Source organism: Pedobacter vanadiisoli, from assembly GCF_042684385.1.
GTDB classification, from domain to species: domain Bacteria; phylum Bacteroidota; class Bacteroidia; order Sphingobacteriales; family Sphingobacteriaceae; genus Pedobacter; species Pedobacter vanadiisoli.
The window spans coordinates 173,015-229,141 of sequence record NZ_JBHULL010000044.1; the positions used below are offsets into that span (position 1 = coordinate 173,015).

Annotated in this window: 61 protein-coding genes (1 of these 61 running past the window's edge); 30 read left to right on the forward strand and 31 right to left on the reverse strand. The window is 37.9% G+C overall.

The annotated features are described in order from the left end of the window. From kdsB to trpS, 3 genes are all read right to left on the reverse strand, one after another. Positions 1 to 563: the 5' portion of a 3-deoxy-manno-octulosonate cytidylyltransferase gene (gene kdsB / locus ACFSR6_RS21950; protein WP_379083024.1), read on the reverse strand. 226 nt of this gene lie to the left of the window's left edge; only the first 563 of its 789 coding nucleotides appear in the window; its start codon is at positions 561 to 563; the stop codon falls past the left edge of the window. 90 nt (positions 564 to 653) lie between these two features. Next, positions 654 to 1,268 carry a deoxynucleoside kinase gene (locus tag ACFSR6_RS21955; protein ID WP_025144984.1) on the reverse strand — a complete coding sequence of 205 codons (615 nt, stop codon included), beginning with the start codon at positions 1,266 to 1,268 and terminating at the stop codon, positions 654 to 656. An 83-nt stretch (positions 1,269 to 1,351) separates the two neighbouring features. Continuing rightward, the gene (trpS, locus tag ACFSR6_RS21960; RefSeq protein WP_379083027.1) at positions 1,352 to 2,350 is read right to left on the reverse strand and encodes a tryptophan--tRNA ligase; all 999 of its coding nucleotides are present in this window, start codon (positions 2,348 to 2,350) and stop codon (positions 1,352 to 1,354) included. Between the two features lie 965 nt (positions 2,351 to 3,315). Between trpS and ACFSR6_RS21965 the strand changes: the two genes are divergently transcribed. From ACFSR6_RS21965 to ACFSR6_RS21990, 6 genes are all read left to right on the forward strand, one after another. Continuing rightward, positions 3,316 to 4,041 (forward strand): lysophospholipid acyltransferase family protein, encoded by a 726-nt coding sequence (locus ACFSR6_RS21965; RefSeq protein WP_379083029.1) that lies wholly within the window; start codon positions 3,316 to 3,318, stop codon positions 4,039 to 4,041. Position 4,042: 1 nt separating this feature from the next. Beyond that, the gene (gene gatC / locus ACFSR6_RS21970; protein WP_379083032.1) at positions 4,043 to 4,333 is read left to right on the forward strand and encodes an Asp-tRNA(Asn)/Glu-tRNA(Gln) amidotransferase subunit GatC; all 291 of its coding nucleotides are present in this window, start codon (positions 4,043 to 4,045) and stop codon (positions 4,331 to 4,333) included. 91 nt (positions 4,334 to 4,424) lie between these two features. Further along, entirely contained in the window at positions 4,425 to 5,183 is a 759-nt protein-coding gene (locus ACFSR6_RS21975; RefSeq protein ID WP_379083035.1) for an ABC transporter ATP-binding protein, read from the forward strand. Positions 5,184 to 5,256: 73 nt separating this feature from the next. Next, complete coding sequence (locus tag ACFSR6_RS21980) at positions 5,257 to 5,805, forward strand: cob(I)yrinic acid a,c-diamide adenosyltransferase (protein WP_379083038.1); 549 nt, start codon at positions 5,257 to 5,259, stop codon at positions 5,803 to 5,805. A gap of 79 nt (positions 5,806 to 5,884) precedes the next feature. Then, positions 5,885 to 6,106: a DUF2795 domain-containing protein gene (locus ACFSR6_RS21985; protein WP_010603503.1), complete on the forward strand. Its 222-nt coding sequence runs from the start codon at positions 5,885 to 5,887 to the stop codon at positions 6,104 to 6,106. A 355-nt stretch (positions 6,107 to 6,461) separates the two neighbouring features. Next, positions 6,462 to 6,620 (forward strand): lmo0937 family membrane protein, encoded by a 159-nt coding sequence (locus ACFSR6_RS21990; protein WP_143009563.1) that lies wholly within the window; start codon positions 6,462 to 6,464, stop codon positions 6,618 to 6,620. Positions 6,621 to 6,701: 81 nt separating this feature from the next. On the opposite strand, the gene ACFSR6_RS21995 is transcribed toward ACFSR6_RS21990, so the two are convergent. Further along, entirely contained in the window at positions 6,702 to 7,367 is a 666-nt protein-coding gene (locus tag ACFSR6_RS21995) for a 2-C-methyl-D-erythritol 4-phosphate cytidylyltransferase (RefSeq protein ID WP_379083041.1), read from the reverse strand. 75 nt (positions 7,368 to 7,442) lie between these two features. Then, positions 7,443 to 8,492 (reverse strand): tRNA preQ1(34) S-adenosylmethionine ribosyltransferase-isomerase QueA, encoded by a 1,050-nt coding sequence (gene queA / locus ACFSR6_RS22000; RefSeq protein WP_183760021.1) that lies wholly within the window; start codon positions 8,490 to 8,492, stop codon positions 7,443 to 7,445. Between the two features lie 200 nt (positions 8,493 to 8,692). Between queA and ACFSR6_RS22005 the strand changes: the two genes are divergently transcribed. Next, the gene (locus ACFSR6_RS22005; protein ID WP_379083045.1) at positions 8,693 to 9,937 is read left to right on the forward strand and encodes an ABC transporter permease; all 1,245 of its coding nucleotides are present in this window, start codon (positions 8,693 to 8,695) and stop codon (positions 9,935 to 9,937) included. 353 nt (positions 9,938 to 10,290) lie between these two features. On the opposite strand, the gene ACFSR6_RS22010 is transcribed toward ACFSR6_RS22005, so the two are convergent. Continuing rightward, on the reverse strand, positions 10,291 to 11,487 hold the full coding sequence (locus ACFSR6_RS22010) for a pyridoxal phosphate-dependent aminotransferase (protein ID WP_379083048.1): 1,197 nt from the start codon (positions 11,485 to 11,487) through the stop codon (positions 10,291 to 10,293). Between the two features lie 112 nt (positions 11,488 to 11,599). Between ACFSR6_RS22010 and ACFSR6_RS22015 the strand changes: the two genes are divergently transcribed. From ACFSR6_RS22015 to bioA, 3 genes are read left to right on the forward strand one after another with little or no spacing between them, the layout of a single operon-like run. Then, positions 11,600 to 12,586, forward strand: coding sequence for a cation diffusion facilitator family transporter (locus tag ACFSR6_RS22015; RefSeq protein WP_379083050.1), 987 nt, complete (start codon positions 11,600 to 11,602; stop codon positions 12,584 to 12,586). Further along, a complete protein-coding gene (locus ACFSR6_RS22020) occupies positions 12,573 to 13,025 on the forward strand; it encodes an NUDIX domain-containing protein (RefSeq protein WP_379083052.1) in 453 nt (150 codons plus the stop codon). The genes ACFSR6_RS22015 and ACFSR6_RS22020 overlap by 14 nt, the downstream gene beginning before the upstream one ends. A gap of 6 nt (positions 13,026 to 13,031) precedes the next feature. Next, complete coding sequence (gene bioA, locus ACFSR6_RS22025) at positions 13,032 to 14,333, forward strand: adenosylmethionine--8-amino-7-oxononanoate transaminase (protein WP_379083054.1); 1,302 nt, start codon at positions 13,032 to 13,034, stop codon at positions 14,331 to 14,333. Between the two features lie 47 nt (positions 14,334 to 14,380). On the opposite strand, the gene ACFSR6_RS22030 is transcribed toward bioA, so the two are convergent. From ACFSR6_RS22030 to ACFSR6_RS22070, 9 genes are all read right to left on the reverse strand, one after another. Then, a complete protein-coding gene (locus ACFSR6_RS22030; protein WP_379083056.1) occupies positions 14,381 to 14,815 on the reverse strand; it encodes an SRPBCC family protein in 435 nt (144 codons plus the stop codon). 1 nt (position 14,816) lies between these two features. Then, positions 14,817 to 15,134 carry an ArsR/SmtB family transcription factor gene (locus ACFSR6_RS22035; protein WP_183760028.1) on the reverse strand — a complete coding sequence of 106 codons (318 nt, stop codon included), beginning with the start codon at positions 15,132 to 15,134 and terminating at the stop codon, positions 14,817 to 14,819. Positions 15,135 to 15,216: 82 nt separating this feature from the next. Beyond that, positions 15,217 to 15,633, reverse strand: coding sequence for a VOC family protein (locus ACFSR6_RS22040; RefSeq protein ID WP_379083058.1), 417 nt, complete (start codon positions 15,631 to 15,633; stop codon positions 15,217 to 15,219). A 207-nt stretch (positions 15,634 to 15,840) separates the two neighbouring features. Continuing rightward, complete coding sequence (locus ACFSR6_RS22045) at positions 15,841 to 17,214, reverse strand: exonuclease domain-containing protein (protein ID WP_379083061.1); 1,374 nt, start codon at positions 17,212 to 17,214, stop codon at positions 15,841 to 15,843. Positions 17,215 to 17,334: 120 nt separating this feature from the next. Further along, positions 17,335 to 17,961 (reverse strand): hypothetical protein, encoded by a 627-nt coding sequence (locus ACFSR6_RS22050; protein ID WP_379083064.1) that lies wholly within the window; start codon positions 17,959 to 17,961, stop codon positions 17,335 to 17,337. A gap of 9 nt (positions 17,962 to 17,970) precedes the next feature. Continuing rightward, the gene (locus tag ACFSR6_RS22055; RefSeq protein ID WP_379083268.1) at positions 17,971 to 18,324 is read right to left on the reverse strand and encodes a response regulator; all 354 of its coding nucleotides are present in this window, start codon (positions 18,322 to 18,324) and stop codon (positions 17,971 to 17,973) included. Positions 18,325 to 18,450: 126 nt separating this feature from the next. Then, positions 18,451 to 19,209, reverse strand: coding sequence for a LytR/AlgR family response regulator transcription factor (locus ACFSR6_RS22060; protein ID WP_379083066.1), 759 nt, complete (start codon positions 19,207 to 19,209; stop codon positions 18,451 to 18,453). Positions 19,210 to 19,355: 146 nt separating this feature from the next. Further along, positions 19,356 to 20,441: a sensor histidine kinase gene (locus ACFSR6_RS22065; protein ID WP_379083068.1), complete on the reverse strand. Its 1,086-nt coding sequence runs from the start codon at positions 20,439 to 20,441 to the stop codon at positions 19,356 to 19,358. Between the two features lie 92 nt (positions 20,442 to 20,533). Then, on the reverse strand, positions 20,534 to 21,274 hold the full coding sequence (locus ACFSR6_RS22070; protein ID WP_379083070.1) for a LytR/AlgR family response regulator transcription factor: 741 nt from the start codon (positions 21,272 to 21,274) through the stop codon (positions 20,534 to 20,536). A gap of 275 nt (positions 21,275 to 21,549) precedes the next feature. Here ACFSR6_RS22070 and ACFSR6_RS22075 point away from each other — a divergent pair, with 275 nt between their 5' ends. The 4 genes from ACFSR6_RS22075 to idi all read left to right on the forward strand — a co-directional run bounded on the left by ACFSR6_RS22075 (position 21,550) and on the right by idi (position 24,273). Beyond that, a complete protein-coding gene (locus ACFSR6_RS22075; RefSeq protein WP_379083073.1) occupies positions 21,550 to 21,825 on the forward strand; it encodes a hypothetical protein in 276 nt (91 codons plus the stop codon). Positions 21,826 to 22,004: 179 nt separating this feature from the next. Further along, positions 22,005 to 22,910, forward strand: coding sequence for a MerR family transcriptional regulator (locus ACFSR6_RS22080; protein WP_379083075.1), 906 nt, complete (start codon positions 22,005 to 22,007; stop codon positions 22,908 to 22,910). After that, positions 22,894 to 23,730 (forward strand): phytoene/squalene synthase family protein, encoded by an 837-nt coding sequence (locus tag ACFSR6_RS22085; protein WP_379083078.1) that lies wholly within the window; start codon positions 22,894 to 22,896, stop codon positions 23,728 to 23,730. The genes ACFSR6_RS22080 and ACFSR6_RS22085 overlap by 17 nt, the downstream gene beginning before the upstream one ends. Then, positions 23,731 to 24,273 (forward strand): isopentenyl-diphosphate Delta-isomerase, encoded by a 543-nt coding sequence (gene idi / locus ACFSR6_RS22090; protein ID WP_379083080.1) that lies wholly within the window; start codon positions 23,731 to 23,733, stop codon positions 24,271 to 24,273. A 250-nt stretch (positions 24,274 to 24,523) separates the two neighbouring features. On the opposite strand, the gene ACFSR6_RS22095 is transcribed toward idi, so the two are convergent. After that, a complete protein-coding gene (locus ACFSR6_RS22095) occupies positions 24,524 to 24,727 on the reverse strand; it encodes a KTSC domain-containing protein (RefSeq protein ID WP_379083083.1) in 204 nt (67 codons plus the stop codon). Positions 24,728 to 24,768: 41 nt separating this feature from the next. Continuing rightward, complete coding sequence (locus tag ACFSR6_RS22100) at positions 24,769 to 25,149, reverse strand: hypothetical protein (RefSeq protein WP_379083085.1); 381 nt, start codon at positions 25,147 to 25,149, stop codon at positions 24,769 to 24,771. A 109-nt stretch (positions 25,150 to 25,258) separates the two neighbouring features. On the opposite strand from ACFSR6_RS22100, the gene ACFSR6_RS22105 reads away from it, so the two are divergent. The 4 genes from ACFSR6_RS22105 (at position 25,259) to ACFSR6_RS22120 (ending at position 28,836) form a co-directional block, all read left to right on the forward strand. Beyond that, complete coding sequence (locus tag ACFSR6_RS22105; RefSeq protein ID WP_379083088.1) at positions 25,259 to 25,447, forward strand: hypothetical protein; 189 nt, start codon at positions 25,259 to 25,261, stop codon at positions 25,445 to 25,447. 265 nt (positions 25,448 to 25,712) lie between these two features. Continuing rightward, positions 25,713 to 26,504, forward strand: coding sequence for a HipA family kinase (locus ACFSR6_RS22110; RefSeq protein ID WP_379083091.1), 792 nt, complete (start codon positions 25,713 to 25,715; stop codon positions 26,502 to 26,504). Further along, the gene (locus tag ACFSR6_RS22115; protein WP_379083093.1) at positions 26,482 to 26,865 is read left to right on the forward strand and encodes a DUF3037 domain-containing protein; all 384 of its coding nucleotides are present in this window, start codon (positions 26,482 to 26,484) and stop codon (positions 26,863 to 26,865) included. The genes ACFSR6_RS22110 and ACFSR6_RS22115 overlap by 23 nt, the downstream gene beginning before the upstream one ends. 57 nt (positions 26,866 to 26,922) lie before the next feature. Beyond that, the gene (locus tag ACFSR6_RS22120; RefSeq protein ID WP_379083096.1) at positions 26,923 to 28,836 is read left to right on the forward strand and encodes an AAA domain-containing protein; all 1,914 of its coding nucleotides are present in this window, start codon (positions 26,923 to 26,925) and stop codon (positions 28,834 to 28,836) included. Positions 28,837 to 28,932: 96 nt separating this feature from the next. On the opposite strand, the gene ACFSR6_RS22125 is transcribed toward ACFSR6_RS22120, so the two are convergent. Further along, the gene (locus ACFSR6_RS22125; RefSeq protein WP_379083099.1) at positions 28,933 to 30,786 is read right to left on the reverse strand and encodes a DNA topoisomerase 3; all 1,854 of its coding nucleotides are present in this window, start codon (positions 30,784 to 30,786) and stop codon (positions 28,933 to 28,935) included. A 203-nt stretch (positions 30,787 to 30,989) separates the two neighbouring features. Between ACFSR6_RS22125 and ACFSR6_RS22130 the strand changes: the two genes are divergently transcribed. Further along, complete coding sequence (locus ACFSR6_RS22130) at positions 30,990 to 31,442, forward strand: hypothetical protein (protein WP_379083101.1); 453 nt, start codon at positions 30,990 to 30,992, stop codon at positions 31,440 to 31,442. Here ACFSR6_RS22130 and ACFSR6_RS22135 read toward each other — a convergent pair. Beyond that, on the reverse strand, positions 31,439 to 32,224 hold the full coding sequence (locus ACFSR6_RS22135) for a murein L,D-transpeptidase catalytic domain family protein (protein ID WP_379083104.1): 786 nt from the start codon (positions 32,222 to 32,224) through the stop codon (positions 31,439 to 31,441). The genes ACFSR6_RS22130 and ACFSR6_RS22135 overlap by 4 nt on opposite strands. A 213-nt stretch (positions 32,225 to 32,437) precedes the next feature. Here ACFSR6_RS22135 and ACFSR6_RS22140 point away from each other — a divergent pair, with 213 nt between their 5' ends. Together ACFSR6_RS22140 and ACFSR6_RS22145 are read left to right on the forward strand one after the other, a co-directional pair. Beyond that, positions 32,438 to 33,886 (forward strand): SDR family oxidoreductase, encoded by a 1,449-nt coding sequence (locus ACFSR6_RS22140; protein ID WP_379083106.1) that lies wholly within the window; start codon positions 32,438 to 32,440, stop codon positions 33,884 to 33,886. Between the two features lie 37 nt (positions 33,887 to 33,923). Next, positions 33,924 to 34,046 (forward strand): hypothetical protein, encoded by a 123-nt coding sequence (locus tag ACFSR6_RS22145; protein WP_255512125.1) that lies wholly within the window; start codon positions 33,924 to 33,926, stop codon positions 34,044 to 34,046. Here the strand turns inward: ACFSR6_RS22145 and ACFSR6_RS22150 are convergent. Both ACFSR6_RS22150 and ACFSR6_RS22155 read right to left on the reverse strand, forming a co-directional pair. After that, the gene (locus tag ACFSR6_RS22150) at positions 34,030 to 35,937 is read right to left on the reverse strand and encodes a DUF3857 domain-containing protein (protein ID WP_379083109.1); all 1,908 of its coding nucleotides are present in this window, start codon (positions 35,935 to 35,937) and stop codon (positions 34,030 to 34,032) included. The two genes, ACFSR6_RS22145 and ACFSR6_RS22150, sit on opposite strands and share 17 nt — an antisense overlap. Further along, entirely contained in the window at positions 35,938 to 37,911 is a 1,974-nt protein-coding gene (locus ACFSR6_RS22155; RefSeq protein WP_379083111.1) for a DUF3857 domain-containing protein, read from the reverse strand. Positions 37,912 to 38,094: 183 nt separating this feature from the next. Between ACFSR6_RS22155 and ACFSR6_RS22160 the strand changes: the two genes are divergently transcribed. Both ACFSR6_RS22160 and ACFSR6_RS22165 read left to right on the forward strand, forming a co-directional pair. Continuing rightward, positions 38,095 to 39,048: an exonuclease domain-containing protein gene (locus ACFSR6_RS22160; protein ID WP_379083114.1), complete on the forward strand. Its 954-nt coding sequence runs from the start codon at positions 38,095 to 38,097 to the stop codon at positions 39,046 to 39,048. 56 nt (positions 39,049 to 39,104) lie between these two features. After that, complete coding sequence (locus ACFSR6_RS22165; protein ID WP_379083117.1) at positions 39,105 to 40,964, forward strand: M1 family metallopeptidase; 1,860 nt, start codon at positions 39,105 to 39,107, stop codon at positions 40,962 to 40,964. A 128-nt stretch (positions 40,965 to 41,092) separates the two neighbouring features. Here ACFSR6_RS22165 and ACFSR6_RS22170 read toward each other — a convergent pair whose 3' ends face one another. Genes ACFSR6_RS22170 through queG form a run of 3 tightly spaced genes read right to left on the reverse strand, consistent with a single transcriptional unit; the run spans position 41,093 to position 42,642 of the window. Continuing rightward, entirely contained in the window at positions 41,093 to 41,476 is a 384-nt protein-coding gene (locus ACFSR6_RS22170; RefSeq protein WP_379083119.1) for a type II toxin-antitoxin system VapC family toxin, read from the reverse strand. Then, entirely contained in the window at positions 41,476 to 41,679 is a 204-nt protein-coding gene (gene vapB / locus ACFSR6_RS22175; protein ID WP_379083122.1) for a type II toxin-antitoxin system VapB family antitoxin, read from the reverse strand. Before vapB ends, ACFSR6_RS22170 begins: the two co-directional genes overlap by 1 nt. Positions 41,680 to 41,706: 27 nt before the next feature. Next, positions 41,707 to 42,642: a tRNA epoxyqueuosine(34) reductase QueG gene (queG, locus tag ACFSR6_RS22180; RefSeq protein WP_379083125.1), complete on the reverse strand. Its 936-nt coding sequence runs from the start codon at positions 42,640 to 42,642 to the stop codon at positions 41,707 to 41,709. 137 nt (positions 42,643 to 42,779) lie between these two features. On the opposite strand from queG, the gene ACFSR6_RS22185 reads away from it, so the two are divergent. Continuing rightward, the gene (locus ACFSR6_RS22185; RefSeq protein ID WP_379083127.1) at positions 42,780 to 42,986 is read left to right on the forward strand and encodes a hypothetical protein; all 207 of its coding nucleotides are present in this window, start codon (positions 42,780 to 42,782) and stop codon (positions 42,984 to 42,986) included. Positions 42,987 to 43,045: 59 nt separating this feature from the next. Here ACFSR6_RS22185 and ACFSR6_RS22190 read toward each other — a convergent pair whose 3' ends face one another. Continuing rightward, positions 43,046 to 44,554 carry a GNAT family N-acetyltransferase gene (locus tag ACFSR6_RS22190; protein ID WP_379083130.1) on the reverse strand — a complete coding sequence of 503 codons (1,509 nt, stop codon included), beginning with the start codon at positions 44,552 to 44,554 and terminating at the stop codon, positions 43,046 to 43,048. A 124-nt stretch (positions 44,555 to 44,678) separates the two neighbouring features. On the opposite strand from ACFSR6_RS22190, the gene ACFSR6_RS22195 reads away from it, so the two are divergent. Beyond that, positions 44,679 to 45,053 carry a GxxExxY protein gene (locus ACFSR6_RS22195; RefSeq protein WP_379083131.1) on the forward strand — a complete coding sequence of 125 codons (375 nt, stop codon included), beginning with the start codon at positions 44,679 to 44,681 and terminating at the stop codon, positions 45,051 to 45,053. Between the two features lie 146 nt (positions 45,054 to 45,199). Here the strand turns inward: ACFSR6_RS22195 and ruvB are convergent, their stop codons facing one another. From ruvB to pdxH, 3 genes are all read right to left on the reverse strand, one after another. Next, the gene (gene ruvB, locus ACFSR6_RS22200; protein ID WP_379083133.1) at positions 45,200 to 46,222 is read right to left on the reverse strand and encodes a Holliday junction branch migration DNA helicase RuvB; all 1,023 of its coding nucleotides are present in this window, start codon (positions 46,220 to 46,222) and stop codon (positions 45,200 to 45,202) included. Positions 46,223 to 46,253: 31 nt separating this feature from the next. Continuing rightward, the gene (locus ACFSR6_RS22205) at positions 46,254 to 47,147 is read right to left on the reverse strand and encodes a 3-hydroxyacyl-CoA dehydrogenase family protein (RefSeq protein WP_379083135.1); all 894 of its coding nucleotides are present in this window, start codon (positions 47,145 to 47,147) and stop codon (positions 46,254 to 46,256) included. A gap of 69 nt (positions 47,148 to 47,216) precedes the next feature. Beyond that, positions 47,217 to 47,867 (reverse strand): pyridoxamine 5'-phosphate oxidase, encoded by a 651-nt coding sequence (gene pdxH / locus ACFSR6_RS22210; protein WP_379083138.1) that lies wholly within the window; start codon positions 47,865 to 47,867, stop codon positions 47,217 to 47,219. A gap of 46 nt (positions 47,868 to 47,913) precedes the next feature. Here pdxH and ACFSR6_RS22215 point away from each other — a divergent pair, with 46 nt between their 5' ends. The 3 genes from ACFSR6_RS22215 (at position 47,914) to ACFSR6_RS22225 (ending at position 49,472) form a co-directional block, all read left to right on the forward strand. Then, complete coding sequence (locus ACFSR6_RS22215; protein WP_379083140.1) at positions 47,914 to 48,477, forward strand: YqgE/AlgH family protein; 564 nt, start codon at positions 47,914 to 47,916, stop codon at positions 48,475 to 48,477. A 75-nt stretch (positions 48,478 to 48,552) separates the two neighbouring features. Continuing rightward, entirely contained in the window at positions 48,553 to 49,263 is a 711-nt protein-coding gene (locus tag ACFSR6_RS22220) for a DUF2975 domain-containing protein (RefSeq protein ID WP_379083142.1), read from the forward strand. A gap of 35 nt (positions 49,264 to 49,298) precedes the next feature. Next, on the forward strand, positions 49,299 to 49,472 hold the full coding sequence (locus ACFSR6_RS22225) for a helix-turn-helix transcriptional regulator (protein ID WP_308421174.1): 174 nt from the start codon (positions 49,299 to 49,301) through the stop codon (positions 49,470 to 49,472). A 139-nt stretch (positions 49,473 to 49,611) separates the two neighbouring features. Here ACFSR6_RS22225 and purE read toward each other — a convergent pair whose 3' ends face one another. Both purE and ACFSR6_RS22235 read right to left on the reverse strand, forming a co-directional pair. Continuing rightward, positions 49,612 to 50,112 carry a 5-(carboxyamino)imidazole ribonucleotide mutase gene (purE, locus tag ACFSR6_RS22230; RefSeq protein ID WP_379083145.1) on the reverse strand — a complete coding sequence of 167 codons (501 nt, stop codon included), beginning with the start codon at positions 50,110 to 50,112 and terminating at the stop codon, positions 49,612 to 49,614. A gap of 82 nt (positions 50,113 to 50,194) precedes the next feature. Then, positions 50,195 to 51,334 (reverse strand): 5-(carboxyamino)imidazole ribonucleotide synthase, encoded by a 1,140-nt coding sequence (locus tag ACFSR6_RS22235; protein WP_379083148.1) that lies wholly within the window; start codon positions 51,332 to 51,334, stop codon positions 50,195 to 50,197. Between the two features lie 53 nt (positions 51,335 to 51,387). Between ACFSR6_RS22235 and ACFSR6_RS22240 the strand changes: the two genes are divergently transcribed. Further along, positions 51,388 to 52,578: a BaiN/RdsA family NAD(P)/FAD-dependent oxidoreductase gene (locus tag ACFSR6_RS22240; protein ID WP_379083151.1), complete on the forward strand. Its 1,191-nt coding sequence runs from the start codon at positions 51,388 to 51,390 to the stop codon at positions 52,576 to 52,578. Between the two features lie 45 nt (positions 52,579 to 52,623). Here ACFSR6_RS22240 and ACFSR6_RS22245 read toward each other — a convergent pair whose 3' ends face one another. Further along, positions 52,624 to 53,340, reverse strand: a complete 717-nt coding sequence (locus tag ACFSR6_RS22245) for a hypothetical protein (RefSeq protein ID WP_379083154.1) — start codon at positions 53,338 to 53,340, stop codon at positions 52,624 to 52,626. Positions 53,341 to 53,534: 194 nt separating this feature from the next. Between ACFSR6_RS22245 and ACFSR6_RS22250 the strand changes: the two genes are divergently transcribed. Further along, entirely contained in the window at positions 53,535 to 55,751 is a 2,217-nt protein-coding gene (locus ACFSR6_RS22250) for a B12-binding domain-containing radical SAM protein (RefSeq protein WP_379083157.1), read from the forward strand. Positions 55,752 to 56,127: the final 376 nt, after the last annotated feature.

Sequence of the window (56,127 nt, forward strand, 5' to 3'; positions counted from 1 at the left end):
AACTGGTGTTTCTCTGCCCATACACCTGGTTCGCCATTTCTGATAAAGGGTATTGGACTACGGCTAAAGTACAGGGCCCGGCCATTAACATCAATTACCACTTTTGGGCTATTAGGGTTATGGACACTTTCCTGACTTTGTATTGGTTTGATCAAGGTGGCCAATTGTACTTTTTCCTCAGTAAAGCAACTTACCAATAATTCTATTTGTACGGGTTCGATAAAAGGTTCGTCGCCCTGGATATTGATCGCAATATCATATCCAGGTAAGTTTTCAATTACTTCGGCACACCTGTCGGTTCCGCTCTGGTGATCACTTGAGGTAAGGATAAATTCTCCGCCAAACCGCTTTATATCGTCGGCAATGCGTACATCATCAGTTGCCACAATTACTTTAGACAAGCTTTTAGCTTTTGATGCCTGCTCATAAACCCTCTGGATCATGGTTTTACCGGCAATATCAACTAAAGGCTTGCCAGGAAAACGGGTAGAGTCATAACGTGCAGGAATAATTCCAATAATTTTTTGACCGCTTAAAGCTGAATTTGATTTTTTATTGCTCATCTATTTCCAGTTTTCTGGTTTGTTATGCTCAAAATCCTTTTCCTTATTTATCACACTATTATATATCCACTCTTTTATTAAGAGCTGATATTAAAATAATCCATTTATTTCGGCCTCAATAGATTGGATCACTGTGCCTAAATCTTCTGGATTATTAGTAAAATCCAGCTTATCTTTGTCTAAAATCAGTAATTTACCAAGGTTGTAACCTTTTATCCAGGCTTCGTATTTTTCGTTCAGTTTAGAAAGGTAATCGATACGGATACCCGCTTCATATTCACGTCCGCGGCGCTGGATATTGTTAACCAATGTAGGTACCGAAGCGCGCAGATACACCAATAAATCGGGTGGTTTGATAAAGGAAGTAATGTTATCAAAAATGGCACGGTAATTATCATGATCGCGGGTGGTCATTAACGCCATATCGTGCAGGTTTTCGGCAAAAATATGTGCATCTTCATAAATAGTCCTATCCTGTATCACATTACGCTTATTTACTTCAATATCCGTAATCTGCTGAAAACGGCTGTTCAGGAAATAAATCTGAAGATTAAAGCTCCAGCGTTTCATATCGCTATAAAAATCTTCCAGATACGGATTGTTATCTACCGCCTCATATAAAGCTTCCCATCCGTAATTCTTAGCCAATAAACCGGTTAAAGTGGTTTTACCGGCACCTATATTTCCTACAATTGCTATGTGCATTTTCTTTAGCTATGAGATGTGAGATTTGAGATATAAGACTGAGAAATCATCTAATGTCTCGCTTCTCAAATCTATTAAAATTATTAAAAACTTTTAAACCCGATTAAACTACGAACCTCTTTGATGGTTTTTTGTGCGCTTTCACGGGCTTTTAATGCGCCATGTTTAGCTACTTGCCTTAAATAAGCATCATCTTTCGCAATATCCAAAATACGTTCACGCATTGGTGCGGTAGTGATAATCATATCTTCAGCCAGTTGTTTTTTGAAATCGCCATAGCGGATTTGCATTTTGTTATACAGATCTTCAAAATGTGCAAGTGTATCAGCACTCGAAACCACTTTCATTAAATCGAATAGATTCTGGATCGGTTCAGGTTTTGGCTGGTTTTCCTCTGTCGGACCACCATCACTCACTGCTTTCATTACCTTCTTACGGATCGTTTCCGGATCGTCTGATAAATAAACCGCATTGGCTTCGCCCTCTGATTTGCCCATTTTACCTTTACCATCCAAGCCAGGTACTTTAACCAGGTTGTCTGAGTAGCTAAATGCGTAAGGTTCAGGGAAATATTCAGTATTGTATAATCTGTTGAAACGATTTCCAAAAGTACGGGCCATTTCCAAATGTTGCTCCTGGTCTTTTCCTACCGGTACTTTTGTAGCTTTATGGATTAAAATATCAGCCGCCATTAACACCGGGTAGGTCAATAAACCAGCATTAACATTGTCTGGGTTAGCACGCACTTTGTCTTTAAAAGAAGTACTGCGTTCAAGCTCACCCATATAAGCGTTCATGTTCAGGTATAAATAAAGCTCCGCAATCTCCGGAACATCACTTTGAATATAGATGGTACTGTTTTCCGGGTCGATTCCGCTTGCCAGGTATTCAACCAGTACATGTCTGATATTTCCATGTAAATCGGCCGGAGTAGGGTGCGTTGTTAAAGAATGTAGATCGGCAATAAAAAAATAGCAATTGTAGTCGTTCTGCATCTGCACGAAGTTTTTAACCGCGCCATAGTAATTGCCTAAATGTAATTTTCCTGTTGAGCGGATACCGCTCACCACTGTTTCTTTCATAATGGCACGAAATTAAAAATAAAATACAAGCAATCGGCAAATCGGGTTAATTTTCGTGGCAAGAATTTTTATAGAGGGTATTGTCTTATCAGGGGGAAAATGTCTTGTTCCAGTTTTCCCGTTGATTTTGCAGCGTTTTATCCTAAATACTTTCGTCATGCTGAATTCATTTCAGCATCTATCCTGTAATAAAGACCCTGAAACAAGTTCAGGGTGACGATCTGTCAATCTTAAACCAATGCGGGCATTTATCTTATCTTGATTTCCAACTGATTACGTAGATATAGACAGCGTTTTTTTGTTTGAAAGTTGGGGTTCAGTGCTTAGTGGCGGCCAGCGGTCCTGCTTTCCGTTGCAAGTCCTCTCCCGATGAAAAATCGGGATTCCGGGCTTTTCACTGCAATCAGGCTTAAGAACAAAGTGGGTTGCTCAGAAAATATAAATTCATCTGCGGTGATCATCTTAAATCAGCGGGCATTTATCTTGCCCTTGGTTTCCTGCTGATTCCGCAGATATAGGCAGCGTTTTTTGAAAGCTTTCGTCATGCTGAATTCATTTCAGCATCTATCCTGTTATAAAGACCCTGAAACAAGTTCAGGGTGACGATTTGTCAATCTTAAACCAATGCGGGCATTTATCTTATCTTGATTTCCCACTGATTACGCAGATATAGACAGCGTTTTTTGAAAGCTTTCGTCATGCTGAATTTATTTCAGCATCTATTCTGTTATAAAGGCCCTGAAACAAGTTCAGGGTGACGATTTGTCAATCTTAAACCAATGCGGGCATTTATCTTATCTTGATTTCCCACTGATTACGTAGATATAGACAGCGTTTTTTTGTTTGAAAGTTGGGGTTCAGTGCTTAGTGGCGGCCGGCTGTCAAGCTTTCCATTACAATGTTATTTATCACAGCTTTAACCCTTAGTTTGAAATTTCAAACTATTTTATATTTTTGGTATATCTATGATCAACTTTCTAAGGCAAGTACACCGGATTTGGTTTTTATTCTGGATACTGTTTTTTTTCGCGCTCTTTTATCCCCTTTATTACATTACCTCACGTAATGAAAAATATTACAGCATTCTTAATTTTTGCCGTAAAGCCAATAGTTTTTTAAGCAGCCTGTTTTCGGGAGTTTTTTTTCGCTACCATTACGAAGAAAAGCTCAATCCCGAGCAAACTTATATCTATTGCGCCAACCATACCTCTAATTTGGATATTATGATTTTCTGTATTATGGGGCATGGTAAGTTCCATTTTATGGGAAAAGATGAATTATTGAACAACCCTATATTAGGCATTTTCTTTAAAACCATCGATATTTCTGTTAACCGCGACAGCAAGATTTCTGCCTTTAAGGCATTTAAAAAAGCCGGCGAAAATTTAGAAAAAGGCATGAGCCTGGTTATTTTCCCCGAAGGAAAAATTGATGACCATTATCCGCCAAAGTTAGGCGAATTTAAAAATGGCCCTTTCCGTTTGGCAATAGATAAAAATATCCCCCTGGTACCAGTAAGTATTGCCGATGTATGGAAAATTAACTGGGACGATGGCGCCAAATATGGAAGTAAGCCCGGAATTTGCGATATTTACGTCCATAAACCTATAAACACTTCAGTTTTGGCCGATGTTGATGCTGATATTTTTAAAGAAAAGGTTTTTAAATTGATAGACAGTAAGTTAGTATAATATGAATTTAGACGCAAAAACCATTCATAAAATAGCCGATCTGGCCCGGATTCATATTGATGAAAAGGAAGTAGATACGCTGATTCCCGAAATGAACAAAATTTTGTCATTTATGGAAAAGTTAAATGAATTGGATACTTCGGAAGTGAAACCATTGGTTTATATGAACGAATCGGTAAATGTTTGGCGGGAAGATGTGGTGAAACAAGAAATTTCTACAGCTGACGGATTAAAAAACGCTGCAAAACATACAGATCGGTTTTTTATGGTTCCGAAGATTATCGAAAAATAATGGATCAGTACCTGTAAGATTTATATTTGTGCTTAATTTTTAATCCACTTGTAACATCTTGCACCTTATGCTTGTCTAAAAAAGAAAAGACATGGAGAAACCACTCATCACTATAAAAGAAATCGGCCGTAAATATGTTATTGGATCTGAAGTTATTCATGCACTAAAATCAGTTTCGCTAGATATCTATAAAGGTGAATTTGTAGCATTGATGGGCCCATCAGGTTCGGGTAAATCTACCCTGATGAATATTTTGGGTTGTTTAGATACACCCTCAAGCGGAACTTATGTTTTAAACGGAACCAATGTAAGCCACATGAGCGATGATGCACTTGCAGAAGTGCGTAACCAGGAAATAGGTTTCGTTTTCCAGACTTTTAACCTATTGCCTCGATCCACTTCTTTAGATAATGTTGCATTGCCTTTAATTTATGCCGGAACAAGTAAAAAAGACAGGGATGCAAGGGCGGCTAAAGCATTAGAGAATGTTGGTCTGGGCAACCGTATGGATCATAAACCAAATGAACTTTCAGGCGGTCAGCGCCAGCGTGTGGCTGTAGCCAGGGCATTGATCAATAATCCATCCATTATCCTCGCCGATGAGCCTACCGGTAACCTGGATACCAAAACTTCGGTAGAAATTATGGGACTGTTGGAAGAAATCCACAGTAAAGGAAATACCATTATTTTGGTAACGCACGAAGAAGATATTGCGCAACATGCACACCGAATTGTACGTATGCGTGATGGTTTGATCGAAAACGATTATTTAAATACAGATATAAAAAATGTATCCCCGCGCTTGCAGGCCTTGAAAGAGACTGGCAGCGATTGGGAGAAAATTAACTAAGGCATAGGGTATAAGGTTTAACGCGTAAGGTTTTACCCTAAACCTTCTACCTTCAACCCTTTAACCTTGCTAAATGAAAATCTACACTAAAACTGGCGATAAGGGGCAAACATCACTCATAGGTGGTACCCGGGTTCCAAAATACCATTTACGTATCGAAACTTATGGTACTGTTGACGAGTTAAATTCGTACATCGGTTTAGTGATGTGCCAGGATATTGATCTGCATGATCAGCAACTGTTAAAAGAAATCCAGGATAGGTTGTTTACCATTGGAGCATCGCTTGCGGCCGATCCTGAAAAGTCTAAAATGAAAATTCCTGATCTTCATTATCGTGATATCACTTTGTTGGAAGAGGAGATTGACCTGATTAATGAAACTTTACCTCCTTTAAAACATTTTGTTTTACCTGGCGGAAATACTGTAGTATCTTACTGCCATATTGCACGTTGTGTATGCAGAAGGGCAGAACGCTTAACAGTAGAACTTGCAGAAAACAGCTTTGTAGATGAGCATGTAACAGTTTATTTGAACCGTTTAAGTGATTATTTATTCGTTTTGGCACGAAAACTGACGGTGTATTTCAGGGTAGAAGAAAACATTTGGATTCCGCGTGTTTGATGGTGGAAAAATAAGTTTGTTTTGCTCAAAAATTTTAATATACTTTGCGCAGTAATAAGAATTTAATAGAATTGAAGATATGTATTGGACATTAGAATTAGCATCGCACTTGGAAGACGCACCATGGCCTGCAACTAAAGACGAATTAATTGATTATGGTATCCGCTCCGGAGCTCCTGTGGAAGTAATTGAAAACTTACAGGCATTGGAAGATGACGGCGAACCTTATGAAACAATTGAGGAAATATGGCCGGATTATCCGACTAAAGAAGATTTCTTCTTTAACGAAGACGAATATTAATGATCAGTTGCATAAAAAATTAAAAAAAGCAATTTCCCAAAAAGAAGTTGCTTTTTTGTTTTTACAGGAATATCTTCATTTCGACAGGAACAAAGGGGCGCGGTGAGATTTACTGGTTAATAGATCTCTCAACTATGCTGCACTCTACTCAAAATAATACCCTTTTGTTTTATTAAAGTTTGTTAATAAGGTACAAATACAACAACGTTGGTAAATCTATATAGCCATTTGCCCATACTTATTTTAAAGGTATATTTTGAATACGCTTTGCAATAAAAACTTACATTTTTTAAACAAAAGCCAAAAGCCACGTGTTAATATACCAATAATATAACATTGCTAAAAAATTAACACTATGGGAAATTTATTGTATTTAGTTGCAGTAGTATTGGTAATACTATGGGTGATCGGATTTATATTTCACGGCTTCGGCGACGTTGGCGGAATAATCCACGTTTTATTGGTAATCGCAGTTATTGCAATCCTGCTTAAAATTATTGGCAGGGCCGCATAAAATATATTTGGCGAGCATTCCGATAGCTTAAAATGCTATCGAACAAAAAAGGGCTTTAAACTAAAGCTCTTTTTTGTATTCTTAATTTTTAAGTAACAGTTCTGCCAGTTCGAGATCTATAGGATAGGTGATCTTTATATTTTCTCTTTCTCCTTCAATAATGTTGATCCCGTAACCAACTGACTCTACCACGCTAGCATCATCGGTAAAATGATTGGCGAAATCCTGATTATAGGCTTCTCTTAAAATACTAAGACTGAATGTTTGAGGAGTTTGTACCAGGTACACCTCGTCGCGTTTTAAAGCCGATGTTTTTTTGTCTCTGAGCATGCGAACGCTATCACTCGATTGTATTGCTGCAATTGCATTTCCCTGCACTTCAGCCGCCTTAAAACAGTTATCGATAAGGGTTTTTGATGCCAGTGGACGAACGGCATCATGTATTGCCACAAAGCCATCTCCTTCAATGGTTTGGAGGGCATTTTTTACTGAATGGAAACGCTCTTTGCCACCATCAATAACTTCATGAGGAATTCGGAAATTAAATTCTTCACACAAGTGCGCCCAATTGTCCTGCTGATCTTTACTAAGCACCAATAAAATTTTAGGCTGAGTGTCGCTTTGCCCAAAGGCCTTTATGGTGTGCATTAAAACCGGGAGATTTTTGAGCAATAGAAATTGTTTTGGGGTTTCCGTTTGCATCCGATTTCCAGAACCGCCTGCTACAATTATAGCGTAGTATTTCATGTGAAGAGATATGAGATAATAGATTTGAGATATGAGACCTGGTTTAAATCAGATCTCATATCTCAATACTCAAATCTATATAATTAGCATGGCATCGCCATAGCTGTAAAATTTATATTTTTCTTTTACGGCAACTTCGTAAGCGTTCATTACGTTTTCATAACCGCCAAAAGCACTTACCATCATCAGTAAAGTAGATTCTGGTGTGTGGAAATTGGTGATCATTGAGTTCGCAATACTAAAATCGTAAGGAGGGAAGATGAACTTGCTCGTCCAGTCGTTAGCTGCTTTTAATGTTCTGTTTGCAGAAACAGCAGATTCGATAGCACGCATTGAGGTTGTTCCAACCGCACAGATTTTCTTTTTATTTTCTATCGCTTTATTGACGATGTTCGCGTCTTTCTGTTCGATGATGAACTGCTCAGAATCCATTTTATGTTTAGTCAGATCCTCAACCTCAACCGTTCTGAAAGTTCCTAAACCAACGTGCAGTGTAACTTCTGCAAATTCCACTCCTTTAAGCTCAAGGCGTTTCATTAACTCGCGACTGAAGTGCAAACCAGCAGTTGGTGCGGCTACAGCTCCCTCGTGTTTTGCGAAAATAGTTTGATAACGTTCTTTATCTTCAGCTGTTGCTTTACGTTTAATGTATTTAGGCAGTGGGGTTTCGCCTAAAATTTCGACATTTTTTCTAAACTCCTCATCAGTACCTTCAAATAAGAAACGGATGGTACGGCCACGAGATGTGGTATTGTCTACTACCTCTGCAACCAATAAATCATCGTCGCCAAAATATAATTTGTTACCAACACGGATTTTACGGGCTGGATCAACCAAAACATCCCATAAACGTAATTCCTTGTTTAATTCACGCAATAAGAAGACTTCAATAGTTGCACCGGTTTTCTCTTTATTGCCATATAAACGTGCAGGAAAAACTTTAGTGTTATTTAATATCATTACGTCTTTGTCATCGAAATAACCTAAAACGTCTTTGAAGATTTTATGTTCAATTTTACCGCTGTCTTTATGCAACACCATTAATCGTGCTTCGTCGCGCTCTTCAGCCGGATTGTTGGCTACTAATGATTCAGGTAAGTTGAATTTGAATTGTGATAATTTCATTCTTGATGAATTTTTTGAGGTGCAAAAATACGAATTTAATTTTTCTTTTTCGTATTTTATCAAACGCAATTTATGTATATAATGTTTTAACCATTTTAAATCAAATAATACAGTACAAATAATGCATTGAAGACATAAATTTAATTAGTTTTGAAGATAAGCTGTAACCTTTTTGATGACTTTGCATCTAACCTTTAATTATGATAATCTTTAGGCTAATAGGCGAGAGTTTCCGTTTTGCATTTGATGCGTTGCGTCAGAATAAATTACGCACCATGTTATCGCTCCTGGCGATAACAATCGGTATTTTTACCATTATTGCGGTATTTTCTGCGGTAGATACCTTTCGTGGTAAATTGCAGGCCAGTGTAGATAAACTCGGGTCTAACACCATTTATATTCAAAAATGGCCTTGGAGCTTTGGTAATAATTATCCTTGGTGGAAATATATGAACCGTCCTCAGCCTTCATTACGTGATTTTGAAGCCCTTCGTGAGCGAATTGAAAATGCACAGGGGGTTACCTTCGAAATATCGACTAATGATAGGACGATTAAATATAGAAGTAACTCTGTAGAAGGCATTTCAGTGTGGGCAGCAACGCACGATTTTAATAAAACCTGGAATTTCGAACTTCAGGATGGCCGGTATTTTACAGAAAATGAAAGTAAAAACGGTTCGCCCGTTTGTATTTTAGGTTCTGATGTTGCTGACGGACTTTTCGATGGAGACCGTGCCGTAGGCAAGCAAATACAGATATTGGGAAGAAGATTAACCGTTGTAGGCGTTTTTAAAAAAGAAGGAGAAGATATGTTGGGTGTTTCCCTGGATAAAAACGTGAACATTCCAATTGCCTTTGCCAAAGGTATTCTCGATATTCAAAGTGAACGTTACGGACCTCAGATAACTGTTCGCGGTAATGATAATGTGAGTTTGGAAGAGGTAGAAAGCGAATTGAAAGGTTTAATGCGTTCTATACACAGGATCAAACCAGGTCATGAAGAAGATTTTGCGCTTAATAAAACCACCATTATTTCTAACCAGTTGGATTCGATGTTCAAGATGGTAAATATTGCTGGTTGGGTAATCGGTGGATTTTCGATCCTGGTTGGTGGTTTTAGTATTGCCAATATCATGTTTGTATCAGTTAAAGAACGTACCAATATTATCGGTATCCAAAAATCGCTGGGTGCAAAAAACTATTTTATTCTGCTTCAGTTCATATTCGAATCCATTTCGCTTTGTATTTTAGGTGGCCTGCTGGGTTTATTACTCGTCTTTTTGCTTGCGCTCGTAATTGGGGCAGCCACAGATTTTCATATTATACTGGGCTTAAATAATATTGCCTTAGGTATTGGAATATCAATCATTATAGGCACTATTTCTGGTTTTTGGCCAGCCTATTCAGCTTCGCGGTTAGACCCGGTTGAAGCGATCAGAAGCTAGATCAGTTAGCAACTTCTGGTTTGCAGTTGCACTGTCCTTTGTTCATAAACCTTATTGAAGTGGATAGCCCACAGCGAGGTACGAAGCGAGGACTAGCAACGGAAAGAAGGGCTGTAGCCTGAAATGAAATACTGCCTTTCATTTTCCCCAAAAAAAAGTTTATAACTATGTCGTCAATAGTAGTGGTGTGAAACGGAGTTGAAAAATCTACAGGAAAAGATGTCCCATTTCGCTTCCAATGAAAAATCGATGAGCTACAGTCGAGATGATGATTACTCAAAAATAAACCCCTCGCTAAATTTTAATTAACGAGGGGTTTTCTTATACGAAGTTAACTGAAAATTGTTAACTGACTAGGCCAGTTTACCCAATGCTTCTTTAATTCTTCTCAATGCTTCTATCAAACTTTCGTCTGATGCCGCATAAGATAAACGGATATAGTTATTGTTACCAAACGAATCGCCGCCTACGGTTGCCACATGTCCTACGTTCAGTAAGTATAAAGCTAAATCTGCCGAATCTTTAATTACATTGCCATCAGCGTCTTTTTTACCAAAGAACGAACTGATTTCTGGGAAGAAATAGAAGGCTCCGTCAGGAAGATTGGTTTTTACGCCCGGAATTTCGTTCAAAAGGTTATAAACCAGTTCCCTTCTGCGTAAAAATGCTTCTTTCATTTTTAGAACGCTTTCTAAACCTTGTTCGTAAGCTACTATACCTGCGCGTTGTGCGATAGAGCAGGTGCCAGAAGTAGTTTGGCCTTGTAATTTATCGTTTGCAGCAGCAATCTCTTTGTTTGCTGCAATGTAACCTAATCTCCATCCGGTCATTGCAAATGCTTTAGAGAAACCATTTACAATAATTACACGGTCTTTAATGCTATCGAACTGGGCAATAGATTCGTGTTTATCCACAAAGTTAATGTGTTCATAAATCTCATCAGAAAGGATGTAGATGTTAGGGTGCTTTTCGAAAACTGCTACCAGGGCAGCCAGCTCTTCTCTGCTGTACACCGAACCTGTTGGATTACACGGCGAAGAGAACATGAACAGCTTGCTTTTTGGGGTAATGGCAGCTTCTAACTGTGCAGGGGTGATTTTGAAATTGCTTTCAATATCAGTATCGATGAAAACCGATTTTCCTTCTGCCAACGTAACCATTTCTGAGTAAGAAACCCAGTAAGGTGTTGGAATAATCACCTCATCACCCGGATCAATTAAGGTTAAAATAACATTGGATAATGATTGTTTAGCACCTGTTGAAACCACGATCTGAGAAGTATCGTAATCTAAGTTGTTTTCGGTTTTGAGTTTATTTACGATTGCCTGGCGTAGGTCAGGATATCCCGGTACCGGCGAGTAGCGTGTATAATTTTCATCCAATGCTTTTTTAGCAGCATTTTTTACGTGGTCGGGCGTGTTAAAATCAGGTTCACCAACACTTAAACTGATTACATTAATGCCCTTAGACGCCAGTTCGCGGCCAAGTTTGGTCATTTTAAGGGTTGCAGATTCTGACAGGCTGTTAATTCTTTTCGATAAGGTGCTCATGGTTAATTACTTTGAGCGCAAATATATAAACCAAATATTATTCTGCACTAAAAAACCGATATTTTTCTCATTTAATTTGGTCGATAAGCGTACTTTTGTACAAAAAAGCGTTGTGACAGTAAAGAAAAGAGCAATTGTATTGTCGTTGGTGGTGAGCATTTTATTGATGCTGGCTAAGTTTGTAGCTTATTTTATCACAGGGTCCAACTCCATTTTAACGGATGCAGCAGAGAGTATTGTAAATGTAATTGCTGGTAGCTTTGCTTTTTATAGTATTTACCTCAGTACACAGCCAAGAGATGAAAACCATCCCTATGGGCATGGTAAGGTAGAGTTTTTCTCGGCATTTGTAGAGGGAATACTCATTCTTATTGCAGGTGTTATCATTATCTTCAAATCGTCTTATAACCTCATTTATCCGCACGCTGTAGGACAATTGCTTGAGGGAACGCTGATTATCGGTATTACGGGGCTAATTAACATGATTGTAGGCTTATACCTTATTAATGTAGGTAAAGACCAGCATTCGATTACCTTGCAGGCGGATGGCCGGCATTTACTTACCGATACATACACCAGTGTAGCCATTGTGGCAGGCCTGATTCTGATCCAGTTAACAAATATAATTTGGTTGGATAGCTTGCTCTCTGTTCTGGTGGGTTTCTATATCGTTTATTCGGGATATAAACTTACTCGAGGTTCGGTTGGCGGTTTAATGGATGAAAGCGATTTTACCCTGGTAGAAGAAGTAGTAGAAGTTTTGCAGAAAAACCGTCATAATCCCTGGATCGATGTACACAACCTGCGTACACAGCAATATGGGCCCGAATTTCATATCGATTGCCATGTAACATTACCTTATTATTTTGATTTAAATAAAGTTCATCGTGAAATTTCGCAGATAGATGAATTGATTAATACAAATGGTGTGCGCAAGGCCGAACTTTTTATCCATGCTGATCCGTGTCTGCCCAAATGTTGCCACTATTGCCACATGAGCGAATGCCCTGTACGATCAGAAGAATTTAAAAAAGAAATTATCTGGACACCTGAAATTGTAACTAAAAATAAAAAGCATTTCGAAAATGAGCTACTTTAATGTTCGTGTATACGGACTCTTAATTAACCAAAATAACGAGGTTTTGGTGAGTGATGAAGAAGAATATGGTTTCCGTTTTAGTAAATTTCCTGGTGGCGGCTTAGAACTGGGCGAAGGCCTGATTGATGGATTAAAGCGCGAGTTTGTAGAAGAATGCGAAGCAGAAATAGACATTTTATCACATTTTTATACCACAGATTTTTACGAAAAATCATCATTTAACGATAGCCAGGTTATTAGCGTTTATTATATGGTTAGAGAAAAAGCTCCCCTGAAACTGGCATTTAAAACTAAAATTTACGATTTCGACGGAGAAGGTGAAATTCTTCAGGCTTTCAGGTGGGTTAAAATTCAGGATTTGGTTATTGATGAAATTACCTTCAAGACAGATAAAACCGTGGCACAGCTTTTAAAAGACCAGTATTCAGTTAAATTGTAAATTTTTATGTCTGATACCTCCAAACTTCAAACTCCAAACTCCAAACTTAATTTAGCTGAACGCGATAAAAAGGTAATCTGGCATCCTTATACCCAAATGAAAAATGCTTTGCCGCACATTCCGATTGTAAGAGGAGAGGGCGTTTACATTTTTGACGAGGATGGCAAAAAATACATCGACGCGGTTTCTTCGTGGTGGGTTAATATTCACGGACATGCACATCCATATATCGCACAAAAGGTGGCTGAACAGCTGAACGTGCTCGAACATGTAATTTTTGCCGGCTTTACGCACGAGCCGGCTGTTTTACTGGCAGAAAGGCTTTTGCCGGTTTTGCCGGGTAAGCAGGAGAAAGTTTTTTATACGGATAATGGTTCTACGGCGGTAGAAGTGGCATTGAAGATGTGTTTGCAGTATTGGGATAATAAAGGCAAACCTAAAACCCGCATCCTTGCCTTTAAAAATGCCTATCATGGCGATACTTTTGGGGCCATGTCGGTTAGCGGGCGCAGTATTTTTACCGATGCCTTTAACAGTCTGCTTTTTGATGTCGATTTTATCGACTTACCAGACGCAGAAAACATCTCTGATCTCATATCTCAAATATCAAATCTGACCAGTACGGCTTGTTTTATCTTCGAGCCACTTATTTTAGGCTCAGGTGGTATGCTGATGTATGAGGCGAAATATCTTGATGAACTGATCGCAGCCTGCAGAAAGGCCGGGATTTTAATTATTGCGGATGAGGTAATGACTGGTTTTGGCCGGACAGGCACGTATTTTGCCTGCGAGAAACTGAACCATAAACCCGATATTATCTGCTTAAGTAAAGGTTTAACTGGTGGTACCATGCCTTTGGGGATCACAACCTGTACCGATGAAATATTTGATGCTTTTTTAAGCGAAGACAAACTAAAAACACTTTACCACGGACATTCATTTACTGCAAACCCAATAGCCTGTGTAGCTTCGTTGGCCAGTTTAGATATTTTATTACAGGAAGAAACCCTGGCCAATATTAAAAGGATAGAAGCTAAGCATGCCTTGTTTTTAGAGGAGATAAAAGCACACGCCAGGGTTAAAGCTGTGAGGCAAACGGGTACCATTATCGCTATTGAGTGGGAAACCGGTAACGAAACTTCTTATTTAAGTAATCTTCGTAACTTATTGTATAAATTCTTTTTAGATAAAGGGATTGTATTAAGGCCTTTGGGCAATATCATTTATATTTTGCCGCCTTATGTGATTAGCGATACTGACCTCAATTATATTTACGGGGCTATAAAACAAGCTCTAGAAGAAATTTAATCAGCATGCCGGGCGCAACTAATGCACCCGGTAAACTTGATATTTTGTTAAGCCGCTGGTTCAAGATAATTTTTAAGCGCGTCGTTAACAAAGTAGTTCCAGCCGCCATTGAAACTGGTTTTAGCGAAATCTGTCCCATTGGAAGCAAAGCTTTCCAAACCTGTATGGGTTAGTTTTAACAAGGTTTTGTCTCCCTGTTCAAATAATTCCCAGCTTACTACTGAATTACCCGGGTAACCGTCGTAACGCCAGCTGTAAGCGAGCTTTTTGCCTTCAATAACTTCAGTCACTTCGCATAAATGTAGGTATTGCGGACCATCGTCAGGTCCGCCGGTAAATTCGAATTTAAAACCAACTTCGGGTTTAAAATCAGCTAACTGAAAATACCATTGTTTAATTTCTTGATTATCGGTTAATGCTATCCATACTTTTCCGATAGGGGCGTTGTATAAACGCTCTACGATAACTGGTTCGTTTTCCATATTATGTTGATTTAGTTTCTTTTGATAGATGAATTTCCAACGCGTCGAGTTTATTCGTCCAGAAGATGCGATATTGTTCTACCCATTTGGATATTTCTGCAAGTTTTTGAAATTGGATATTACAGTAGCGGTTGCGGCCTTGTTGTGTAATTTCTACTAAACCACATTCTGTTAAAATTTTAATGTGTTGAGAAATCGCAGGCCTGCTCATCTCAAAGTTTTCAGCAATTTCATTCAGGTTTAAGGTTTTATGGGCAATAAGGCCAATAATTTCCCTTCTGGTAGGATCGGCAATGGCCTGAAATACATCTCTTCTCATAAAATAATTGCGTAAGTAATTGCTTACAAATATAAATGTAAGTAATCGCTTACGCAAGGCTTAATCTATTTTTTTTGAAAAATTAACCTAAAGGCATTTTGCTCATATCCATATAAAGAATACTCCATCTTTGACCATCCAGATCGACAAAACCGCAGCCATACATCCAACCGTCTTTATAGCCAGGTTCGCCATAAAGTGTGCCGCCTGCAGCTATAACTTTTTTGGCAAGATCATCTACTTCTTCCGGACTTTCTGCATCAAATGAGAATAATACTTCGCCACCATTACGTTTATTGGCGATACTGGTTCCTGCAAAACTCTCGTACAATGCTTCTTCAAAAAGCATAATGGCTAAATTGCTTTCGCCTACTAAAAAACATGCCGAATCTTCCCGGGCGCCATACTGCAGGTTGAGGGTAAAACCGATTGCTGTAAAGAATGCTTTAGATTTATTAATGTCTTTTACCGGAAGGTTTATCCAAAGTGATTTTGTCATAACGTTTTATATCTTGTTTTGAGTAAAGATAGGGAACAGACAGTGGAATTATCCTTGCCAAAAACGAAAAATTGTAGGGGCATTTAGGACGATTATAAAAAAACAATTTAAATTGATATTGAAAAAAATATAGACTTCAACAGGTTATTGTTTCCCGATCGGTTGGTAGTGTTAACTACGTAATAAGGCTGTCAATAGTATTAATTTTTATAATTTATACAATTTTTGTGGGTGCTGTTCGGCATAATTTAAAATTAAATTCAAAATATAGCTATTGGATTGATAAATAGATAAATCCTTCTTGATCGGTGCCAAACCATCCTGAAGATAATTTTTATCTGTAAAATACCCCATTCCATAAAACTTTCCATTTTCAACAACCAGACAGCTAAATTCTTCTTCTTTTCTGCCTTCATCAACCAACGCAAAACTTGGCTGTTGGTTTTGGATATCTGCAAGTGCTGCATTTAATTTTTTGTTGTAAACAGTAACGGTTTCTATTCCGCTGCATGCACCAAAACACTGCCCGTTTTCGTGCGCATAACATTTGGTCGCTGTTTTTTGGAGATAACAAAGCCTGGCGCAGAGCTGGTATTTGTCAATTAATTGAGTTAGAAAGTTATAACCTTCCAGTAAACTGTTAAAACTCTGTATGGCATTATTGTTCTTCTTATGCTTATCAATGGCTAAACGCAAATATCCGTTCTGATCTTCAAAAACATACAGGTCATATCGATGCTCATAGCGCTTCATCGCCCTATTATTTTCCGGCCAAATCCGTTTAATTTCATTTGCCTCTAAAATTAAGGCCATTAGCTCTGTACCGCATACTACAAAATCTACATGATGTATGGTGCGCAAAAACTCTTGTCGTTGCCGGTTTGGAGTGTTTCCTGTAAAATGACTGGCTACACGTTTTTTAAGGTTTTTGGCTTTGCCCACATAAACAATTTTGCCTTTACTATCTTTAAAATAATAAACCCCCGGTTGATTGGGTAATCTTAAAATAGACGTTTTATCCAAATGTGGCGGTAAAACCTGTTCTTTTGAGGCTTTTTTTAGCATTTCTGCTATTATGCCTTCTTTATTGTATTCCTGTAATAAATTGAAAAGGATACTTGTCGCATCTGCATCTCCTGCTGCACGATGTCGATTTTGAATCGGGATCTGCAAAGCGGTACACAGTTTCCCTAAACTATAGGAAGGCCTGCCTGGAATTAATTTTCTGCTCAACCGTACTGTACACAGTTTTTTGCATTGTAAATCGTATCCTGCAGCTGCCAAATGATGCTTCAAAAAAGAATAATCGAAGTTTACATTATGGGCTACAAAAATTTTATCGTTTAGTAATTGATAAATCTGTAAAGCAACGTCATCAAAGGTTGGCGCATCCTTTAGCATGTTATTATCAATACCTGTAAGCGCTGTAATGTAAATGGGTACAGGTTGCTTCGGATTAATGAGTGTAGTGTAAGATTCGACAATCTGGTTGCCATCGTGGATATTAATGGCAACTTCGGTAATGCCATTTGCTGAGGCGTGACCGCCAGTGGTTTCGATATCTACTACTGCGTATAACATTAAATTGAATAGGGTACAAATTTATGCTAAAATAATTAGTATAAAAATTATTTTGATGATTTCTTTAGCACAAAAAGTATTTATCTATTTAACGCAACCGCTACTACATTTTGTATATGGCTACAATTTACGAAGTAACTTGCTCAGATTGGGTTTAATACCAATTGTAACAGGAACGGTATTGAACGTGCGGTCTTGTATTTTTCCAAAACCATACATATAACTTGTCTCTACAAATAAACTTGCGCCTCCAAGATTGTATTCAATGCCAGCGCCCACCTCGGTAATGCCCAAACCATTCGATTTGTTATCTTGTGTAACCTGCATAGTATTGCTGTTTACAGTAACCTGAGGAGTAAGAATGAAGCCGCCGCCGGCACCGGCAAAACCATAAAAGGCCCATTTATTTACAAATTTACGATATCCTAATGCTACATTTAATAAGTAGGTAGTTGACCTGCCTTTCTGTAAAGTATAGGTGTAACCTGCATCAGGTGTGATTTGGTTAAAGGTAAAAGCATGTAAGCTTACTTTCGGGTATAAAAACAGCCCTCCATCACCCAAACCTAGATTTAAGCCCAATGAAGTAGAAAATTTCGGTTTAAAATAATCGGAAGTTTTGGCTATTGGGAATGCAAAGCCAATTCCACTCATCGAATAGAGCTTATCCGGTCTGTTTTGTGCCCATACTTTTATAGATACTGTTGTAGATAGCAGCACAAAAAAGCTCAGTAATTTTAGTTTCATATCTGATTTTTAATTTTGTGTTAAAGCATTTACTTTTTGAAGTAAATGGGCAATATCAAATGGCTTTTCTAAATAATCATCCGGATGATATCTCTGCGATGAAATATAATTTTCGTCATACCTGGCCGATGCCATAATAACGGGAATGTTTTCTGTTTCGGGATTTAGCCTTAACTTATTGAACACGGCACGTCCATCCATTCCATTCAGCATAATATCTAGAATAATCAGATCAGGATCAAAATCTTCTATTGCTTTAAAAATATGCCGTGGCGACAGTAGCGGGTAAACTTTGTAATATTCAGTTTCTAATACATTCTGGAAAACTTCTAATATATCTGGATCATCATCCACAACCAACACTCTTTTCAAAACAGGCAAATCAATTAAATAAAAACAAATAGACTACCTTAATACAAAGTTTTGGGATGTATTGTTTTGAATATGCAATAAAATTGATTCGAGATATCGATTTTAAGCCGTTAAAGGCTACATGATGATGCCGGGACGGGATTTTTCCTGCAGCAGGTTGTTTTTGAGAAAGTTTTCGAAAAGTTCTGTGTAAATACCCGAAACAGTAAAGGATGTTTCACTGGAAAGAAGTACTTTATTGCCCAGTACACTCTTGATATGCTGTTTTGCTATAACAACTGTAGGATTGATCTGAATAAATGCCGAGTGTTTTTTTAACATGAACAAAGTCTTGATGAAATTAGACTTTGCACTTAGAAAGGCATTTTTTATCGTTTTAAACCTAACATTTTCGCCCATTTCTTCTATCGCAATCAGTTCATTCAGATCTATTCTTACCAAATCGTCATTTTCTCCTTGCAGAGGGATGTAGAAGAAATGATCGTCGAAAATGGAAAATGGATGCTGTTCTTTTTTTCCGGCAGGATAGAGGTTGTTTATTGTTTTAGTAAAGTGTAAAATGGAGTAGGGTTTAAGCAAATAAGCATCGGCATCTACCTTAAATGCATCTATTGCATACTTTGTGTGTGCTGTGGTAAATACGAGGTGTTTGGTTTTTTGTCTTAAAAGGCTTGCAAGTTCGATTCCGGAAAGAGAAGGCATTTCGACATCCATAAAAATAATGTCGACAGGATTAGATACCGATATTTCTGCAAGAGCTTGGAGCGGTTCGGTGAAGGTTTGAACAAGCTTTAAATTAGGCAGCTTCTCCATACATGCTATTAAGCTTTCCAGAGAATGGGGTTCATCATCAATAGCGATACAAGTTATTGACATTTTTTATAGGTTTAGTTAATGCAAATTACAATTTCGACTAATAAAATAAAAAAAAAACACATCCGAAACGGATTTTTAAATATTCAGCAAGAAAAAACAGTTTTTCTTTTGTGATTATTGCGTAATTTGAAGTTTTTTAGATAAAATTAATAATTTAGTTTAATGGTCAGGATCACTCTGAAATACCGGTTTGAATCAGTAAAGCTGTTGAATTCAGCATTTTTACCATAAGTGTAGGCTAAACGCTTTTTTATATTTTCAATTCCGGAATTTAAACCCGAATTGTCTTTAACAGCCTTGATCAAGTTTGAAGTTTCTATGATGAGTTGATCGTTTTCAATTTTTAAGCTCACTTCAGCAGGATGGGACGCTTTAAGCAACTCGCCATGTTTAAACATATTCTCTACCAGCGTAATTAATACTAGGGGAATGATTTTAACATTTCGTATTTCATCATCGTACCAGAAACGGAGCTGGATGTGGTGATCTTTACGGAGCTGATGCAGGTTAATGAGATTTTCTACCTGGTTAATCTCTTCATCAAGTAAAATGAATTCTTTATCCTGATTGCTGTTAACAGAATAGCGCATCATCTCTGCCAGCGAATGGATGGCCTCAGCAGCAACCGGGGAGGTATCTTTAGCATTTTGATAAATAAAATCTAGCGTATTAAATAAGAGATGCGGCTGTATTTGCGCTTTCAAAAAAGCATTTTCCGATTTAGCTATTTGAATAATATTGTTTAATCGTTGTTTTTCAAGGTTTTCGACCTTCTTCCGCTCTTTGAAAAAATTAAGGAGAAAATAATAACTCGTGGCAAAACACATAAAGTATATGGCACGATAAATTGGTGCAGCAAAGAAAGCCGCATTAAATATCAGTTTAATAGGACCACTATAATTGGTATAATGAATTAAAATATAATCTAAACAAACAGTTAATGTGATGTATGCAGCCAGTTCAAGTAAAATAAACAATGGTAATTTCCACCATCTTTCGCTGGGGTTTTTTAAGGCAAAAAACATTACCACGTGTGCATGAAAATAAAATGTACCGATATTTAAACTATAAAAAATAATATAGGTGACTGGTGCAGAGAATCTTCCGACAAAAATACCAACGATTATGGCTTCGTAAAATATGAATATGGTCCAAATTAGAATATGAAGTCTTTTGTCTAAAAGCCAGCTTAAAATTTTGTTGAAACTATTCTTTTTATTGGTTAGAGTCATTTCGCTTGATAATTTGGGAACGGCTATATATACTAAACCATACAACCACCAGTGGTTAATTGTTTAGATAACGAAAATACTAAAAATTTAGTTTAAGACCGGTTGGTTTTAATCGTTTTTTCTTTAATGTACTCTTGTATGCTTTCGCGGTAACTATTTCCGATGTTAATAGTTAGATCATTGATCATTCTTAAGGTATTGCCTTCTACCTTTTCAATGTAGTTTTTGGCTATAATAAATGAACGGTGTGCCTGGGCAAAATTCTGATGGTCTTTCAGAATAATTTTTATTTCTGATAAAGCAATATATGATACAATTGTTTCACTTAACGTAAAAATCCTCACATAGTTTTGTAAGCTTTCTATCACAACAATATCCGCATATCTTACCTTGATCAGGCTGTTCTTTTGATTTTTATTCCTTACAAAAAAATAATCATCCTCTTGCTTAATATTCACATGAGGTAATGCAGGACTAAGGGGGAATAACCTGTTTATAGTCTCCGCAAAACGGGCAAAGGTATATGGTTTTAATAAGTATGCGCTTGCATTCAATTCAAAAGCTTCATAAGCATATTTAGAATGCGAAGTGGTAAATATTAATTTATCTGCTTTATGCCTGATTGATTTTGATAATTCCAGGCCTGAAATCACAGGCATATCAACATCTATAAAAATGATATCAACATTATCTCCTGCAGTAACTTCATTTAATGCCTCTAGCGGATCTGTATACGATTTTATCAGATGAAAGTTTGCGAGTTTATTGATGTAAGACTTTATACCATTGACGGCATAAATATCGTCATCAATTACGATACATGTTAATTTCATTAGGATGTGTTTTAGGTTAGGCGAAATTATAGCATGCTTTTTAAATAAAGAAATTATTTTAAGTCTGTAATGATGTTTGGGCGCATTTTGTAGTAAATATGATACGCATATGTTTTTTTATGGATCATTGGCCATGATAGATGTCGGAATTATCGGTTTAAAAATTAAAATAATATAATCGATTGTATTACAGTTTATTGTGTTTTGAATAGTGATTATTTATCAATAAATTTAATCATCAAATAATCACCCTTAATGATCTAAAACAATATCCCATGAAAAATAGAATCCGCACCACTAACAGATTGAACGTATCTATTACCAAAAAGGTTATTGAACTGCAGGAGCAAGGTTACGACTGTGACTTTCTTCTATTGGCAAACGGTAGCTTGCAATGTATGCAAACGAACTTAAATTACCCCTTAAGTGCGGTTTTTATTAAAGAAAGGGAACATGGTTACGATCTTTTTAGTCATTCGTATAAACATGTACATACCATAGAAACCGGCAATGGGGAAAGAGGAGTATTGCTTACCGAAAAAATATTTTAACCAATCTGTTTATAGCTTATTATCAGTAGCTGAAATTTCTGCGCTATCAGGTTTTTATCTATTTTGAACTCAAATGCTTATTGCTATGGCAATATCAGAAGACAGATTTCTGATTTAATAAAAAAAACTTTTTGTTTCTCATTTTGTTTAAATCTTATTAAATATATTTAAACAAAAAAATGACTTACTCTATTTCAGATCTTGAACAGCTTTCGGGCATTCATTCTCATACCATTAGGATCTGGGAACAGCGGTATAAGGCTTTGAGTCCGATGCGATCTCAGGGCAATACACGTTTATACGACGATAAGCAGCTCAGAAAACTGTTAAATATTGTAAGTTTAACTAAAAGCGGCTTTAAAATTTCTAAAATCTGCAGCCTTTCTGATGAAGGGATTAATCAGCTTTTCGATCAACAGTTTTCTTATTCATCTGACGATGAGCAAGCCGATTATTATATTTCACAACTTATCAGTTATGGTTTAGCGTTTGATGAGCGCTCTTTTAATGATTTAATTGATCAAGGCATTTATAAACTGGGCCTTTCTGACTGTTACCGGAAAATTATATACCCGTTATTGGTTCGTTTGGGTTTAATGTGGCGAAAAGACGATATTTGCCCGGCACATGAGCATTTCTTATGCAATATTATCCGACAAAAAATATTTACGCACATTAATAATCTACAGTTAACAGGGCATTCCGGAGAAAACTGGCTTCTTTTTTTGCCGGAAGACGAGGATCACGATATTGGGCTGCTTTTTGCCAGTTACATGTTGAGGATGCACCATCACCAGGTTATTTTTTTAGGCAGTAAAGTCCCGATGGATTCCATTAAGCGGGTATTGTCTACAGTAAAAGTAAGCCATGTTTTATTTTTTATGATTAAATCCAGGCTAGCTTCAACAGCACAAAAACTTATAGACCAATTGTCTGAAATATGTTCATCTGCTAAAATCCATCTTGCCGGAAACAGTCAGGTTATAGCTAAACTCAACCATATCGATCACATCAACTGGTTTAAAACACTCGGTGAATTTGAAAAAACAATACAATACCCTGTTTTACATGAAAGAAATTTTTGATCAACTATCTGCCGATTGTAGCCGGCTTACAACTAAGTTATACAGTACCAGTTTTTCTTATGGTATTTATTTTCTGGGTAAGGAACTACGTCAACCTATACATGCTATTTATGGGTTTGTTCGTTTAGCTGATGAAATTGTAGACAGTTTCCACGATTATAACAAGAAATTTTTATTAGATAAATTTAAACAGGATACCTTTGAAGCCATTACCCTGGGTATTAGTTTAAATCCTGTAATTAATTCGTTTCAAAAGGTTGTCAATCAATATGATATAGACCAGGAGCTGATTGTCCTTTTTCTTAAAAGCATGGAGATGGACCTTTCGGAGCAAAAATATACCTCCGAGCTTTACCAGGAATACATTTTAGGCTCTGCGGAGGTAGTAGGACTGATGTGTTTAAAAGTTTTTACCCATGGCAGCACTGCAGATTACGAGCAGCTGAAACCTTACGCCATGAAATTGGGTTCTGCATTTCAGAAGGTTAATTTTTTGAGGGATGTAAAGGCTGATCATCAAACACTTGGACGAAATTACTTTCCCAGCGTTAATCTGGCCTTATTTTGCGATCGTCAAAAAAAAGAAATCGAAAAAGAAATTGAAACAGAATTTGCTATCGCTCTAAAGGGTATTAAACTGTTACCCGCTGCTTCCAGAAATGGTGTATATTTGTCCTATATCTATTATAAAAAATTATTTACGAAGATAAAGCGCCTAAGTGCTGAAAAAATCATGACCGAACGGATAAGGATTTCGAATACCCATAAAGTGGGCTTGATGTTCGATTCCATTATCCGCAACAGGTTAAATGTAATTTAAATGGAAGAGCAGGTTATTTTGGTTGATGAGGAGGATATGCCTAAAGGGCAGATGGGTAAAATGGAGGCACATCAGAAAGGTGTATTGCATCGCGCGTTTTCTGTTTTTATTTTTAACTCTAAAGGCGAACTGTTATTGCAACAAAGGGCGCTGAGCAAATATCATTCAGCAGGCTTATGGACCAATAGCTGCTGTAGTCATCCCCGTATCGGAGAAAGGAATATCTTCGCTGCGAAAAGGAGACTGGAAGAAGAAATGGGTATGAAGTGCGAATTGGATTACCTGTTTAAATTTACCTATAAAGCAGTATTTGAGGATGGTTTAACGGAACACGAGGTAGACCATGTTTTTTTTGGTATGAGTGATGAATTACCCACTATAAACCATGATGAGGTAGAGGCATTTAAATATATGAATTTAGCGGAACTGGCAAATGATATGGCCGTTAATCCTAATATTTATACGCCATGGTTAAGGATCTGTTTTGATAAAGTTGTAGCACATCCATCAATTGTCAAAATAAAAAACGGGCATACAGCCTAAGCCATATACCCGTATCTAAATTAACGCTCTCGGGGACAAATATAAGACTAGTTTGGGAAATTCCTAATGGTTTGGCATTTCTTTTACTTTAAAATTATAGTTTATAAAAAGGGTTTATGTTACGCCGGAATTAATACATTAATATATAGGTGTTTATAAGCGTGAACTGAGATGAACAAAAAAATATTTTTTTTTCTTGGTTGTCTTTTTCATCAATTTCTTATTTCGGCCTTCAACAAATTTGTTGTTTTTATTCTTCACCTAATTTCTGAAATTTAAATTTATCTCTTATATAGGCATTGAAGTACCGTCCTTTTGATCCTGAAGCTTTTAACAGCTTATAAACTTTTTCCGGAACCTTTTTATACAGGTAAACCATACCGGTAATGAATATAATTTTCAATGTGCTGGTCGTTTTATCATAACTAAAATACTTAATTACTGATGATGGCATAACCTATAATTTATAAATTAAAGTACTAGCATTACCAATGGTTAATTGTTTTTAAGCTCTGATTCTTCTTTTGCCGCCTTTATTTTTTCTTTTTTGAGGTCAACTCTGATGATGTTGTATAAGCTCATGTAAACATTTGCAATCCAAACGACGGAAAAAAAGGCAATAACATAGCCTCGCCAATCGGGGTAAATTAAGGTAAATCTGGTAATAAGTAATAAAATGGTAGTAACATAATGGCTAAAGCAATATTCGCAGGTAAAAACATAGAAAAATTTCCGTTTAATGAGTTTGTTACCATATTTCGAACGCTCTATACAAAATTCACGTACCTCTTTAAAAATTTCTTCCTTGGTAACAGTCCAGGCAATACAGGCAACGGGCAGGGCCATTATAAACAGATAATAAATATGAGCTTCCATAACAAACAGATCCGGGTATAAGTACAACCTTAAAGCCTTGAAAATGTTTAATTAAGCAAGAAACATTTTAAGTATATTTATGTTAGTTCATTATCTAATTGGTATTGTTATGGAAAGATCAGAAATTATATCACTATTGGAAGTCATCAACCAACAGGTTAGTTCATCAGTTTTGGGGGGCATGGAAGAAGAGTATGAAGAACTGGAAAGTATGGGACTGATTAAAATCAATCGCGAATCGGTACAGTGGTCAGCCGCCATGACCCCGGCCGGAAATGCTTATTTAGGGCACGATTAATTTTCTGGTATTGAAAATTAAGGTTAATTCCTTTCGGAGATAACTTGCTGATGTTATGGGTAATGAAGGGTTGAAATTTCTGTGTTAAATTAAACCCTCAGATTTTCCATTCTGCCAAGGTTCAATCGAAATGAATTAACTGAGCATTGGCACTGGTTAAGTATTACGACTAAAGTCTGACTGATTTATTGCCGGAATTCTAGTAAATTTGCGGTAAATTTAGAATTATGCCCTGATAATAAATGGCTCATTCTATTTCGCAGATATGAACGATTTACAACTCAGAACAGTAAATGTTACCCGATATGTTACGCCTCTGCGCGAAGGGGGATCAATGCCCGCCATTGCAGAGGCTGACGATAATTTTCTTTATGTTCTTAAATTTAGGGGAGCCGGCCAGGGCACCAGGGCACTCATTGCTGAACTAATCGGCGGTGAAATTGCCCGAATACTGGGCTTACGTGTGCCAGAGCTGGTTTTTGCCAATCTTGACGAGGCTTTCGGAAGAACAGAGCCTGATGAAGAAATACAGGATTTGTTAAAATCGAGCGTTGGCTTAAACTTAGCATTGCATTACCTTTCAGGTGCAATAACCTTCGACCCGACGGTAACCAGAATTGATGCCAAGCTGGCTTCGCAAATTGTGTGGTTAGATTGCTTTTTAACCAATATGGACCGTACCTGTCGTAATACCAATATGTTGATTTGGCATAAAGAACTCTGGTTAATTGATCACGGAGCATCCCTGTACTTTCATCATTCCTGGCAAAATTGGCAGGAACAGGCCATTAAACCCTTCTTTTTGGTAAAAGACCATGTATTATTGCCTTGGGCTACTGAGCTTGAAAGTGTTCATCATGAATTTTCTAAAATGCTTACACCCGAAAAAATAGCGGCGGTAATTAATTTAATTCCAGATGATTGGCTGGAAAGTGAAACAATCTTCAAAACCAAAGAGGATCACCGCAAAGCTTATATTTATTTCCTTTCGGAAAGGTTATTATATTCAGACATATTTTTAAAAGAAGCACAGCATGCAAGGGAAATTCTTATTTGAGTATGCTGTAATCCGTGTAATGCCCAGGGTAGAACGCGAGGAATTTATGAATGTGGGGATCATTTTATTTTGCGCTAAGCAGAAGTTTTTAAAAAGTATTTTCGTTTTGGATGAAAACAGGATTAAAGCTTTTTCTGCTGGAATTGATATTTTGGAACTGAGAGAAAACCTAACAGCATTCGAACGGATCAGTGCTGCTGCAAAAGGATCGGGGCCAATTGGGCAATACGATCAGGCTTCGCGTTTCAGGTGGCTTACCGCAACCAGGAGTACGGTGGTACAGTGCTCAAAAGTGCATCCGGGTTTTTGCGATGATGCTGAAGAAACTTTGTTAAGATTGCACCAGGAGCTGGTTTTGTAATGAGCAGTTTATAATTTGCAGTTATCCAAATAAATACAATAATTTAACCATCTAACCTTGTCAAAAGAATATTTTAAAAAGCTTCAGGACCTGCTCAACACCGAGCGTGAAGAAGATTTACAATCCTATTTAAAACTTACTGAAAATACTTCTGCGGCAGATAGGAGGGCTTTGGGTTTAACATGGTACCCAATTGCGATCCGGAGTACGGAAATTGGCCGTGGCGACTATTTAACTGTAGAACTTGAAAGGACTACCCATCAGGATTTTTCCCATCAGTTCCGTTTTGGTTCTGCCGTAGTGTTATTTTCTAATCACGATGCCAAAGAAGACCGTATAGAAGGGATTGTAACGCATCAAAGTGGTAGCAGGATGAAAATTAGTTTCCGTATTGATGAGTTACCAGACTGGACAAGAAACGGCAAGCTAGGCGTAGATTTACTTTTTGATAATAACAGTTACGATGAAATGCAAAGTGCCCTTCAACAGGCAACACATCTGGCCGAAAACGAATCAGAAAATAAACTGATCCGCATTTTAACAAAAGGAGAAAAGCCCTCATTTAAGGGAGAGGAAAAATTTATTATTCCCAATACGCTAAACGACTCGCAGCAGCTCGCGGTGAATAAAATTATTGCTGCCGATCATTTGGCTATAGTGCATGGCCCTCCGGGTACAGGAAAAACCACAACGCTTGTGCATGCCATAAAATCGCTTACCAAACATCATGATCAAAAAATACTGGTTGTGGCGCCCAGCAATACCGCTGTTGATTTACTTACGGAGAGGCTAGCTGCTGAAGGACTAAAAGTAATCCGCGTGGGCAACCCGGCCAGGGTTTCTGAAAAGTTACTTGCGGCTACGCTCGATCACCAAATGGCCGATCATCCTGACATGAAAACCATTAAAGCGTTAAAAAAGCAGGCCAGTGAATATAAAAGTATGGCCCATAAATACAAGCGGAGTTTTGGCAAAGCAGAACGCGACCAACGCAAGGCATTGTTTGATGAAGCACATAAAATCGAAAAAGAAGTAGAAAAAACAGAGCAGTATATCATGGATAACCTGTTTAGTAAGGCGCAGGTTATTACAGCTACTCTGGTAGGGGCAAATCATTATACGGTTAGAAATTTAAAATACAATACCATCGTTATAGATGAAGCAGGGCAAGCCCTTGAACCCGCCTGCTGGATACCGATTTTAAAGGCGCAGAAGGTGATCCTGGCAGGTGATCATTTCCAGCTTTCCCCAACCATAAAATCAAATGAAGCTGCCAGAAATGGTTTAAGTAATACTTTATTAGAAAAGACAGTAAATCTTCATCCAGAATCAGTTGTGTTGTTAAATGAGCAATACAGAATGAATGCAGCCATTATGGGTTATTCGTCGCAGGTATTTTATAAAAATGAGTTAAAGGCCCATCATTCTGTGGCAGATCATTTATTGTTTGCTGACGATCAATCCATTCAGTTTATTGATACAGCGGGTTGTAGTTACGATGAAAAATTAGAGGGGACCAGTACAACCAATCCTGACGAAGCTGCATTTTTGGTTAAACATTTAACTCATTTGGTTTCAGGTCTGGCAGATCAAATCTCAACTGAAAGTTTTCCTTCGATTGCCATTGTTTCGCCATATAAACAGCAGGTTCAGATTTTAAATGCCCTGGTTCAGGAAAGTGAAATTTTAATCCCTTATCGAAATAAAATTGCAGTTAATACCATTGACAGCTTCCAGGGACAAGAACGCGATGTGGTTTATATCAGCCTGACGCGGAGTAATAACGATGGAAGTATAGGCTTTTTATCTGATACGAGGAGAATGAACGTTGCTATGACGAGGGCCAGAAAAAAGTTGGTTGTTATTGGAGATAGTGCTACATTGTCGAAATCAAATTTTTATGCTGAGTTTATCCGTTACACAGAACAATTAAATGCCTACCACAGTGCCTGGGAGTTTATAGACTTATAAGCCTGAAGGTGCTGCAAGAAGATAATCATCCCAGGTTTTATGCAGACGGATGAAAATGTGGGTTCTTCACCGAGAAGGTAATGAAAGGTGTTAATGCTAAACTTTTTCGGGTTTCTTTTCTTCTTCCAGTTTACCCGATATACTTGCACCTGCAATTAACAGTTCGTGGGTAATGGTTTTAGTATATTCTGTAATTTCAGATTTAAAATCCTTTACTGACGATCCTGATCGGATTTCTTCCAGTCTTTTTTCCCACTGTCCGGTAAGTTCGGCCTGCGCAATCCGTTTATCCTTCACTACTTCGTAAACAGCCAAACCTTTATTGGTGGGTACAAGGTTTCTCTTTTCCCTTGTGATATATTCTCTGGTAATTAGGGTTTCTATGATAGATGCCCGTGTGGCCGGTGTGCCTAATCCACTATCTTTCATGGCATAACGCAGCTCTTCATCCTCAATCTCTTTACCACAGGTTTCGAGTGCTTTTAACAATGATGCTTCATTATACATGGGTTTTGGTTTGGTCTGCTTTTCCAGAAGTGATTTTTCTGTAATAGGCAGTTGTTCGCCAACCACAATTTTGGGTAACGCAGCATTGTCTTCGTCTTTCTTATCATCTTCGGGATCATTAAAAACAGCTCGCCAGCCTGCAGATCGGATTACTGTTCCATTCGCTACAAAGGTAACACCTGATTGTATGGTGATTTTAGTAAGTTCTTTTAAGCATTCCTGGTGAAATGCTTCAATCATGCGGCCAACAACCATATCATAAACCGCCTGTTTATCGGCACTTAAGCCATAAGCCAACTCGCCGGTGGGTAAAATGGCGTGGTGGTCGGTTACTTTTTTGGCATTAACACTTCGCTTATTTAGAGCAACGGTTTGCAGAAACTGCACTTGTTTTCCGAAATCGGCATGATCGGTAAATTTTGCAATCAGGTCCGGAACGCCGGCAAAAATATCATCACCAATGTAACGTGAACCGGTACGGGGATATGATACCAGTTTACTTTCGTACAGGTTTTGCAAGATATTAAGTGTTTGGTCGGCAGTATATCCTTTTTTCTTATTGGCTTCCTGCTGTAAGCTACTTAAATCATGCAACAGTGGCGGTGGTTCTTTTCTTGGTTTAGCTTCAACAGCCGTAATATTACCACCTGTAGGAAAACCGGAAGCAACATCTTCTACGAGTGCAAATAATTTTTCTGCCTCTTCCTTTTCCTTATAATTAGCGGTTGATATAGCCTTAAAAACCTGTTCATCTTTAGAAAGTAAAATACTGATCTGATAATAGGTTTGAGGAACGAAATTTTTAATCTCCAAAAAACGCGCACAGATCATGGCCAGGGTAGGTGTTTGTACCCGTCCTAATGAAAGAACGGTTCTATTGCCGGCAGAAATACTTAGTGCCTGTGTAGCATTCATGCCCACCAGCCAATCGGATTCTGAACGACAGTGGGCCGAGTTAAACAAGGTATCATAATCCGTACCCGGTTTTAAGTTTCTGAAGCCATCTTTTATCGCTTCATCGGTTTGTGAAGATATCCAAAGGCGTTTAAAAGGCTTTTTACATTTTAAATAATAGTAAATGTACCTGAAAATTAATTCACCCTCACGTCCCGCATCTGTTGCTACAATAATTTCTGTGGCTTCATCGAAAAGTTTTTTAATGGTATCGAGCTGTTTCCTCACTGCGGGGTCTTCAACAAAACCATCCTTTGTTTTTATCTTTCTTACGGCGAGTTTAAATTTTTGGGGCAGCATGGGTAAATGCTGTTTACGCCAGCCGATAAAGCCATAATCCTGTGGGGGTGCCAATTGTAACAAATGCCCAAATGCCCAGGTAAAAGAATATCCTTTACCTTCAATGTATCCATCTTTTCTGGTGGTTGCCCCGAAAACTTTGGCAAGCTCACGACCAACAGAGGGCTTTTCTGCAATTACAATCTTCATGAATGGACTTATCTTATCAACCCCAAAGATGATTAAAATATCGGCAACAGATTAAAAAAAATTACTCACAATGTAATTTAATACCCGTTTTGATAAACAATTATCTGATAATTTTGTCCATCATTTGGATCGGTAATTTTTATATCGAATTGATTAACAATTCAGTAATATATCCATCTAACGGTTACAATTTATTTCAATGAATGGATAAAATTTATGAATTGGCAGGAAATAAAATTAAGGTTGGGCTGGAGCCTCAATTAATCCGCGTATATAGTAATGCTCAACTTTGGGCTTATTTAGAGGGAAGAGCAGCTACGAGGCTCGAGCGGTCTGAGCTTTTGGTAAATACAATTAAAGCCGACTATAAACAGCACTTTGGTAAAACACTTATTATTTCTAACGCTTCGCTTATTGTAGAAATCCTGGTGCATGTATACTGCGATTACCTGGGGCTATCCTTTAACCGTATCGTGCAGATAAAATGGATTCAGGTATTGGTTAAAAAGCTGCTTGAAAGAGCCGAGGTGGTAGATTGCGGTGAAAAAGGTATAGACAGCAACCGCTGGGTATGGGATTTACTGGCAGGCAGCAAATCTCTGCTTATCCGTATTCTTCCTAAAAACCTTAATGCCAAAAATATCAAGCAACATTAATCCACCTGTGCCGTGAAGAGCTGCTCCTGGTTTAAAATTACGCTGGCCGCCAGGGTTTCATTTAAAAAGACGGAATTGTATTGCTGGTCTGAATTATTGATAAAAAGCACTGTACGGTCTGAAATGTTATTGATTACCTGATCGGCCAATTTTTTAGAGACTGCCGGACAGCCCTGGCTTCTGCCTAATCGACCCAATTGATTGATGGTTTCCTGACTTACGTAACTTGCTCCGTGCACCACAATTGACCTTTCTCTGGCGTTGCTGTTAAAGCCCTGGTCCATACCATCCAATTTGAGCGAACGACCATGTTTACCATTATAAATTTCGCCGGTTAAATAGAAACCCAAACTGCTCTGGTTGGAGTTTATATTATTGGAAAAAGATGAGGGCTTATCTCCACCACTGTTCTGGCCATGGGCTACCCAGGTGTTCATTAATAACTTCTTGCTGGCCAGGTCGATGATATAAAGCCGCTTTTTACAACTTTCCTGGTCGAAGTCGGCAATAGTTAAGATGGATTTGGCATGTAGTAAACCTGAATATTTCATGTTGTAAAATCCGGTTAATGCCTTTTCGAAAACTTGTTCACTTAGTCCGGCAGAATCTAAACGTACCTGATGATAAACGTTTAAAATATATCGATTGTACAGGCTATCTGCAGCAATGGCTTTATCTGCTTCTTGTTGTGTACGTGGAAGCTCCGTAGCTTTCCAACTTGTTCCGACAATGCTCATGCTCACTAAAAAAATCGTAGCAATGTCAAGGATGTATTTCTTCATTCAGTATGTTTTGGTTTGATATTGAGCTATTTATACGGTTGTTTAAGCCAGATGTTGCCCGTATGTATTATAAGAAGCTAAAAATGAAGGTTGTTTTACACGTTTATGACTTAAAAGTTATTTATAGAGCTGTTAAGAATATGAATTCCCCGTTATTCAGAGAATTGCGCTAACAAAGCTTTTTATTTAGTGTTATTCCTTAAATTCCAACATATGAAAGTTTTATTAACAGGTGCAAATGGCTATATCGGTACAAGATTGATTCCACTCCTATTGGAAGAAAATCATGAGATTATTTGTATGGTTAGGGATAAGCGCAGGTTTATTTCTGAATCTGAATTAAGCGACCGGGTAAAGATCATTACCGGTGATTTGCTTGATGCTGAAAGTTTAAAGGAGATTCCTGAGGATATAGATGCAGCTTACTACCTGGTACATTCCATGTCATCAAGCCAAACCGGATTTTCAGATATGGAAAAAGCTTCTTCCGAAAATTTTTCGGAAGCCATTAAAAAAACAAATTGTAAGCAGATAATTTATTTAACTGGCATAGCTAATGATGAACATTTATCCAAGCATTTAGGATCAAGGCTAGCCGTTGAAGAAGAGCTTAAATTATCAGGAAAAGCCTGCACCATTTTACGGGCGGCTATTATTATTGGTTCAGGAAGCGCCTCATTTGAAATTATACGTGACTTAACAGAGAAAATACCTTTTATGATTACGCCGAAATGGGTGGAAACACGTTGTCAGCCAATTGGTATACGCGACGTTTTAGCTTATTTGATAGGTGTGCTGCGCAATGATCAAGCTTATAATCAAACTTTTGATATTGGTGGACCAGATATTTTAACTTATCGTGAAATGCTTTTGGGGTATGCCAAAGTACGGGGATTGAAAAGGTGGATCATCACCGTGCCGGTACTAACACCACGCTTATCTTCTTTATGGCTGAATATGATCACATCCGTACCTTATTCGCTTGCAAGAAGTTTGGTAGATAGTATGAAAAACGAAGTGATATGCAAAGATGACCGCATAAAGGAAGTGGTACCGCGAAATTGTTTAAGCTATGCAGAATGCTTGCACCTGGCTTTTGAAAAGATTGATCAGAATTCTATTGTTTCGAGCTGGAAAGATGCTTTGAATCGTGGTTATCTGCATTCAAATTTTATGGATCAGATAAAGGTTCCGCAAAATGGTACTTTACAATATAAAGTTAAAATGCCTTTTGAACGCAAAGCCGAAGAAGTTTTTGATAACATCTGGAGTATTGGGGGGAGTAGAGGTTGGTATTTTATGGATTGGCTTTGGCATTTACGTGGGTTTTTAGACAAAATGTTCGGTGGAGTTGGAACACGCAGGGGGAGAACCAGCAATATAGATCTGCAGGCCGGTGATGTACTGGATTTTTGGAGGGTCTTATTGGCGGATAAAAAAACTAAAAGGTTGTTGCTTTATGCAGAAATGAAAGTACCTGGTGAGGCCTGGCTTGAATTAAAATTAATCGAATTTAGTGGGAAAGCTTTCCTGTCTCAGATTGCTACCTTCAGGCCAAAAGGTTTATGGGGCAGGTTATATTGGTACGCCATGTGGCCTTTTCATGTTGTTCTTTTTAAGGGCATGGCTAAAGAGATTACCACTTATCAATCCAATAATTAAATCTATTTACCTATTTTTGTCGCAAAAAGTAGATAATATGCCCAACGAGGAAAATGATTACTCTTTCTGGACCAAGTATAAACGATTTGCTTCAACAGAGATTTTAATGTACCTGATCATGATTATCGGTATTGGCCTTGGAATTATTTTTTTAAGCTAAGGGCAAGTTTTAAATAATCAGCCGAGTTTACATCGTTTATAAATTTCGAAAAGTCTGCATATTTTTCTGCAGAAAACGTTCCGTCGTTTAAAATAAACTTCCTGTAATAAGTTAGCTTTTTGCCGTCTAATGATGTCTTGCAAACATATTGTCCAAAATCACTTTTAAGCGTTTTATCCTGCCCCATAATTAATGTTGTATCTACATTATCCGGTAGGGTATAAATAATAGTATCTTCATCAGTATAGCCACGGTTAATGTACACGGGGAGGGTTCTGTTTCTGATTTCAGGAATTGATCGTTTTACATTAAAAGCATTGAGCTGTAAGAACATCTTATTTCCATTAACTGGTGCATAATTTCGAATATTGGTGGTGATATCTTCTGTTAATGTTGGAGATATATCTTTTTTCTGAGCAAAGGAAACTGCCTCAAAATCAATATTATCAATGTTATACGTTTGTTTTAATAATTTATGCTGCTCGGTTATTGATTTACCTATTAACGATTCCTGGTTTTCATACTGTGAGCCAGCGTAAATAGTATTCATTTTTCCAGAGATACTACCGTCTGAATGGAGAGTTAAATCGGCCCTACGTACCTGCAAGTTCTCGGCCGTTGTTAATTTAGGGGTATGCAATAGTTTTCCTCCTTCTGCTGTACAGGCAAGTACAAGCCTATCGTCGGTAAAATCACTTAAAAAACCAAATGGGATTTTCTGACTGGTGCATTCCAGCCAGGTGGTATCGCCCTTTAATGGCATACAAAGGATAACATGATTACCCTGCACCATGCTGGCATATCCCGGGTCCATACTTTTCTTTTCAGAGCCGGCTGATACCACGCAGTAATAAGAATCTATATCTGCTGCGTTAAGCAGGCTTTGCATATAATTTACCAGCGCTTTACAATCGCCATAGCCCAACCGGTCTACTTCGCTGGCTGCAATAGGCTGAAAACCGCCAATACCAATTTGTACACTAACATATCTTGTTTTATCCTGTAAGTACTGATAGATTTTACGTGCTTTGTCTTTTTCTGTTTTTTCATTTTTAACCAGGTTTTTTACCATTTCAATGGTGGTAGCTGGTAAGGTTTTACGTGTTGCCAATAAATCATCATATATCCATTTGCCCAATTCTTTCCAGTTGGTATAACTGCCTTTATGGTTGTAGTAATAGAATTCCTGCGGTGCAATTTGGATGTTGGTTGCGTAAGTTTCGTGCGCCGGACTATAGGGTTCTGTTCGCACAGCCTGGATATTGCTTGCTTTCCAAATTGTTTTTTTCTGTTTCTCATCTGTTAATACTTCAGGCGTACCGCTATAATTGTGGGTTTTTATTCTTACCTGGTCTGTTGGTTTACAAATAAAGGTATAAGTACTCTTCTCGACTGAGACATCATCGGCTGGTTTCGGGCTCCAATCGGGTATGATCAGATTTTGCTTATTTCTAATTTCATAGTTGTAAACCAGGGTATAAGGATATTGGTTTACCGATGGCAGGTAATGTTTTACGCGGCTGTCAACAAAAAGTGAAAATCCATCGGCAGCACTCATATCGGAAAAATCATTTTGAGAGAATTTATTGGTGAGTTTACCTACACTATTATAAACTTCTCCTTTTATGCTTTTAATCGAAATGTTTTTATCGTAGTAGATTACCAAACGGGCTTCATCTTCCCCATTTTGGTTAAATACCGTAATGGCCTTTTTTACATTGAGGATTACATTATCAGGCGATCGCATATCAATCGTTGTTTCTTCGTTTCTGATACATGCATTGGCCCGGTTACGGAGGTTAGATGGAATTAAATCGGCATCATAGTTGTCTTGGGCAAAACCAGTAACAGAGATTAAAAGCAAGGAAAATACGGTGAATAAGGATCTCATTTAATTTGCCTTTTTTAATAAAAATTCTGTTTTTTGATTTTGTATAATCTTGCTATAGAATTCCTTTAGGTAAGGATATTCTTCTGGTTGATAAATAGCATTATTAAACTGCAAAACCTGGTTCATTGAAATGGTATTTTCATCTAAGCTGGTTTGCAACAAATACTTTCCACCGGCATTGGGCAAAGCAATGGCAAGATCTTTAGGTTTTTCCAGCAACTGGTATTTTTCAGGTAAAATTACGTTAATAACGATCCGCTCTTCTGATGCTGCCCCCAAATCAACCGGGTAGGTGCGTTCATTTAAATTAAACGGATTTTTCGAAATGGTATTGATAAAAAATGGACTAAAATAAAACTGATCTTTATGGGTGCCATTGTTTATGGTGAACTCTACTTCATATCTTTCTGTTAGGGGATTTTCTACACTATCCAGGTTCGAAATCTGATGATCCAGTATCTTAATTTTGGTTAAACGCTCATCGAGTTTCTCTACATACTCGTCCGGAGAGTTGTACCGAAGAATTTCTTTACGTTTGCTGTATGCTGCGTAACCCATGGTATGGGTAGTTAAATTGCCAATAATTTTCCCATCACTTGTCATTTTTCCACTCAGAATATAACTGGTACTTGTTTTCTGACTGGCCTTTAAATCGATCCAGTAAGATGGTTTTTTTAAATTAATTACCCTTCCCTGATCGTTAATACAGCGCAGGGGTAGCAAGCCGAAGGGCAACAGTGGTTCTGTTGCATCCAATAAATAACTTTTATCGGCAATATTTACCTTGGCAATCAGGTAATTAAAATCGCTCATTACCGGATAAAGCTTGTTTACAGTTCCATTATCGCGGGTAGAAAGTATTACGGCTTCAGCATCCAGACCAGCAGCAGAAAGTGCCGCAATTAAGCTCAGATTAATATCTGCTACATTACCTGATCTGTTTTCCAACGCCTTTTTAATGTTATCTTCCGAGTATTTTCCATAATAATTATTCCATTTGATCTGTTTCTTGATGTAATTATAAACGGATCTTGCTTTGTCTAAATCTGTCGAACTTCCTTTTGTGATTTCTGGAATAAGTTCTTTAAAAACATCTTTCCTTTTCATCTGGTCGCCCAGCGTTTTGTAGGATGACAGTTCATAATCAATATCTTTCCATGTTTTGGTATAATACGTTTTGCTGCCATTTAAATTCTGGACATCCGAAAGCTCAAAATAAATGGCCGATTTAAAGTTACTTGGAGCAGTCATATTATCTTCCTCAATAAATGCAGGGATATTTTTCATCATGTAGTTGATTTTTGAGCAATCGATAGCTACGCCTGAAAGCCTTAGGCATTCTTTACTCAACTCTACTTTTTGATCGGTCAGTTTTTGAAATCCACGCAAGGAAACGTTGTAATTGTAAATGCCCGGAATGTAGACCAGGTATTCACTAATTACTTTCGGAATATTGCTTTGGAATTCCCATGTTTTGAAATTAAATAAATTGGGTGATACCAGGCGGTAACTGTACTCTATTATCGATCCTTCGTTAAGGTTTGGAAGCGTAAACTTGGTCAGCCTGGTGTATTTTGACCGGTTTTCGGTAAAAACAGCTTTTTTGTCCATCACAGTTTCCACAAAATTATTGTTTACATAATTAAAAGTAGAAGCTTTTAAATCGCTGATTGTTTCTTCGCGTGATTCGTCTTTGTAGGTAGGGATAACAATATTGGCTTCCTTAAAGCCTTCTTTATTGTAGATTTTGATTTTTACATGGTATTCAAAAATCAGTTCTAAATTGCCTTTACTATCGTCCCGTTGGATCGATGCCGTGCCAAATTCCTTTAAAACGATAGCATTGGCATTGCTGTCTAATTTTTTTCTGTCGAATCCGTAATCGTCATAGGTAATTGATCCGAATGTAAAGTCTTGAGCGTGAATATTTAATGATAAAAATAGGAGGAATAGTATGGCTAATGCTTTATTCATTTGAGCGTGTGTAAATTGTCGCAATTTAATCTTAGAAACCTGTATTCTAAAATAATTTGACAATTAAATTTATAAATTAATAAAGCTGTTTTACAGAACTAATGAAACCTTTTTAGCACTTTTGAAAAAAAGAATTTGACATTCCGATTCAAATCTAATGTCGCCAATCTCACATTATAAAAAATGAAATTAAATTTAAAACGCCCTTTAGCATTTTTTGATTTAGAAGCTACCGGAGTTAATGTTGGAGCCGATAGGATCGTTGAAATAGCGATTTTAAAAGCCATGCCAGATGGTTCTGAGCTTGTTAAAACCTGGCGTGTAAATCCAGAAATGCCCATTCCTTTACAAACCTCACTCATACATGGTATTTATGATGAAGATGTTGCCAATGAGCCAACTTTTAAAGCTTTGGCGACAGAAATTGCTGGTTTTATAGGAGAAAGTGACCTGGCAGGCTACAATTCTAATAAATTTGATATTCCAATGCTTTTAGAAGAATTTTTAAGGGCAGAAGTGGATTTTGATATGAGCAACCGGAAATTCGTTGATGTACAGAATATTTTCCATCAAATGGAACAGCGAACGTTAAAGGCGGCGTATAAATTCTATTGTCAGGAAGATTTGGTCAATGCACATAATGCCGAAGCAGATGTAATTGCAACCTACAAGGTTTTACTTGGACAATTGGAAATGTACAGGGAAACCGAGTTCGAAAACAAACAGGGCGTAAAAAGTATTCCGGTTGTAAATGATGTAGATGCCCTACATATATTTACCAATATCAACAAACCGGTAGATTTTGCCGGTCGCCTGGTATACAATGATCATGATGAGGTATGCTTTAACTTTGGTAAGCACAAAGGTAAAACCACTGCTCAGGTATTTTCGGTAGAGCCTAGCTATTATGCCTGGATGAAAAATGGCGATTTCCCATTGTATACGAAGAAGAAACTGGATGAGGAATGGGCAAAATTCAATGCAAAGAAAAATGAGAACAAGGTAGTAAGGCCTCCGCATAATGCGCCGGCAAATAAACCTCAACATCAACGTAAGCCCCAGCCTAAACAAGAAGAACCTGCAAAGCCGATCAATTCGGATATGTTGGAACAATTGAAAATGAAGTTTGGTAAGTAAACTGGTTAACTGAAATTAAACGCTATGCGCATTGCGCTAAACCCTAAGCTTAAATAATGAAATCTATAAAAATATTTAGCCTTTTGTTGTGCGTTGCATTTTATGCAAGTGCGCAAACAGTATTACCGGTGGCCCCTGAATTTCAGAAGGCTTACCAGAAGCAAACAAGGAGTACAAGCGGTAAACCCGGTAAAAACTACTGGCAGAATAGCTCAAAGTACGATTTAAATGTAGATTTTAATCCTGTAAGCAGGCTGCTGAAAGGCAAAGTACAGGTTGTATATAGTAATAACAGTCCGGATACGTTGAAAGAAATCTGGTTTAAGCTTTATCCTAATCTTTACAAAAAAGGAACACCAAGGAAAGCCAAGTTTTCGGAATCTGATCTGGGCGATGGGGTTGCAATTGAAAAATTGGTGGCCAATGGAAAAGCGGTGACAGACTTTAAAATTGATGGTACCAATATGACCGTTAATGTTCCTGCCGTTTTGCCAGGAAAAACAATCAGTTTTACTATCAGTTATAGTTATACTTTAAATAAGGGATCGCATATGCGTACAGGTCAGGTAGATGAAGGTTCTCATTTTGTAGCCTATTTCTTCCCGCGAATTGCTGTATATGACGATGTTGATGGCTGGAATAAATATCCTTACACCGGTGCCGAAGAGTTTTATAATGATTTTGATCAGTTTAGTGCGGCGATTACCGTACCAGGCGGTTATGGCGTTTGGGCAACCGGCGATCTGAAAAATCCCTCTGAGGTTTTTCAAAAAGATGTAGTTTCAAGAATGTTGACCGCTGAAAAAAACGATGCCGTTATTGATGTGATTACGGATAAAGATCTGGCTGATAAAAAAGTAACGCAACCCAATGCTTTCAATACCTTTAAGTTTGAAGCTAAAAATGTAACCGATTTTGTATTTGCGCTGAGCGATCATTACCTGTGGAAATCGAGCAGTTTGGTTGTTGATCCCAAAACGAAAAGAAGAACCCGTGTAGATGCGGTTTTTAATCCAAAACATAAAGATTATTACGAGGTAATTGATTTTGCCCGTAAAACGGTAGAAGCCATGAGTTATACTTTTCCGAAATGGCCTTTTCCGTATAACCACGAAACTATATTTGATGGTTTAGACCAGATGGAGTATCCGATGATGGTGAACGACAACCCTGTTGATAACCGCACGGACGCCATTACCTTAACCGATCATGAAATTTTCCATACCATGTTTCCATTTTATATGGGCATAAACGAAACCAAATATGGCTGGATGGATGAGGGCTGGGCAACTATTGGCGAGTGGCTCATATCACCAATGATCGATTCTACCATCGTAGATGAGTACGGTGTTCAGCCTACGGCATCATCTTCCGGAGGGAAAGATGATACGCCGATTATGACCTTAACGCCTGATTTAAAAGGATCAGGCTCTTTTACTAACTCTTACCCTAAACCTGGTTTAGCTTATTTATATGTTAAAGATTACCTGGGTGATGAATTGTTTACCAAAGCTTTGCATACCTATATCCAAAACTGGAATGGTAAACACCCTATGCCCTATGATTTCTTTAATAGTATAAATGCTGGCAGTGGTAAAAATTTAAATTGGTTTTGGAAAACCTGGTTTTTTGAAGATGGTGTAACCGATATGGCCATAAAAGCTGTCGATCAAACTTCAGGCGGTTATACAGTTACTGTAGAAAACAAGAGTATTAAGCCTTTACCTATCGATTTAACGCTGACCTATGAGGATGGTTCCGTTGAAAAGAACCACAGTACAATAGGCATTTGGGAAAAAGGGGATAAACAAGTTAAGATAAACATAAAAACAGGTAAGAAATTATCAAAAGTAGTGATGGGAAATCCTCACACACCCGATAAGGTGAAAAGCGATAATAGTTTTTCGGTAAAATAGATACACCTAAGCAAGCCAGGTTGCTCTGACAATCTGTTTAGTTCAGCCTGACTTGCTTAATATGGTAAGTTTTATGCCGATCGCCATCCTGAACTATTGATGATGAATAGTTCGGTATAACACCTTAATTATTTAATGAGTTGTATTTTGTAAGCTGGAAAATAATTATCATTGCTTACCATGTAAAGCTTTTCAATAATTGACTGGGATATCATCAACCTATCAAAAGGATCATTATGGAAATGCTCTAGCTTTGAAAGTTGGATGATGTGATTAAGTGTAATAGGCAATATGTCAAATCCACTTTTTTCTATAATACTAAATATTTCCTCAATTGTTGAGTTTAAATTCAATCTCCCCAGTGCATATTTAATAGATAATTCCCAATAACTAGCTATACTGACAAAACACTTGTTTTTTGAATCTTCAATAAGCTCCTTGGTTTTTTCTGAAAGTTTATCGTCATTAGTGATAAACCAGATTACAATATGCGTGTCAAGTAAAAGATTCATTATAGATAATCTTCAAACCCTTCAATAGGATCATTAAAATTATCCTTTATGCTAATTAGACCTTTTCCTAAACCAGATACCCTCTTTTTGGATTTATCAACTGATTTCTCTTTCGCCATCAAAGAATCGATATAATCTGATACTCTTTTTTTTAATCCGGTAGGTAAGTCTGCCAATTTTGTATATAATTGAATGTCAGTCATAATATCAAATATAAAAAAGATTTGTGACTATTCAGGTTTCAAAAAATCGATATTTCTTTTCAAACCGGCAAATTTGGTGCGCTTCACTGCCGAGCCCTTAAAAACCTTTTTAAAAACATCATCCGTAATTTCGGTCAGGTCTTTTGCATTCAAATCAAGCAGTCCGTTTCCGGGTTTAAAGGCTTCCTCATTATGCGCTTTAGAGAAACGGTTCCAGGGACAAACATCCTGGCAGATATCGCACCCGAACATCCAGTTGCTCATTTTATTTTTAAATTCGCTGGGGATTTCATTTTTGAGCTCAATGGTAAGGTAAGAGATGCATTTCGTTCCATCTACAACCTGGGGTGCAATAATTGCATCGGTAGGGCAGGCATCTAAACAGCGGGTACAGCTTCCGCAGTAATCGGCATGGTATGGATGATCATACTCCAGTTCCAAATCAACAATTAACTCGGCCAGGAAGAAAAAAGAGCCAGTAGTTTTACTGATCAGGTTAGAGTTTTTACCAATCCACCCAATACCCGATTTTTTTGCCCAGGCACGGTCTAAAACCGGCGCAGAATCTACAAATGCCCTTCCGGAAACCTCTCCGATATTTTCTTCTATAAAATGAGTGAGTTCCTTTAATTTTTCCTTGATTACGGTATGGTAGTCCTGTCCATAGGCATACTTTGAAATTTTCGGCGCATTGGGGTCCGACTGTTTTTCTTCAGTGTAATAGTTTAGGGATAAGGAGATTACCGATTTAGCCCCATCAACCAGTAGCCTGGGGTCGAGGCGTTTATCAAAATAATTTTCCATGTATTTCATTTCGCCATGGTGATTTTGTTTCAACCATTTTTCTAACCTTGGTGCTTCTTCTTCAAGAAACTCAGCTTTTGAAATACCACAGGCCATAAAACCCAAACGAATGGCTTCATCTTTGATCAATTGGCTATATTTTGCAGAATTGTTATACACCGGAATGCAAAGATAAGGCTTATGATTTAAAACATTTTCATTAATCGCTTGTTCTGAATATAGGAACTAAATTAATTGATTATCGCTCTTCCTGATCAAGATTTTACTTCAATGGAAGGGCTTTTTAAAGATAAGATATGGAAAACATCGATCCACAACATACGGAATCAGGAGGAGCTCCTAAGCCGATTGAAAAAGATTACGAAAGTCATAAAGAAGACCCGGGACCGGCTAAACCAGCGGTTACCGAAAAAGATGAAAACGGCGCCGGACAGGCCTTGAAATGGGTATTGCCTCTAGCGGTAATTATTGGCCTGGTGATATGGTTTCTGATGAGAAAATAGTTACTTTAGATAAAAAATGAAATGCCGGTACATTAATTGACCGGCATTTTTTTATGGCTCTATTTTAAAAGCTTAACCTGGTAAAGATCTTTCCGTCTGTCTTTCATCACTTTTACCGTTCCATAATGATGTAGCTCTTCTAGTAAATGTAAATCAACATCTACAACCAGTACCATTTCGGTATTCGGAGTTGCCTCGGCTTTGATCGCATTGGTTGGAAAAGCAAAGTCGGATGGGGTAAAAACTGCTGACTGGGCAAACTGGATATCCATATTATTTACTTTGGGTAAATTGCCCACACAGCCTGCAATGGCCACGTAGCATTCGTTTTCTATCGCCCTTGCCTGAGCACAATGACGAACACGTGTGTAACCATTCTGGGTATCGGTTAAAAAGGGTACAAATAAAATCTGCATGCCCTGTTCGGCATAAATGCGGCTCAATTCCGGGAATTCTACATCATAACAGATTAAAATCCCTACTTTACCACAATCGGTATCGAAAACCTGCACTTTATCGCCACCAATCATACCATAATATTTTTGCTCATTGGGCGTAATGTGAATTTTTCTATACTCATCTATTTTCCCGGTGCGGTGACAGAGGTAAGTGGCATTGTATAGTTTACCATCCTCAATAAGCGGCATGCTGCCGGTAATGATGTTGGTATTGTAGCTCAGCGAATATTCATGCATTTTTTGTACAATCTCTTCTGTTTTTTCAGCAAGCTTGCGCATGGCCTCAATTTCAGGTAAGTGGTTGTATGGCTGCAACAAGGGTGTATTAAACAGTTCAGGAAACATCACGAAATCTGATTTGTAACCGCTTAAAGCATCTACAAAAAACTCTACCTGTTCGTAAAATGCCTCCATATTGGAGAACAAACGCATTTCCCATTGTACTAAACCTAAACGGATGGTCATCGCCGAACGGGCCGAGGCATCAATGCCCTGGTAATAAATATTATTCCACTCAATTAAGGTGGCATATTCTTTCGATTCTTTATCGCCCGGTAAATAATTCTTTAATACTTTCCTAACATGGAAATCATTAGAAATCTGAAAAGTAAGGGTAGGGTCGTAAATTTCTTTAGCTTTTACTTTATCAATGTATTGTCTTGGGCTAAGTTGCTCTGCATATTGATGGTATCCCGGAATTCTGCCACCAGCTATAATACTCTTTAGGTTTAAGCTTTCGCAAAGTTCTTTGCGGGCTTCATATAATCTTCTGCCCAAACGCAAACCACGAAAATCGGGATGCACGAAAATTTCTATGCCATAAAGCGTATCTCCATTGGGATCGTGTGTGGTAAAAGAGTAGTCGCCAGTAATTAATTTATAGGTGTGCCGGTCTCCGTACTCATCATAATTTACAATAATTGAAAGTGAGCAGGCCACAACTTTATCATCAACGGCAATACAAAGTTGTCCTTCAGGGAAAATATTTAAAAGTTTTGCGATACTCGATTTTGGCCAGATGGAACCGCCCATACTGTCGTAGGCCTGTAACATTGATTCTTTAAGATCAGCATAATCTTCGAGCGTTAGTTTACGTAATTCAATATTCATACGGTTTGATTTGTATTTAATGAACACAGAAGTTACCTTAATGTTTTCTTAAATCTGTTAAACAAGTTTTTCCAGATAGAGCTCGATATATCTCTTTTTGGAATAAATTATTTAGATTTAAGCGATGACAGAAAACGAAGTATCTTATATTATAAGAGGAAGTGTTTTTAACGGTTATAATACACTTGGTCCAGGATTACTTGAATCTGCTTATGAAGCTGCCTTAAAATATGAAATAGAAAAAGCAGGTTTGTTTGTTGAGAGACAGGTTTCTTTGCCGATGCAATACGAAGAAATCACTGTTGATGTAGGATATAGATTGGATCTTTTAGTAGAAAGAAAGGTTGTCGTTGAATTAAAATCAGTTGAATTTGTTATGAACTTCCATCATAAACAATTACTTACCTATTTTAAGTTGTCAGGGTACAAATTGGGATTATTAGTCAATTTTAATACCGATAATATTGCAGATAATATTTTCAGAAAAGCTATCGGTTAGACCTTTAAATACCTTCTCATTTTTCCCCACAGATGTAGCAGATCAGGCTCGCAGATTAAAATGATTTTTCTGGATCTGTAGCCAACATATCAAATCTGTGATGATCTGTGTTTTTTATCTGAGTTAATCTGTGGGAAAATATTTAATTAAAACAGTTTTCCTGCTTGCCCCGGATAATTTTTCTTTAAGTGTTTATACGCTGCTTCTGTAACTTCGCGTCCACGGGAAGTGCGCATAATATAACCTTCCTGTATTAAAAATGGCTCATAAACCTCTTCTATAGTACCTTCATCTTCTCCTACGGCAGTTGCAATGGTTTTTAAACCAACCGGGCCACCCTTAAATTTGTCGATAATGGTAAGCAAAATTCTGTTATCCATTTCATCCAAGCCATGCTCATCTACGTTCAATGCATCCAATGCATAACGGGCAATTTCGGTATCAATACTTCCATTTCCTTTAATCTGTGCGAAATCCCTTGTTCTTCGCAGAAGTGCATTGGCAATACGCGGTGTGCCACGGCTACGGCGTGCTATTTCGTAAGCACCCTCATCGCTTATTGGAGTTTTTAATATTTCAGACGACCTTAAAACAATCGTTGTTAATAATTTAGCGTCGTAATAAGCTAAGCGCGCATTAATTCCAAAACGTGCTCTTAACGGAGCGGTTAACAAGCCAGAACGGGTGGTAGCGCCAACCAGTGTAAAAGGATTAAGTGATATCTGCACTGAACGGGCATTAGGACCGGTTTCTAACATAATATCGATCTTAAAATCCTCCATGGCCGAATAGAGATATTCTTCTACCAGAGGCGATAAACGGTGAATTTCATCAATAAAAAGAATATCACCTTCATCAAGCCCGGTTAACAAGCCGGCTAAATCGCCAGGTTTATCCAAAACAGGGCCGGAGGTTACCTTAATACCGGTGGCCATTTCATTGGCTATGATATGTGAGAGGGTAGTTTTGCCCAATCCCGGAGGGCCATGTAAAAGCACATGGTCTAAAGCTTCTCCACGGAGTTTTGCCGCCTGAACAAAAACCTTCAGGTTTTCCATCACTTTTTCCTGCCCTGTAAAGTCTTCAAAAGCCTGCGGCCTTAAAACCCTTTCGATATCACGGTCGGTAGGGGTTAGCTTGCTTGCTTCAGGGTCCAGATGCTCATTCATACAGCAAATATAAAATTAAATGCTAAAAAAATTAGGATTTTTTAAATTTATCAGAAACAACGAGATCTTTTGACCCAGGAGTATATTTATAAAAACCTTCGCCACTTTTGGCACCCTTTTTACCTGCAGTAACCATATTTACCAATAAAGGACAAGGCGCATATTTAGGATTTCCAAAACCATCATGCAGTACCTTTAAAATTGCCAAACAAACATCCAGGCCTATAAAGTCTGCTAATTGCAGCGGACCCATAGGGTGGGCCATTCCCAGTTTCATTACCGTATCTATTTCATGAACACCTGCAACGCCTTCATATAAGGTATATATGGCTTCATTAATCATGGGCATTAAAATGCGGTTGGCTACAAAGCCAGGGTAATCATTTACTTCTACCGGTACTTTTTCTAAGCTTTGTGAAAGCGACATAATTGTACTGGTTGTTTCATCACTGGTAGCATAACCCCTTATTACCTCTACCAATTTCATCACCGGAACAGGGTTCATAAAGTGCATGCCGATTACCTTATCACCTCTACCAGTCACAGAGGCAATCTGCGTAATGGAAATAGAGGAGGTATTTGAAGCGAGAATAGCATGTGCTGGTGCATACGCATCTAAATCTTTAAAAATCTTTAATTTTAGGTCTATGTTTTCGGTAGCAGCTTCTACAATTAGATCGGAACCCTGAACGCCATCCTCTATTGAGATATACGTGGTGATGTTGTTTAGGGTGGCTGCTTTCTGACCCTCTGTTAAGGTTCCTTTGGCAACCTGCCTGTCTAAATTTTTGGTGATGGTCTGTATTGCCTTATCCAATGCAGGCTGATTGATATCAACCAGGTTTACTTTATAATTGAATTGTGCAAAGGTATGGGCAATGCCATTTCCCATGGTGCCAGATCCTATAACTGAGATTTGTTTCATCTTTTAATAAGATTAAAAAGAGAATTAACGGTAAAATATTAATTAAAATAAAGATCCTGTTGCACAGGCTTATGGTGCCAGCCTTGTTTTGGTCCAGGTTCCTTTAACTTTTTCGAAATTTATTCTGTCGTGCAGTCGGCTGCTTCTTCCTTGCCAAAATTCTATCCGGGTAGGTTTTACAATGTAACCACCCCAATGCGCAGGTTTGGCTATACCTTTACCGGCACTTTTAGCTTTTAATTCTTCGAATTTTTCTTCCAGAAATACCCTGTTTGGAATAACCTGGCTCTGTGGAGAGGCTACTGCTCCAATCTGACTATCAAGAGGCCTTGTATTGAAATATTCTTCAGAAGTTTCTTTATCGAGTTTTTCTACAGTTCCTTCAATTCTTACCTGTCTTTCCAGATCGGGCCAGAAAAATACCAATGCTGCAAAAGGATTTCTTTTCAACTCTTTTCCTTTTGCACTCAGGTAATTCGTAAAGAACCTGAATCCATTTGTATCAACACCCTTAAGTAAAACGATACGGGCATCTGGCCGGCCGGCTTTATCTGCCGTAGCCAAAGTCATTACATTGGGCTCGTAGATCTGGGCGTCAACTGCATCCTGAAACCATTTCTGAAACTGGACAACCGGATCCTGGTCAACGTCCGATTCATTCAGTGAAGCGCTTTTGTAATCTTGGCGCAGGTTTTGTAGAAATTCATTTGTAACTTGCATTTAACAAAAATAGGCATCTTTTACGGTGTAACAAATGATTATCATCATGCTGAACAATATAAAACCAAAAACCGGCCGCTTGCTTATCTCAGAACCCTTTATGGCCGATCCAAATTTTAAAAGATCTGTTGTGCTCCTGACCGAACATGGCGAAGATGGTACGGTGGGGTATATCCTCAACCAGGTAGGAAATTTGATCTTAAATGATGTGATCCAGGATTTATGGAACGCGCAAAATTATATCTATTTCGGCGGACCTGTTGCTGCTGATACCTTGCATTTTATCCACAGAAGCTACGATAAACTCCAAAGCGGCGAAGATATCGGAAATGGTTTGTACTGGGGTGGAAACTTTGAAACGCTCAAAATCCTTATTAATAACAACGCGATCAATGCTGATGAAATTAAATTTTTTATGGGTTATTCGGGATGGGATAAGGGCCAGTTAGACCGCGAAATAGAACAAAATGCCTGGATGGTGAGCGATAAATTTAACCCTGATCTTATTTTCAGTAACGATGACGAAAAGTTATGGAGAGATGTTATCGTAAACCTGGGACCTAAATATGCGCATATCAGTAATTTTCCGGCAGATCCGAGTTTGAACTGATCAGTTTTTAGTTGACAATTAGTAGTTGACAGTTGCAATCGAATCATGTTTTTAAAATAAAACGATAAATATTTATTGTTTTATTTTAAATTATTTGATATATTTGTTTCATACTCAAATGAATTGATGATGAAACTCTCAGAAAGCAAAGTAATTAAAGCCTTAAATGGATTGGCAACTGTGGTATTGGTTTTATACGTTATAATCCTGTTGATTAAGTTATTTAGCTCAGGTGTACCAAGTGCTACTCAAGGCATCAAATGGTATGAGGTATACAACGTAAAAGCAGAGCCTTCAATAAAAAATATGGTTGTATCTAGAAATGAAGGATTAGACAAATGGTTTAATAATAAGGTTTTAGTAAGTGAAACCAGGAGGGCGATGGTGCAATTAAGGTTTAAAACTTATACTGAGTTATTTTCTTTGCCTGCAATCGGTTTTCAATTGGTTTATTTAATTTATTTTCTCAGTATAGGATTTATAATTCTTTCTGTTAAACGGTTTTTTAAATCCCTTACTGTAAATGAGGTATTTACCAGGAAAAACACATCAATTATTATGTGGTGCAGTGTAATATTAATCTGTTTGCCTGTTATAAGGTGGCTTACTCAAGAATTATTTATTAATTGTATCCTCAATTTAAACCTGAACGATTCGGGTTATTATCTGAGGAATGGAGTAGGATTACTGGATACCGAAACAATTATCGGCTTAGTTTTAATGGCATTTGGTCTTGCTTTTAAAGTTGGCGTTGATATCAAACAAGAAAATGAATCATTTGTATAAAGCTGATTATGCCTATCGTTATTAATTTAGATATCATGTTAGCCAAACGAAAGATGTCGTTAACCGAGCTCTCAGAGAAAGTTGGTTTAACGATTGTAAATCTATCGATATTAAAAACCGGAAAGGCAAAAGGAGTAAGGTTCGATACTTTAGAAGCAATCTGTAAGGTTTTAGATTGCAAACCAGGCGATATTATAGATATCGAATAATAATATTGGTGATATCGTAAGTATAGAATTGTCATCCTGAGCCTGTCGAAGGATCTGCTGTAATACTATTTAGGCGTTTCGACAGGCTCAACGTGACAAGCTTTAAGAAAAAGCTTTAATAAAATTGTTCTTATATAGACTAAAGACTATCAGCGCTTTCTTCAACTTTTCTTCTCAGTTCATCTTTATAAGCCTGCATTTTAACCGTTAAAGTGTCATCAGCTGTGGCCAGGATTTGAGTAGCTAATAAACCTGCATTTTTAGCAGCATTTAAAGCAACCGTTGCAACGGGAATGCCGTTTGGCATCTGTAAAATCGATAAAATACTATCCCAGCCATCAATAGAGTTTGATGATTTAACGGGAACACCAATAACAGGTAATGTGGTGATAGAAGCTACCATACCTGGCAAATGAGCAGCACCACCGGCACCGGCAATAATTACTTTAAGGCCACGGCCTTGTGCATCTTTAGCGTAATTAAACATGCGTTCGGGTGTTCTGTGGGCAGAAACAACCGTAATTTCGTAGTTTATTCCAAATTCTTTTAATACATCAGCAGCATCCTGCATTACAGGCAGATCTGATTTACTGCCCATTATAATTCCAACCAATGCCGAATTTGAATTTACTTGACTCATATTTATTTGATTTCTTTTTTAATTTCCTTTTAAAATTTTACATTTCCAGTTAGCTCTGGTTTCTTTTCAGGGCAGGTGGGGTTTAAGCGATTACTTTTAATGTTTTTTGTACAAATCGTGCTTTTTCGATTGCTTTTTCCCTGTCGATATCTACGATGGTTACATGGCCCATTTTGCGGAAGGGCTTTGTGTATTTTTTACCATATAAGTGAACATAAACACCATCAATAGACAGTACTTTCTCTAAATTTTCATATTTAGCGACACCTTCATAGCCTTTTTCGCCAAGCAGATTAATCATAATGGCATTGGTAATGCTACTGGTATCGCCCAACGGTAAATTATAGATGGAGCGTAAATGCTGCTCAAATTGAGAAACATAATTGCCTTCGATGGTTTGGTGACCACTATTGTGCGGGCGGGGAGCAACCTCATTAACCAATAATTCTCCATCTTTGCAAACAAACATCTCAACGGCTAAAATGCCGGTAATGTTCATGGCCGAAGCAATATTTTTGGCAATATTTTCTGCCTTTTGTTGCAAACTTTCTGCAAAAGTTGAAGGAGAGATCAGAAATTCGACCAGGTTGGCTTCCGGGTTAAATTCCATCTCTACCATCGGGAAGGTTTTCATATCGCCATTGGAATTGCGCGCCACAATTACAGCAACTTCTTTATCAAAATCGACCAATTTTTCAATAATACAAGGGGCATCAAAAGCATTGTCGAGATCTTTTGCGCTATTGATTTTCATTACGCCTTTACCGTCGTAACCATCTTTTCTCAGTTTCAAAATATATGGAAAATGGAAAGGACTGTTCTCCATATCTTCCCTGGTATTTACAATCTGGAAAGGAGAGGTGGGAATATCATTTTCTTTAAAAAACTGCTTCTGTACACCTTTATCCTGAATTAAGCGGATAACTCTCGATTGGGGAAAAACTTTTTTACCCTCTTTTTCGAGCTGTTCAAGCGCATCAATATTTACTTTTTCAATTTCAATGGTGATGATATCAGCTTTCTTTCCGAAGTTATAAACGGTATCAAAATCGGTAATGGAACCATTTTCGAAGTAATTTGAGATATGTTTACAGGGCGCATCAGGATCCGGGTCTAAAACTAATGTGGTTACATTGTAATTGATTGCCTGTTGAATGAGCATTCTGCCCAATTGCCCACCACCTAAAATACCTAATTTTAATTCGCTAATCTGTTTTGCCATGCGCTTGAAAATAATGCTACTTTTGTGCAAAAGTAACCATAATAAATTTATTGATGAATGCTGATGCAATAATTATTGGGGCTGGTGCTTGCGGATTGATGTGTGCGGTACAGGCAGGATATTTGGGAAAGAAGGTAATTGTACTTGAGAAAAACGAAAAACCCGGTGCCAAAATTTTAATTTCAGGAGGAGGTCGCTGCAACTATACGAACCAATTTGCATCAGCTGAGCAGTTTATATCTGCCAATCCGCATTTTGTAAAATCGGCCTTTACCCAGTGGACGGTTAACGATACCATTAGCTTTTTTGAAACCTATGGCATTCAGGGCAAAGAAAAAACCCTGGGGCAATTGTTCCCTGATGATAAAAATGCGAAAGACGTAGTGCAGGTTTTTACTTCAGTTTGTGAAGATTTTGGTCAGGAAATTAGGTGCAGTGCTGATGTAAAGGATATTGAAATACTACCTGCTGGCTTTAAAGTAACTTATGAGAAAAATGGAAAAACAGTTGTTTTAACTTCCGAAAAGCTCGTTATTGCTACAGGCGGTCTCCCTATTCCAAAAATGGGCGCTACTGATTTTGCCTTGCGTTTTGCCAGAAAACAGGGTCTAAAAATAATCGAAACCGCTCCGGCACTGGTTCCCTTAACCATTACCGGAAAGGATGAAGAGTGGTTTGCACGGCTTTCGGGAAATTCTGTTTTTTGCGAAGTAAGCAATGATGAGATTTCTTTCGAAGAAAATATCCTTTTTACCCATTGGGGATTAAGCGGTCCAGCTATTTTGCAGATTTCTTCATTTTGGAGAAGGGGAGAAACCATCAACCTGAATCTGTTGCCCCAACAAGATATAGTTGCATTACTGGATGAAGAAAGGAAAACAAACGGCAAAACATTATTGTCGACCTTGCTGAACCGGATTTATACCAGAAAGTTCACTGAAGCTTTAGACAAATTTTTGCCTTTAAATAAACCCGTTGCTGCATTAACTAAAAATGAAATCGATTTAATTGAACAAACAATCCACCAGTTTAAAGTTAAACCTGCTGGCGATAAAGGTTACGATAAGGCCGAGGTAATGCGTGGTGGAATAGATACCAACGAAATTTCCTCTAAAACGCTGGAATGTAAAAAAATCCCGAACCTGTTTTTTGGTGGCGAATGTTTGGATGTTACAGGCTGGCTGGGTGGCTATAACTTTCAATGGGCCTGGGCCAGTGCTTTTGTGATAGCGCAGAATCTATAAAACCTATCAGGTTTTCAAAACCTGATAGGTTTGAAGATTGTTCCTTTACAAATAAACATCAGGCAGTATTTCCCATGCCCAGGGTTTTTTAAATGTTTTAAAAGTCCTCAGCTGTGAAAAGTATAAAACCTCACTGGTTTTCTTATTGGCAATATCCCTTCTGTGCAAATTACCAACGGTGGTAAATAATTCACGGGTTTTAAAATCATAAATCCTTTCGGTCATATCACCATTATTTTGATTATAATAAAGATTAATTGCACTGGTTAAAAACCAATCTTTGTTTTCGAATTTAAAAGTATAACCCAATTCCCAGCGCCATTCAGAACCTCCCTGAAAGCGCAGATAAAGTTGTTGGTCTTTAATCGCAATCTGTTGCAGTGGGTCGCCCAGTTTACCACCTTCTTCTGAGCGTAAGATAAAATCGTTGTTTTGTGTAGACAAACTAAAAATACCTGTCGATTTATCCCTGAAAAATATGGCCAAAATTCTCGGTTTTTGTGTTTCCTTTATAATGGCACTGCTATTGTCGCCATAAACCCGTGCCTCATCAATCGTTTTGTCATATTCAAAAACCACGGCTAAATCAGCTGAACCATCATTGTTCAGGTCGCCGTTAACCTGATCAATCACTTTCCAGTTGGCTGGAGTAAGCTGCTCCACAGAAGTACCTTGCACTTTAATTTTAGGGAATATAAATGTTTTTTGCGCAAAGCTGATTTGCGTCCAGAGCATCAGAATATAAAAATAAAAAACTTTCATGCAGGCCAAAAAAGGTATTGATGTAAGGATAAAACGTGTTAATCGGGCTTTTAGTTTGTTATTGAGTTCAAAGGCGATTAACAGTGATGGAATCACAGAAAATTGTCGCAGTTCATTTTCTGTTAGCGCAATAGTGTTAAAATTACACCGCTAAAACTTATAAAAATCCCGTACTTTTGCAGAAAAAAATCCTTTTGAAAACCGAAATCTTTGCCATTACACCGCCATTTACCCAGCTGAATACCCCATATCCAGCAACGGCATATATAAAAGGTTTTCTGAATACCAAAAATATCAGCTCATCGCAGGCTGATCTGGGAATTGAGGTTATTTTAGAGCTGTTTTCTAAAAAAGGATTGCAGGACCTATTCTGTCATACTGTGCGGAGTAGAAGTGAAGACAATGAAAAACCAAAAAGCGATAATGCCAGGCGTATTTTTGCTTTACAGGATGAGTATTTAAAAACTATCGATGCCGTAATCGCCTTCCTTCAGGGGAAAAACCCAACACTGGCCTTACAAATCTGTAGTGATGATTTTTTGCCTCAGGCTTCTCGTTTTTCGCAATTAGAAGAGCTCGACTGGGCTTTTGGAGCCATGGGTACACAGGATAAAGCAAAACACTTGGCCACACTTTATCTCGAAGATATATCCGATTATATCGTAGAGTGCATTGATGAAAATTTTGGTTTTAGCCGCTATGCCGAGCGTTTAGGCAGAAGCGCGAACTCTTTTGATGAGTTATATGAAACCTTATTAAAAGAACCTACTTATATCGATCATATCCTGATTTCGGTTTTAAAAGAAAAAATTGAGACGGTACAGCCCAAATTATTTTTGATTTCAGTTCCTTTTCCGGGCAATTTGTACAGTGCTTTCCGTTGCGCACAATGGATAAAAGCCAATCATCCCGAAATCGCGGTTTCTATGGGAGGTGGTTTTCCAAATACAGAATTAAGGTCGCTGTCGGATGCGCGGGTTTTTGAGTTTTTTGACTACATCACCCTGGACGATGGCGAGCTTCCTATCGAATTGTTGCACCATAACATCACACATCCCATCCCGAAAGAAGCCCATTTTTATAAAAGGACCTTCCTGCTTGAAAATGGTAAAGTGGTTTACCGCAACGATGCTTTCAGAAACGATTACAAACAAGCAGATATAGGTACGCCAGATTACACAGGGCTACTTTTGGATAAGTATATTTCAGTAATTGAAATTGTTAACCCCATGCACCGCATGTGGAGCGACGGACGTTGGAATAAACTTACGATGGCACATGGTTGCTATTGGGGCAAATGTACCTTTTGCGATATTTCATTGGATTATATCAAAGTTTACGAACCTGTTGCTGCCAAACTAATTGTTGACCGCATGGAGGATTTATACGCCAAAACCGGGCAAAATGGATTCCATTTTGTGGATGAAGCGGCCCCACCTGCACTGATGCGTGAAGTGGCTTTAGAAATTATCAGAAGGAAATTGGCGGTTACCTGGTGGACAAATATCCGGTTTGAAAAAAGCTTTAGTCGTGATTTATGTTTGTTGCTCAAGGTTTCCGGTTGCATTGCTGTTTCAGGTGGCCTGGAAGTAGCATCGGATCGTTTGTTAAAACTGATTGATAAAGGTGTTACGGTAGAACAGGTAGCTCGGGTAACCCGTAATTTCACCGAAGCCGGGATTATGGTACACGCTTATTTAATGTATGGTTATCCTACCCAAACGGTACAAGAAACAGTCGATAGTTTAGAAATGGTTCGTCAATTGTTCGAATTAGGCATACTGCAATCGGGCTTTTGGCACCAGTTTGCCATGACCGCGCATAGTCCGGTTGGGATGTACCCAGAAAAATTCGGTGTGGTTAAAGAAACGGAAACCATTGGGACTTTTGCCAACAACGATATTAATTATACCGATAAAACAGGGATTGACCACAATAAATTCAGTTATGGGCTGAAAAAATCACTATTCAATTTTATGCACGGTATCTGTTTTGATTACGAACTACAGGATTGGTTTGATTTTAAGATCCCCAGGACGAAAATTCCTGCTGATTTTATCGAAAGGGCATTAGATGAAGACGATCATTTTAACACGAAACCTACCGCGAAAGTAGTATGGGTAGGGGGAAAACCCATTTCTGATTATTTTACGAAGTCGAAAAAAGGAAATACCTGGGAAATGGCTTCACTCACATTCCACGATAAAAAGGAAACTTTTACGGTTCAAACGAATAAAAAAGAAGGCGAATGGTTAATCACCCTTTTAGATAAAATTTCGATCTCGAATGAAAAAGTACATACTTTTCAAGAGATTAAGGCCGATTTTGAAACAACATTGGAGAATTTTGAACTTTTTTGGTATTCTAAAACTATCAATACGTTAAGAGCATATGGCTTGTTGGTTTTGTGAGTACTTCTCAAAAAATTAGGTTGACTGTCGTCCTTTATTTTTAATAACGCCCTTTTCATATTAAAGATTCTTCACTGCGTTCAGAATGACAAGAATGGGAGCTTTATTCGGGCTAACTATTTCCAGTTAATTATATAAGTAATGCTTTTTTTCATCTAAAAATGTCTAACGAAATAGCCTTCATCTCGCATTTACGTCACCCTGAACTCGATTCAGGGTCTATTTGGGGTAAAAATACAGGTTCCAATTTGAGAGCTCAGTTAAGTGTCGTTCTTAAATCTACCCTTTAAAAGATTCTTCACTGCGTTCAAGAATGACAGGTATGAGAGCTTTGAAAAGGTAACAAGTTGTATCAAAACTTACGCAGGTATCAATC

Excerpts from the sequence above, each read along its gene's own strand:
- ACFSR6_RS22125 (WP_379083099.1), bottom strand. The coding sequence starts at position 30,786 with ATGAAGATTGTAATTGCAGAAAAGCCCTCTGTTGGTCGTGAGCTTGCC.
- ACFSR6_RS22110 (WP_379083091.1), top strand. The coding sequence starts at position 25,713 with ATGAACGATTTACAACTCAGAACAGTAAATGTTACCCGATATGTTACG.
- ACFSR6_RS21995 (WP_379083041.1), bottom strand. The coding sequence starts at position 7,367 with ATGAAATACTACGCTATAATTGTAGCAGGCGGTTCTGGAAATCGGATG.
- ACFSR6_RS22190 (WP_379083130.1), bottom strand. The coding sequence starts at position 44,554 with ATGAATATTGAATTACGTAAACTAACGCTCGAAGATTATGCTGATCTT.
- ACFSR6_RS22185 (WP_379083127.1), top strand. The coding sequence starts at position 42,780 with ATGGAAAACATCGATCCACAACATACGGAATCAGGAGGAGCTCCTAAG.
- ACFSR6_RS22105 (WP_379083088.1), top strand. The coding sequence starts at position 25,259 with ATGGAAAGATCAGAAATTATATCACTATTGGAAGTCATCAACCAACAG.
- ACFSR6_RS22080 (WP_379083075.1), top strand. The coding sequence starts at position 22,005 with ATGACTTACTCTATTTCAGATCTTGAACAGCTTTCGGGCATTCATTCT.
- ACFSR6_RS21985 (WP_010603503.1), top strand. The coding sequence starts at position 5,885 with ATGTATTGGACATTAGAATTAGCATCGCACTTGGAAGACGCACCATGG.
- ACFSR6_RS22045 (WP_379083061.1), bottom strand. The coding sequence starts at position 17,214 with ATGTTATACGCAGTAGTAGATATCGAAACCACTGGCGGTCACGCCTCA.
- ACFSR6_RS22075 (WP_379083073.1), top strand. The coding sequence starts at position 21,550 with ATGAAAAATAGAATCCGCACCACTAACAGATTGAACGTATCTATTACC.
- ruvB (WP_379083133.1), bottom strand. The coding sequence starts at position 46,222 with ATGAATGAGCATCTGGACCCTGAAGCAAGCAAGCTAACCCCTACCGAC.
- ACFSR6_RS22240 (WP_379083151.1), top strand. The coding sequence starts at position 51,388 with ATGAATGCTGATGCAATAATTATTGGGGCTGGTGCTTGCGGATTGATG.
- ACFSR6_RS22095 (WP_379083083.1), bottom strand. The coding sequence starts at position 24,727 with ATGCCATCATCAGTAATTAAGTATTTTAGTTATGATAAAACGACCAGC.
- ACFSR6_RS22235 (WP_379083148.1), bottom strand. The coding sequence starts at position 51,334 with ATGGCAAAACAGATTAGCGAATTAAAATTAGGTATTTTAGGTGGTGGG.
- ACFSR6_RS21980 (WP_379083038.1), top strand. The coding sequence starts at position 5,257 with ATGAAAATCTACACTAAAACTGGCGATAAGGGGCAAACATCACTCATA.
- ACFSR6_RS22225 (WP_308421174.1), top strand. The coding sequence starts at position 49,299 with ATGTTAGCCAAACGAAAGATGTCGTTAACCGAGCTCTCAGAGAAAGTT.
- trpS (WP_379083027.1), bottom strand. The coding sequence starts at position 2,350 with ATGAAAGAAACAGTGGTGAGCGGTATCCGCTCAACAGGAAAATTACAT.
- ACFSR6_RS21965 (WP_379083029.1), top strand. The coding sequence starts at position 3,316 with ATGATCAACTTTCTAAGGCAAGTACACCGGATTTGGTTTTTATTCTGG.
- ACFSR6_RS22005 (WP_379083045.1), top strand. The coding sequence starts at position 8,693 with ATGATAATCTTTAGGCTAATAGGCGAGAGTTTCCGTTTTGCATTTGAT.
- ACFSR6_RS22165 (WP_379083117.1), top strand. The coding sequence starts at position 39,105 with ATGAAATCTATAAAAATATTTAGCCTTTTGTTGTGCGTTGCATTTTAT.
- ACFSR6_RS22115 (WP_379083093.1), top strand. The coding sequence starts at position 26,482 with ATGCAAGGGAAATTCTTATTTGAGTATGCTGTAATCCGTGTAATGCCC.
- ACFSR6_RS22135 (WP_379083104.1), bottom strand. The coding sequence starts at position 32,224 with ATGAAGAAATACATCCTTGACATTGCTACGATTTTTTTAGTGAGCATG.
- ACFSR6_RS22205 (WP_379083135.1), bottom strand. The coding sequence starts at position 47,147 with ATGAAACAAATCTCAGTTATAGGATCTGGCACCATGGGAAATGGCATT.
- queA (WP_183760021.1), bottom strand. The coding sequence starts at position 8,492 with ATGAAATTATCACAATTCAAATTCAACTTACCTGAATCATTAGTAGCC.
- ACFSR6_RS22065 (WP_379083068.1), bottom strand. The coding sequence starts at position 20,441 with ATGACTCTAACCAATAAAAAGAATAGTTTCAACAAAATTTTAAGCTGG.
- bioA (WP_379083054.1), top strand. The coding sequence starts at position 13,032 with ATGTCTGATACCTCCAAACTTCAAACTCCAAACTCCAAACTTAATTTA.
- ACFSR6_RS21990 (WP_143009563.1), top strand. The coding sequence starts at position 6,462 with ATGGGAAATTTATTGTATTTAGTTGCAGTAGTATTGGTAATACTATGG.
- ACFSR6_RS22070 (WP_379083070.1), bottom strand. The coding sequence starts at position 21,274 with ATGAAATTAACATGTATCGTAATTGATGACGATATTTATGCCGTCAAT.
- ACFSR6_RS22245 (WP_379083154.1), bottom strand. The coding sequence starts at position 53,340 with ATGAAAGTTTTTTATTTTTATATTCTGATGCTCTGGACGCAAATCAGC.
- ACFSR6_RS22060 (WP_379083066.1), bottom strand. The coding sequence starts at position 19,209 with ATGTCAATAACTTGTATCGCTATTGATGATGAACCCCATTCTCTGGAA.
- ACFSR6_RS22145 (WP_255512125.1), top strand. The coding sequence starts at position 33,924 with ATGCCCAACGAGGAAAATGATTACTCTTTCTGGACCAAGTATAAACGA.
- ACFSR6_RS22050 (WP_379083064.1), bottom strand. The coding sequence starts at position 17,961 with ATGAAACTAAAATTACTGAGCTTTTTTGTGCTGCTATCTACAACAGTA.
- ACFSR6_RS22155 (WP_379083111.1), bottom strand. The coding sequence starts at position 37,911 with ATGAATAAAGCATTAGCCATACTATTCCTCCTATTTTTATCATTAAAT.
- purE (WP_379083145.1), bottom strand. The coding sequence starts at position 50,112 with ATGAGTCAAGTAAATTCAAATTCGGCATTGGTTGGAATTATAATGGGC.
- ACFSR6_RS22100 (WP_379083085.1), bottom strand. The coding sequence starts at position 25,149 with ATGGAAGCTCATATTTATTATCTGTTTATAATGGCCCTGCCCGTTGCC.
- gatC (WP_379083032.1), top strand. The coding sequence starts at position 4,043 with ATGAATTTAGACGCAAAAACCATTCATAAAATAGCCGATCTGGCCCGG.
- ACFSR6_RS22160 (WP_379083114.1), top strand. The coding sequence starts at position 38,095 with ATGAAATTAAATTTAAAACGCCCTTTAGCATTTTTTGATTTAGAAGCT.
- idi (WP_379083080.1), top strand. The coding sequence starts at position 23,731 with ATGGAAGAGCAGGTTATTTTGGTTGATGAGGAGGATATGCCTAAAGGG.
- ACFSR6_RS22020 (WP_379083052.1), top strand. The coding sequence starts at position 12,573 with ATGAGCTACTTTAATGTTCGTGTATACGGACTCTTAATTAACCAAAAT.
- ACFSR6_RS21955 (WP_025144984.1), bottom strand. The coding sequence starts at position 1,268 with ATGCACATAGCAATTGTAGGAAATATAGGTGCCGGTAAAACCACTTTA.
- ACFSR6_RS22085 (WP_379083078.1), top strand. The coding sequence starts at position 22,894 with ATGAAAGAAATTTTTGATCAACTATCTGCCGATTGTAGCCGGCTTACA.
- ACFSR6_RS22030 (WP_379083056.1), bottom strand. The coding sequence starts at position 14,815 with ATGGAAAACGAACCAGTTATCGTAGAGCGTTTATACAACGCCCCTATC.
- ACFSR6_RS22150 (WP_379083109.1), bottom strand. The coding sequence starts at position 35,937 with ATGAGATCCTTATTCACCGTATTTTCCTTGCTTTTAATCTCTGTTACT.
- ACFSR6_RS21975 (WP_379083035.1), top strand. The coding sequence starts at position 4,425 with ATGGAGAAACCACTCATCACTATAAAAGAAATCGGCCGTAAATATGTT.
- ACFSR6_RS22215 (WP_379083140.1), top strand. The coding sequence starts at position 47,914 with ATGCTGAACAATATAAAACCAAAAACCGGCCGCTTGCTTATCTCAGAA.
- vapB (WP_379083122.1), bottom strand. The coding sequence starts at position 41,679 with ATGACTGACATTCAATTATATACAAAATTGGCAGACTTACCTACCGGA.
- ACFSR6_RS22040 (WP_379083058.1), bottom strand. The coding sequence starts at position 15,633 with ATGACAAAATCACTTTGGATAAACCTTCCGGTAAAAGACATTAATAAA.
- ACFSR6_RS22035 (WP_183760028.1), bottom strand. The coding sequence starts at position 15,134 with ATGAGAAGAGATGTATTTCAGGCCATTGCCGATCCTACCAGAAGGGAA.
- ACFSR6_RS22170 (WP_379083119.1), bottom strand. The coding sequence starts at position 41,476 with ATGAATCTTTTACTTGACACGCATATTGTAATCTGGTTTATCACTAAT.
- ACFSR6_RS22140 (WP_379083106.1), top strand. The coding sequence starts at position 32,438 with ATGAAAGTTTTATTAACAGGTGCAAATGGCTATATCGGTACAAGATTG.
- ACFSR6_RS22130 (WP_379083101.1), top strand. The coding sequence starts at position 30,990 with ATGGATAAAATTTATGAATTGGCAGGAAATAAAATTAAGGTTGGGCTG.
- ACFSR6_RS22195 (WP_379083131.1), top strand. The coding sequence starts at position 44,679 with ATGACAGAAAACGAAGTATCTTATATTATAAGAGGAAGTGTTTTTAAC.
- pdxH (WP_379083138.1), bottom strand. The coding sequence starts at position 47,867 with ATGCAAGTTACAAATGAATTTCTACAAAACCTGCGCCAAGATTACAAA.
- ACFSR6_RS22010 (WP_379083048.1), bottom strand. The coding sequence starts at position 11,487 with ATGAGCACCTTATCGAAAAGAATTAACAGCCTGTCAGAATCTGCAACC.